Genomic DNA, 56,617 nt, shown 5'->3' on the forward strand with positions numbered 1-56,617 from the left:
TGCGCGCATCAAGGTACTTCTCATTCACATAGAAATGGCTTTGAAAATATTTCGGAAACCGTATTTTAATAATCTGCAAGTATTTTTTGAGTTGATCGATTTCCTCTCGCAGCGTGACAAACGGTTCAACAATCGAAGCGGTATAGCGGTAGTAATCTCCGAGGTTTTTGGTAATGACCTGGATGCGTTCGTTTTTTTCGACGTAGGCGATACTGCTAATAATGGCTAGCGTGTTATACAGCAGATGCGGGTTAATCTGATTTTGCAGCGCTTGAATCTTGGCTTCTTTTTGGCGGAGTAATATGTGCATCTCGTTCACTTTCATCGAGCTGACTGTTTCAATTAATTGCGAAAGCTGATCGGTCATGCGATTATAGCTTCGGCTGAGCAGCTGAATTTCGTCCTTGCCGGGCAGCACTTCTGCGCGGACCTCCAGGTTGCCTTTTTCCACATGCTCCATGAGCTGTTTAAGCCTGCGAAGCGGACGAATGAACCTTTGGGTGAATATCGGGACAAGAATGAGCACCACTAAGGCCAGGATGAGCATCGAAACAATCGCCGCATTGCGCGCCACCGTAATGCCGCTCGCCATCTCCGCAAACGGAACCATCGCCACGACGTTCCATTCGGCCAGCTCCGAGTAGCTGTAGGAAACCAGCATTTCCTCCCCCAGCAGCTTTTGCACCGATGAGGATGAGGATTTCGATAGCTGCAGGGCGGATAATCCCGTGCTGGCAATCGGTTTTCCGATCCAATCCGAATCCGGATGGTAAACAATGGTTCCGTCCTTGGCGACAATGAAAAAGTACCCTTTTTTAGCGAGCGAGGAGCGAACAATAGTTTTCTCCAATTCGTTGATGCGCAAATTAATGACTAGTCGACCGGCCAGCTTTACCGCATCCAGCGAATACACCGGCACCAGAAGGGAGATGACCTGCTTCCCGGTTACCTCCGAGCGATGCGTCGGCACCACCTTCACGGTTCCGCTCATCGGCATCGCATACCAAGGCTCATTGAGATAAGCCTTCGACAGCTCGTCAAAGCGCTGAACATTGGAGACGATCCGACCGCTTAAGGACATCAGAAACATGCTGTCCACTTCACTGTAGTTCAAAGCAACATAGTTGTTCAGCACATCCTCCAGATTCGCGAGCTCCGAAGGGTCAAGGGGATTCTCGTTCATCAGCCAGCGCTGGATCACCCCGACCGACCCTGTAGGCAGGCTAAGCTCGTTGCGCTTCGGAAGCGGTCCGGCCAAAATGGAGGAAACGGAAATTTTCATCTGCTGAATGTACAGCTCAATCTGCCGGTTCAACCGGTAAGAGGCATCATCGGCAAATTGGAAGAAATCGTTGCGGGCCGCCTTCGTATAGAAATATTGAGAGAAGGCGCCTGTCAGCAAAATCGACGTCAGCGTCGCGGCAAGCAAAATCACAATGAGCTTGACGCGAATAGAGCACCGGCTCATCATAAGCCAAGCCCCTTGCGGTATTCGTTCGGCGTCATCGACGTCACCGTTTTGAATACGCGGTTAAAATAAGGCAGCGAAGCAAACCCCACCTCTTCCGCCACCTCATAGATTTTCATATCCGACTGGCGAAGCAGCTCCATCGCCTGCTCCATCCGCGTCTGATTGACGTAGTTGACAAAGCTTTTTCCAGTATATTGCTTAAACAGGACGCCGAAATAGGACGGGCTTAGATTGCAATAGTCCGACATTTGCTTGAGTCCAAGCTCTTCTTGAAGATGCGTCTGGATATATTCGCAGGCTCGCTTAATCACCAGCCGCATATTATTGTTCACAAACTGCGGATAGTGTCGGATCCATTCATGAAGCACCTCATGGAACACCTGCTTGACCTGATGGTCCGAGCCATGCTCCGGAATGTCCGCCTCCGGCAGCTCCGGATGAATCACCTTGACCACCTCGACCAGCTTGCCCAAAAAGATACGCAAGTAGCTCAGCTTAACTCCCTGCTCCAGCCCCCGCTGATGTGCAATCGTGCTCAGCAGCCTGTCCGCCTGCCCGAAAAGCTCCACGGAGCCGTTGTTTTGCATTTCGTCGATAAAGCATTGGATTTCGCGGAGCAAGCGGTTGCTGTCGGCAATCGATTCCAGCCTGCTAACGGACCGGGTGAGCGCCGAATGAAGCTCCTGCTCCGAAATCGGCTTCAGCAAATATTCCGACACATTAAGCCGAATGGCATTCTGCGCATAATGAAAGCGATCGTGTCCGCTTATGATGATGGCCACTACAGGCAGCTTTTCGCTGCGAATACGCTGAATCAGCTCCAGCCCGTCGTGATCGGGCAATTGGATATCGGTGATCAGCACCGTCGGCCACAGCTCCCGAAGCAGGCGCCACCCTTCTTCACAGCTCTCCGCTTCGCCCGTGACTTTAAAGCCTTCCAGCTGGTGGACCATCTCTACAACCGCATCGCGGATTAACAGCTCATCTTCGACAACCAGCACATGATACATCGGTATCCCCCTAGGTAGTTTCATTCTGTAAAGAGAAGGATGCTGCACGATTCAAGCCTACTATAGCTGAATGCCCATGCATAGGGGATACTTTCGATGGATTGCGGCTTACCCTTTCACGGAGCCCATCATCATTCCCTTGCTGAAATACTTTTGCATAAAAGGATAGACGGCAATCAGCGGAAGCGCGGTGAGCAGGATCGCAGCATGCTGGACGGCAGGCGTATATCCGTAGCCATTCTCCGTGATGGCAAGCCCCAGCTCGGTAGGATTGACGATCAGCACCTGGCGAAGAAACACCTGCAGCGGATACATTTTCATATCGTTCAAATAAAGAATGGCCTGAAAGTAGGTGTTCCAGTTCGCTACCGCATAAAACAACGTGAAGGTCACGAGGACCGGCAGCGAAATCGGCAGGATGATCCGCCATAAGATTTTAAATTCCCCGCACCCATCGATCCGGGCGGATTCTTTAATCTCGGCAGGCAGCGTTTGGAAGTAGCTTCGCATCACGATCATATTGAACGGGGCGATCGCCGTCACCAGCCAGATGGACCAGTAGGAATTGATCAGGCCCAGCTTATTCACCACGAGATAAGTCGGGATCATTCCACCGTGAAAAAGCATGGTAAAGACTACCATAAAATTGACGACCGATCGGCCCTTCACCCCCGGCTGCGATAAGCCGTACGCCATCAAGACCGAGAGCGCCATATTGATCGTCGTGCCGATCACGGCAAGCTCGACGGCATTGCGAAACGCGCGGGTGAACTGCCGGTTATCGAGCAGAAACCGATACGCCTCCAGCGTCCACGTCTCCGGCCAGAACACCACCTCTTTCATGAGAAGCTCTTTCGCGGTGGCGAAGGAGCTGAAGAACGTGAACAGAAAAGGAACCGCAACCACCGCGGCCGCGAGCAGCAGCAGCACAACGACAACGCTATCCAAAAGCCCATCTCTCCAGGTTTTCACCATCAATACACTCCCTCCTCTCCGAATTGGCGCGCCAGACGGTTGGCCCCCAGCACGAGCGCCAGCCCGACCACGGACTTGAACATACCGACGACCGCGGAGTAGCTGTAATCCCGCTGAAGGATCCCTGTCCGGTACACATACGTGTCAAACACATCCGAGACATGGACATTCAATGGATTTTGAAGGAGGTAAATGTGCTCGAAGCCGATGTCCATGAAGCTCCCCAAGCGGAGAATGAACAGAACGACAACGACATAACGGATGCCCGGAAGCGTAATGTGCCATACCTGCCGCAGCCTCCCTGCCCCGTCCACCTTGGCTGCCTCATACAGAGAAGGGTCGATGGAAGCGATGGTTGCCAGATACAAAATGGAGCCCCAGCCTGCGCCCTGCCAAATGTTCTGCAAAAGCCACATCGGCCGCAGCCACTCCGCCTTGGTGAACAGCTCGATTTTTCCGAAGCCCGCGGCGGTTAGCCATTGATTCACCACCCCTCCTTCCGAGGAGAAGAAGGTCATGGTCAGCGACACAATCACGACCCACGATATAAAATGGGGCGCATACATGATCGTTTGCACCGCATTGCGGATGGCTTTGATTCTCGCTTCGTTCAAAAGCAGCGCGAGCACAATGGGCGCCGGAAAGAAGAAGAGAATGTCCAGCCCGGCAAACATAAACGTATTTTGGAGCAGCAGCTTAAGATCCGGCTCCGAGAAAAATCGGGCGAAGTTGTCGAGGCCCACCCATGGGCTTTGCAGAATGCCGACAAACGGATCATAGCGCTGAAAGGAAATGAGCAGCCCCAGCATCGGAATATATTTGAACAAGATAAAATAAAGCAGTCCGGGAACAATCATCAGGTAGAAGGGGAGATGCTGCATTCTCCAATGCTGTTTGGCAGGCTGGATTGCGGACGATTTCGCTGGCTTTGCTGCGGTCAGGGCATTGCTCATAGTTACCTCCATTGGTTAAGCTTGATTTGACCTTATTATACGAATTGCCCTGACCGATTTCGTTGAACGGATTCTCGATTTCTTAACCGATTTCACTTTATAATGGGTGAAAAGGAGAGCGATAACGTGCAATTGTTGTTTCAAGAGGCCGGACCGAATCATGAAGTCACCGTGTACGAAACAGGAGAGCTGTATGGCGAGAAAGGTCTCTTCCGGGTGCTGCAATTTTCGAACGAGGCGATCCAAGGAGCGCTGGACCTCCACCGCCCTGAGCGCATCGTCTTCGAGTACCCCCGGGCGATCCTTCACCTCATGGAGCATAATCATCCGTCCTTCGAGGACGTGTTCATGATCGGGCACGGGATTGGGACGATCGCGAGCCATCTGGCGGACAGACGCTGCAAAATTGCGGAGCTCGACCGCACGGTTGTGGAGGTTAGCCGGAGGTTTTTTGGATACGGTGACAATAATGTGGTGGTTGGCGATGGGCGGCAGCTATTAGAGCGCGAACGCTCCAAGACGTACGACTGTATTATCGTGGACGCGTTTACCGATCAGGGCACTCCGCGGAAGCTCGTCTCCACAGAGTTCTTCCAGCTGACGAGCGACAAGCTCGACGCCCACGGCTCGATTCTCCTGAACCTGATGGGGAGAGGCGACAAGGACCCGCTGCTGAACGCCATCCATACCACCATGAGCGAAGTCTTCGCGTATACCAAAGCCTTTGTGCTTCGGTCCGAAGAGGGCAGCCGCCGTGATTTGCAAAATATCATCCTGATGGGCAGTGGCTCCCCGATCGGCTATCAAGCGCGCCAAATGGCCGGCTTCACCGAATTCGAGCTTGCCCAAGGGTACCTCATCAGAGATCACGACACCGGCTAAGAGCCGGCGAACAGCAAAAAACCGACTGTCATCCCGACAGTCGGTTCTCTTCCCCAGAACAAATCAAATCAATAAATTAAACAAATGCGGATCCTTGTTGATCTCGCTGTACTGCAGGCCCTTCTGATTCATCCGTTCAATCAGCGGACCGTAGTCTTCCCGGTGCTTGAGCTCTATGCCGACCAGCGACGGGCCGTTCTCTTTACTCGTTTTCTTCGTATACTCGAAGCGCGTAATGTCATCGTTCGGCCCCAGCACATGCTCCAAGAACTCGCGCAGTGCGCCAGCCCGCTGAGGGAAGTTCACGATGAAGTAGTGCTTCAAGCCTTCGTAGATCAGCGAACGCTCTTTAATTTCCTGCATCCGGTCGATGTCGTTGTTCCCGCCGCTGATGACGCAGACGACGTTCTTGCCGGCGATCTGCTCCCGGTAAAACTCCAACGCCGCCACAGGCAGCGCTCCGGCTGGCTCCGCGACGATCGCATTCTCGTTGTACAGCTCGAGAATCGTCGTACACACCTTGCCCTCGGGCACGACGAGCACATCGTCGACCACCTCGCGGCAAATCTCATACGTCAGCTCGCCGACGCGCTTCACCGCCGTGCCATCGACGAACTTGTCGATCTCACCCAGCGTTATGATCTCGCCCCGGTCGATGGACTCGCGCATGGACGGCGCACCCGCCGCCTCCACCCCGATGACCTGCGTCGCCGGATTGATGCTTTTGATGTAAGTGCCAATGCCTGCCATCAGCCCGCCGCCGCCGATGCCCGCGAACACATAATCGACCTGCTCCCGCATATCGTTCATGAGCTCTAGCCCGACGGTGCCCTGCCCGGCCACGACTTTCGCGTTATCGAACGGATGGATGAACTGCATGTCCTCCCGTTCGCTGTAAATTAGTGCCTCTTTCAGTGCATCATCGAACGTATCCCCGGTAAGAATAACCTCGATAAAGTCACCGCCGAACAGCTTGACCTGCGAGATCTTTTGCCGTGGTGTCGTGGCTGGCATGAAGATTTTCCCGGAAATCTCCAGCGCCTTACAAGAATAAGCCACCCCTTGAGCGTGATTGCCCGCGCTTGCGCACACGACACCCTTCAAGAGCTTCTCCTCCGGCAGGCTGCGGATCAAATTGTACGCGCCGCGGATTTTAAATGAGCGGACCACCTGCAGATCCTCGCGTTTTAAAAAAACGTTACAGCCGTATTTTTCGGACAAAATAAAATTTTTCTGCAAGGGCGTATGGTGAATGACATCCTTCAAAACATGGCTGGCAACGATGATGTCCTCCAGCTTGACGCGTCCATGATTCATAGCTTGGTTCCTCCAACGGAAATCCGGTTCTAATTGTTCTAATTATACACCGATCGACCGGGCTGTCCAGCCCCTAATAACGGCAGGTTGCGGCGAAAAAAGAACAGTCCTCCCGACGGCTCGATGACCGTGCAGAAAGACTGCTCTTCGTGGTAAAAACTAACCTTTATTTATCTAAAATTACTTGATGATGATCGTGTTAACGACTTGGTTTTTCCCTCTCAGCTCCAGGTTACGGCCAGCTGTAAGCAGGCTGATGTCACCGGAGATGTACAGGTTGGAATCGACGTTGTAAACTGCAGTCGATGCGCCGCCGTACACGGATTGGTTAACCGAGATCGTGCCGATCGTGCCTTTGTTGTTCAGCGTGTAGCTGTTCAATGTGCCGGTAACGGTGAAGTCCGTTTGCGTTGGCTGGTTAGGCGTAGTTGTGTTGGTTTGCAGCACTTCTACGTAGATCGCTTTGCCACCGTAAGTACGTACCAGCACTTGGTCGCCCGTTTGAATGTCAGCTGCGGTCACTTTCGCGCCGTTGCGGAAAATGTAGGCATTCGCGTCCAGCTCCACGTTCAAAGCTTCGTTGTTAGAGCTTGTGATTGGAAGCAGGTTGTTAGCGAATGGACCGGTTACTGTACCTTTAACGGAAGCGTGGTCCGGCAGCTGGCTGCCTGTACGGTCGAGCAATGCAGCAAGCTCAGCGCGGGTTACCGGCTTATTCGGACGGAACGTGTTGTCCTCGTAGCCGTCAACCAGGTTTTTCTCAATCGCTTCAGCTACATAACCGATGGATCCGGCAGGAATTTGGCCGCCATCCTTGAATGGAAGCTTTGCGTTCATTCTGGTTTTCGCTTCGTCTTGAAGCTTCATCGCTTTCACCAGCAGCGTTGTAGCCCAGAGGCGGTCCGCATCTTTTTCCGGCTGGATGGCGTCGTCAGTCTCAGTGAACAGGTCGTTTTGAAGCGCTACGGATACATAGCCTACAGCCCAAGGATATTTTTGCTTCAGCTTGTCGGCATCCTTGAAGTTCAAGTTCGCGTTCATTGCATCAGCCGATTCCGCCTGGTCTCTCAGACCCATCAAACGAACCGCGGCTGTGATCGCTTCGATGCGGGAGATCGTTTTGCGCGGCTGGAACGTGCCATCCTCGTAGCCTTCAAATACGCGCTTGGATGCGAGCGAAGCAATGTAACGCTGTGCCCATTCGACATCTTTCCCTTTCAAATCGTCAAAGCTCAGCTTGATGTTAATAACGTTAACGACGTTGTTGCTTCCTTTAATGTTGACGTTGGCACCGCCGTTACCGCGAACTTCCACTCTGTTTCCGTTGTCTTTATGGTCATTGTCTTTCGCAAAAGCAGCTGTAGAGCCGCCAAGCACCATTGCAAGTGTTAATCCGGAAAGCATCGTTTTCTTAAAAGTGTTATTCATTATTTCATTCTCCTTTAGTATGTATGAATTATTTCCGAACCTTCGCGAAGTGTTCCTGGATTTACTAAAGGGTTCGCCCTGTCGAAAACGTTTGGGGGGGTTGTCGAAAACTCTTTTTGCGCCGATTTTATAAAAATGATAGACTCTTAGTATGAAAAAACACGCTTCCCTACCCTCTTCTTAAGCGCTTACGACTAATAAAAGGAGCGGATACAACCCATGAACAGGAACGGAATCAAGTTGACGGTCGGGATTGTGCTGCTGGTGCTGGTAGCGATAACAACCGTATTCGGAGTGGTCCACTGGAACGCTGGAGCGAAGGATTCGAAGAACGCTGTGGTGCAGAACAACGAACAAGCGGCTGTCCAGCAGCCCGGTAAGACCGCGACGCCGACCCCCACGCCCGCTCCTGTACCGGAGCCTGCGCCTCAGCCGACCCCCACAACATCGCAGCTGCAAACCGAAGCCTACGACGTCGTCGTGATGGGCAGCGAGCTGGAGGGCTTATATCTGGCACGGGCCGCAGCCGATGAAGGCTTGAAGGTCAAGGTGCTGGATCCGCGCAGCGCGTTCGGCGGTCAGGTGCTGCAGGGCGAGATGCTGTTCCTTGATGAAACCCGCGATGATCAGCACCATCTGCTCGTGCAAGGCCGGGCCAAAGAGCTGTTCGATGGCTTCCGGTCTGGGAAGATCCGCAAATTGAAGGAATTCGAGCAATATTTTGTTAAGCTATCCAAAAATATCCCTATCGAGCAAGGCATCAAAATCGACGGCATGGATCTCAAGCCGGGCGCGTTCGGGCCGCATGCGCTGGACGCGGTGAGCTACACCAGCAAGGACGGCGCGAAGAAACGCATTACCGCCTCCTACTGGGTAGAAAATACCGATTACGCTGCGCTGGTGAGCCAGCTGCTGGTACCGCGACTGCCGGGGCTGGAGAAATTTTACGGACAGAAAAATGTAGAGTACATGAGTGCAGGCCTCATGATGAAATTCAAGAACGTCGACTGGGCCAAATTTCAGCAAATCGGTGCGCTAAAGGCGGATGAACGCAACGCCAAGTACGGCTACGGCGCGGTTGACGGCAGCTTCGCGATCGGGCTATCCGGCGTGACGAGCAAATACAAGCCATCGAACGACCGGGTGTTCCTCCGCGGTTTGAATGCGGTAAACCAGCGGGATGGCGAGGTGATCATCAACGCGCTGCTGCTCTATACGGTCGATCCGTCGGACGACAAGTCGATCGCCGATGCGATGGCGCTGGGCAAGAAGGAAATTCCGCTCGTCCTCGAGCATTTCCGCAAAACCTTGCCAGGCTGGGAGCACGCAGAGGTCAACGGCTACCCGAATTACCTGTACATCCGCGAGTATAACCACTACGAAACGGACTACGTGCTCAAGCCTTCGGATATGCTCGGCGCGCACATGTTCTGGGACAACGTCAGCATCGCCGGCTACCCGCTCGATCTGCAGGGCACCAGCGCCAACAAGTGGGGCATCGAGATGGGCCGCCCCGACAAATACGGCATGCCGCTGCGCAGCTTCTTATTGAAGGACTATGACAATGTCATCATGGCCGGGAAAAATGTCGGCGCCTCCGCCATCGCCTACGGCAGCGCGCGGATCCAGCCGAACACCAGCCTCGCAGCGGAGTCGATCGGCGTGATCCTGGGGCAGATTCAAGGCAAGAAGAAGCTGCGGGAGCTCAAGGAAGCGGATATGGCCACCTTGCAGCATTATTTGGCAACGAAGTACAACATCAAGCTGACCGGCGTTACCGGCACCAACAAGATCGCCGGCTGGACCGCCGACGAGATCAATAAGCTGGACACGGGCGAGATCGTCTATCCGAGCTACGTGAAAACGAGAAAGAAATAAAAAAACGGTGGCTTCCTCGTTTGGGGAAGCCACCGTTTTTGCTTAACCGAACCTACTTATTGCTTACTTAAACCTGCGAATAAAAGCGATCGCCTGCGCAATATCGTGCTCCGGCTGATCTCCGACCTCACGCTCGATCGTCAAATAGCCCGTATAGCCGATATCCTGCAGCGCTTGGAAATAACGCTGGAAATCCACATGCCCTTGGCCCAGCGCCAGCTCCCGATACGACGGGCCTGTGGCCGCCGCCTCCGCGATCTTCTCGTGGCTCATCGGCTCATAGCCGAGTGCGCCGTACACCTCGCGAGGGTCGACCTCTCGCAAGCGAATTCCGTCCTTCACGTGTGTATGAACGATATAATCCTTCAAGGTGTAGACACCCTGAACCGGATCGTCGCCGGTCACCATTACCATATTCGCAGGATCGAAATTGACGGATACGCCGTCCGTCGAGAGCGAGTCGAGAAACCGCTTCAAGTGCGCTGCGGTCTCCGGTCCGGTCTCCACGGCAAAATACGCGCCCATCTGCTTCGCATATACGCCCAGCTCCTCGCAAGCGGTTTGCAAGACGCTATACACTTCGCCGTTCTCGTCGTCCGGAACGATGCCGATGTGCGTCGTCACCACCTTTGTCCCCAGCTCCAAAGCAAGGTCGAGGATGCGCTTCGACTTTTCGATTTTCGCGGCATTGACCAGCTTGTCTTGAAATCCATGGCCGCCCAAATCGCCGCACAGCGCCGAAACCTGCAGCCCAAGCGAGTCGATGTACCGCTTTAACTCCTTCCGGGCCGCCGGGGTCAGGTTAGCAGGATCCATTTCTCCGTCGACGGCATAAATCTGGACGCCATCCGCTCCCAGCTCCTTCGATTTCTTCAGGCCCTCATGCAAGCCCAGACGCAGACTATCCACCATAATGCCGATGCTGTTCGTCAGCTTCATTCCATGTCCCCCCCGTTCTAAAATCGGATTTCGCAGCCTTTTTCCGCTGATTCGTAAACGCCGCAGAGCATTTTCATGATCTCCAAGCCGTCCTCCACCGGGCTGATCGGGGTGCTGCCGCTTTGGCAGCACGAGATAAAATGGTCGATCTCATTCTGGAACGCCGCATTCGCGTTGAACGATGGCCGGTCGATTTGCGGCAGCAGGTTTACAATCGTATCGTATTTTTCAGACACCAGCATCAGGCTCGGCTCGATCTCCGCCCCGCCCTTGTCGCCGAACAGCTTGACTGTCAGCTCATCCTGCTTGGCGTGCAGCGTGAAGCTGACATCCACCGCAAGCGATGCACCGTTCTCGAATCGAATCAGCGCATTGGCCATATCCTCTACGGAATTGTAGCTGGCATCGTAGTCCGCCGCCTTATAGAAGGACAGGTTCTGCACATTGGCCCGGTTCCCCAGCTTCTTGTATGTATTCCCGCTCACGGAAACGACCTTCGGCCGGCCCATCAAGTACCAGCACAGGTCGATCACGTGGACCCCGATATCGATCAGCGGCCCACCGCCGGAACGGTTCACATCGGCAAACCAGCCTCCCGGATTCCCAAGTCTTCGGAGGCAGGAAGCCTTGGCGTAATAAATATCCCCCAGCTCCCCGTTATCGATAAAGCGGCGAATGAGCTGAGCGTTCGTGTCATATCGGCGCACAAAGCCGACTTGCAAAATGTTCCCGGTTTCGCGTACCGCCGCTTGGATCTGCTCGGCCTCCGCCACCGTGCGGCTGAGCGGCTTTTCCACCAGCACGTGCTTGCCCGCGCGCAGCGCCTTGATAGCGATTTCCGCATGGGAATTGTTCCAGGTACAGATGCTCACCGCGATAATCTCCAGATCAGCCAGCAGCTCATGATAATCTTCATACACATGAGGAATGCCGTATTTTTCGGCCTTCTCGCGTGCTCGGTCCGCATTGGCGTCGGAGATGGCGTACAGCTCGGCATCCGAATTTTTTTGATATGATTGGAGGTGCAGGCCAGCGATTGAGCCGGCGCCGATGACGCCGATCTTTATTTTGGTCATAGCGTTCCATCTCCTTCTAATGTTAAAATTGCACAATATAGTCACTATAGCATGACCTTTTAGGAGGTAAAATGCCTGCCATGACCACACATATGGACTATACGATCGCCTTGAAGCCGATCCGGATCATCGATCGGAGAACGTTTGCAAGCAAGCTCAACATCCCCTCGCTGTCCATCCTGTCGGTGGGCCATTTGCCCAGCCGAACGCTATATCGGGAGCAGGCCAAGTTCCAGCATTTTGCCGTTGTCTACATCGCCGATGGGGCAGGCACATACCGGGTCAATCACGGAGAAACGCAGCAGGTGCGCCGTGGCAGCTTATTTTTCTTTTACCCGGACGCCGTCTTCGATTACGGACCGCAGCCCGGCGGGTCTTGGGACGAGTATTATTTTACGATTGAGGGCCCACGGATCGGGGAGTGGCTCCGTTCTTGGCTGATCGAGCCGGACCGGGTCAAGGACGTGGAGATCGACGATGCGCAGCAGAGCAAAATCGACCGCATCTTTCATCTGATGGACAGCGGCCATCCGAATAATATGGACCGCGCGGCGTTGCTGCTGGAGTCGCTGCTGTACGAGTTCATGCTGAGCTCCGGTGCACTGCCGAACACGATCAAGACCGATCATGTGACGAAGCTGATGGAGGACCTCTCCGGGTCGATCTACGGGCACTTCGATGCGCAGAAGCTGTGCAAAAGGCACCACATTTCCTTCTCCACCCTGCGTCGGATTACGCAAAAATACAGCGGCTACCCGCTAAACGAGTACATCCACCGCATGAAAATCGCCGAGGCGAAAAACATTCTGCTGAACACCGAAACGTCCGTGAAGGAGCTGGCGGATGCGCTGGGGTTTAAGGATGTGTTCTACTTTTCGCGGCTGTTCAAGAAATACGTCGGCGTCTCCCCGTTGAATTTTCGCAAGTCGATTTGACGGAGCATGAAAACAAAAAGGAGCCATCCCATAGATGACTCCTAATACACCTTATTTCGGCACCGCTGTGGAGCGGCCGCCGGACGAAGTCAGCGTCGGCTTCGCCGACTTCGCGCGTTTGTTGGCGCTCAAGAGCATCCAATGCCCCAGCGCCGCGGTCACACAGCCGAGCAGCCCGACGATGACAAAGCCTTCCTGCAGCGTCAGCCAGTCGCCCGCCGCCCCCATAAACAGCGGTCCGGCGAACATGCCGAGCCCGTAGATCGCTTGATAAAAGCCCATCGCCGTCGCCCGCTTGCTTGAGTCCATATGCTTGATGCTTAGCGCCATGAGCACCGGCTGGGTAAAGCCCCGACCCAACCCGGCGATCGCTTGCGAAACAATGAGCAGCCACAAGGACCCCGTGAACGGGATGGCCAGCGTGAACACTCCGCTAATAATAAAGCCGAGAATGATCACCTTGTTTTCCCCGATCTTTTGCGCCAAATGCCGACCGCCGATCCATGCTGCAAGCGCTGTCGGAAACGTCGAGAAAAACGTCAGCAGCCCCATATCCAGCTTCGTCGCGCCAAGCGACTGGGCATACACCGGAGTAAAGCCGAACACGGTCGCAAACGTGAGCACTTGAAACAAGATCGCGAGGAACGACACGGTCAGCAGGATCCGATCCCCCGCCACCTCCAGCACGCCGCTGAACGTCAGCTTATTGCCGCCCTGCTCCACCTTTTCCACCAGAAAAAACGATCCGATAAATCCAATTCCCCCAACAACAGCCCCGATCAGAAACGCGGATTCCCATCCGTACACATCCGCCATCCAGCCTCCGGTCAAAATCCCGAACATTTGCCCCAGTGAATTGTACACCGTGAGCGTCCCGATCGCCTTGGTCGTCTCTTCCTTCTGGAAGTAGCTCGCGAACAAAATCGTAAAATCGACCCAAGTCGCTGCCGCCGCCCCCGCCAGTGCCCGTAAAATCAAGATCCAGCTCAGCTCCTGTGTGATCAGAATGCCGAGGCCGGCGAGAATGGAGAACACGAGTCCAAACACGATAAACAGCTTCCGTTTGTGGAACCGGTCGGACACGACGCCCACTGGAATGCGCAGCAGCATCTGGCTGAGGCCGTACATGCCGACGATCAATCCGGCCATTTTGTGCGAGGCACCCAGGGATTCCACATAAGCGGCTAAAATCGGAACGCACGTGTACATCGAAAACCAGAATAACAGCGTGACGGCGCAAAACAATGGTATGCGATACGATGCTGCGGGCTGACTCGTTGACATTTTCATCCCTCCACGGATACTTTGGTCGATGCGAAAAATTTCGCGATGGCCAGCGAGCAGGCGCCGAGCACCGTCGATTTCATGCCTAGTCCAGAAAATTGCACCCTAAGCTTAGCCCGCGGAAACGGCATGGAGCGCCGCTCCATCACCTCAGTCAGCGGTCCGAGCATCCAAGACTCCGCCTCCGCCAGCCGGCCGCCGATCACGATCAGCTCCGGGTTGAAGGCGTTGATAATATTCACGAGCCCCACGCCAAGCGATCGGCCAAGCTGCTCAAACAGCTCAATCACCCTCTTGTCACCGTCGCCGGCTCGGCGCAGCAGCGCCTCGATATCGACGTCGTCTTCCGGCAGCACAGCTCGCGCTTTTTCCAGCAGGGCGCTTTCCGAAGCGTACAGCTCCCAGCAGCCCGAGCTGCCGCAGCGGCAAGGCTTGCCGTTCTGCTCGATCGTCACATGCCCGAGCTCGCCGGAGAAGCCAGAGGAGCCGCGGAACAGCTCGCCCCGAATAATAATACCTGTGCCGATCCCGCTGCCGATGCTGACATAGACAAGATAGGAAGCGTTCTGGCCGACGCCTGCGTCGAACTGCTGCTCCCCGACGGCGCCGGCATTCGCTTCATTATCGATGACGACGGGAATCCCGAGCTCGCTCTCGATCCGCTGCTGCAGCGGCACGTTCTCCCAGCCGAGGTTCGGCGCGAACAGCACATTCCCCTGCTCGTCGCTGATGCCCGGGATCCCGATGCCGATGCCGACGATCCCGTAGGTGCTCTGCGGGGCGCGTCCGATGAGTTCGCGGATGGAGTGGATGACATCGCCGATAACCGCATCGACGGAAGCATTGCTGTGCTTCATCGTGTGCTGCTCGACGATGACGCCGTTCAAATCGGTCAGCACGCCGAGGATGTAATCGACGCCCAGATCGATGCCGACGGCATAGCCCGCCGTGCCGTTGAACAGCAGCATGACCGGCTTGCGGCCGCCGCTCGACTCCCCAGCGCCGATCTCGTCGACCAGACCGCTTTCGATCAGCTCGCCGACCAGGCTGGAAACGGTCGCCTTCGTAAGCCCCGTCAGCTCGGCCAGCCTTGCGCGGGAAACGGGCGAATCGTGCCGGATGCGGTCCAGGACGATCGATTTATTTATTTTTTTGACCAGGTTCAAGTCACCGGTTTGCTTCATAGCTAGCCTCCATGCGGGTTGACGCTGTGCCGCGTGTTATTGCATTGGCATCACGCAGTCGTTGTCAGTAAACGATTTGATGACCTGATTTTAACACGAATGAAGTGTTCCATGCACTAACTAAGTTTGTTTAATGAATTTACAAAGTCGGCAGAGAGTGGTATGATATGGTTGTAAGCGTTTCTTTTGCCAGGCCATCATGGTTCAAACTTATACTCTATTCTAATTCATATTCGGAGGGATGCATTGTGAGTTATTTTGGTTCCGTTTCTACCGTTCGATTTGAAGGCCGTCAGTCGACGAATCCGCTGGCGTTTAAGTTTTACAATCCGGATCAAGTGATCTTGGGGAAATCGATGCGTGAGCATCTGCGTTTCGCTGTAGCCTATTGGCATTCTTTCACGGGCAGCGGCTCCGATCCGTTCGGCGTCGGCACCGCGATTCGTGGCTGGGATCAATATACGGGCATGGATTTGGCCAAAGCCCGCGTGGAAGCTTGCTTTGAGCTGCTGAACATTCTGGACGTGGACTACTTCGCGTTCCATGACCGTGATATCGCTCCGGAAGGCAGCACGCTTCAAGAAACGAACCGCAATCTAGATGCGATCGTTGCCTTAATCAAGGAACACATGCAATCGTCCGGCAAAAAGCTGCTCTGGAACACAGCCAACATGTTCACCAATCCGCGTTTCGTTCACGGTGCGGCTACAACCTCCAACGCGGACGTATTCGCCTATGCTGCGGCTCAAGTGAAAAAAGCGCTGGAGCACGGCAAAGAGCTGGGCGCGGAAAACTATGTGTTCTGGGGCGGCCGCGAAGGCTACGAGTCACTGCTGAACACCGATCTGGGCCTCGAGCTGGATAACCTGGCGCGCTTCCTCCACATGGCGGTGGACTATGCCAAAGAAATCGGCTTTGACGCACAGTTCCTGATCGAGCCGAAGCCGAAGGAGCCGTCGAAGCACCAGTACGATTTTGACGCGCAAACGACCCTCTCCTTCCTGCAAAAATACAACCTGCTGCCGCACTTCAAGCTGAACATCGAAGCGAACCATGCTACGCTGGCCGGCCACACGTTCGAGCACGAGCTTCGCATGTCCCGCATCAACGGCGTGCTCGGCTCCATCGACGCGAACCAAGGCGACATGCTGCTCGGCTGGGACACTGACGAGTTCCCGACAGACCTGTATTCGACGACATTGGCGATGTACGAGATTTTGCTCAACGAAGGCGGCATCGGCCGCGGCGGCGTCAACTTCGACGCGAAGGTTCGCCGTCAATCCTTCGAGCCAATCGACGTCGTTCATGCACACATCGCTGGGATGGACTCCTTCGCACGCGGACTGCAAGTGGCTGCGAAAATGATCGAAGACCGCGTCTTCGACGACATCCTTGATAACCGCTACGGCTCCTACAAGTCTGGCATCGGCGCTGAGATCGTGTCCGGCCGTGCGAACTTCAAAACGCTGGAAGCCTACGCGCTGCAAAACAACCCGATCGTGAACACCTCCGGCCGTCTGGAGCATATTCGCAATGTAGTGAACCAGTACATCATCAACACATAAATAGCGGTACATGCAAAAAATGGAAGCCCCCATCCGATTGAACGCGCAGTTCAGGATGGCGGGCTTCCTTTTCTTTTTTACTGTTGGGCCAAGCCCAGATTGAGAAACGCTTTGGTCCGATCGAACTGCGGATTCGTAAACAGCTGCTCCGGAGGGCCGGCTTCGACGATTTCGCCTTTATCCATGAACATAACCCGGTTCGCTACTTCTCTAGCAAAGCCCATCTCGTGAGTCACGACGATCATCGTCATGTGCTCTTCCGCAAGACGCTTCATCACCTGCAGCACCTCACCGGTAAGCTCCGGGTCTAGGGCAGAGGTCGGTTCATCAAACAGCAGAATGTCCGGGTTCATCATCAGCGCCCGGGCAATCGCAACCCGCTGCTTCTGTCCACCGGATAATTTGGCCGGATATTCCGACGCCCGCGAGGAGAGGCCTACCTTGTCCAGCAGCTCCAAGCAGCGCTTGCGAACCTCCGCCGTCGACTCTCCCTTGACGATTTTGGGTGCGAGCTCTAAATTTTCTCTCACCGTCAGATGAGGAAACAGGTTGAAATGCTGGAATACCATGCCCATTTTGGACATGATCCGTTTGATCTCATTCGGCTTGGAGTAGCTTCCATCCTGGACGAGCACCTCACCGGCAACGCGGATCGTCCCGCCATTGATCTGCTCCAGATGCACCAGGCTGCGGAGCATCGTGCTTTTGCCGGAGCCCGAGGGGCCGATGACCGCGACGACGTCGTTCTTTTCCACTTGAAACGACATTTGCTTCAGCACGTCCAGCTCGCCGTACGACTTACTGAGGTTCGTTACTTCAATGATTGCCACATGCGCCATTCCTTTTATTCGAATTTAAAGCGGCGTTCCAGCCCTTTGAAGAACACCGTCAACAGCAGGGTCATTAGCAAATAAATCGCGCCCGCGATAAAAAACGGAACAATCGTGAAGTCCCGGTTAACCGCCGTTTGGGCAAAATGCAGCAGCTCCGGAACCGCCACCGCATACAGCAGCGCCGTATCTTTGATCAGCGTGATTGCTTCGTTGGAAACCGTTGGTAGAACGACCCGGAACATTTGCGGCAAAATGATACGAGTCATCGTCTGCCATTTGTTCAGCCCCAGCACCTGCGAGGCCTCATATTGGCCTTTATCGATCGCCAGCAGCCCGCCTCTGAAAATTTCGGCAAAATAGGCCGCATAGTTCAGGATGAAGCCCAGGCACGCCGCGGTAAACCGGTCGAGCACCAGATACTCGCCCACCCCAGGAATCATCGGAAGCCCGAAGCAAATGACAAGCAATTGGAGCAGCAGCGGCGTTCCCCGCATGACATAAATATACGTATGAGCCAGCCAGGCGACCGGTCGGTAGCTGCTTTTCACCGCAAGGGTGAGAAGAAAGCCTAACGGGACAGAGATCGCAATCGCGATGATGAACAAGAGGACCGTCATTTCAGCGCCTTCCAGCATCGGCTTCAAAATCCTGGTGAAATACTCTACAGACATGATTCAAGCTCCTCCAAAAACAAAACCGGATTTCCCTTAGGAAATCCAGCTTCGACGTATCTTATTTCAACACCTTATCCTCGCCAAACCACTTCTGCGAAATTTTCGCCGCGGTGCCGTCTTGGTTCATTTCGTCCAGCGTTTTTTGCAGCTTCTGAAGCAGCGCCTCGTTGCCTTTTTTCACGCCGATGCCGTACTCCTCTGGTGCCAGCGATTCGCCCAGCAGCTTGAAGGTTCCTTGTTCCTTGGACATGTAATACTTGATGACCACTTCATCAATGATGACCGCATCGACACGGCCGATTTTCAAGTCGCTCAGCGCCAGCACGTTGTCCGCGTATTCCGTCACGGCTTTGACCTTGGACTTCAGCGGGCTGTCATTCAAGGCGTCGGCCGCGGAGGAAAGGGATTGCAGCCCTACCGTTTTCCCAGCCAGATCGTCCAACTTGGTCAGATTGGATTTGGCCAGCGTGACCGCTACCTGCGCGTTTTTCAGGTAAGGCTTGGTGAACAGCACTTTGCCCTTCCGCTCGTCCGTAATCGTATATCCGTTCCAAATGAGGTCGATCCGGCCGCTGCTCAGCTCAGATTCCTTGGTGCTCCAGTCGATCGGTTGGAATACCGCGGTGGTGCCCATTTTTTCCGCTGCTGCTTTAGCATAATCGATGTCGAATCCGACGATTTCGTTCTTGTCATCGCGGAAGCCCATCGGTGCAAATTTATCGTCAATGCCGATCACCAATTTTTTCGCCGTATCCCCTGTGCTGCCCTTGGAGCTCGAGCATCCTGTAAAAAGAGTCATTGCCGCCGTGATGACAAGTGCCATAGTTGTTAAACGCTTCTTCACTTTCCATTCCCCTTACTTTCGTATGAATTCACTTTACTGCGTTACCACTTTATCAAGAACTCAAACACTATATCATATTTTGTTGAAAAATGTCGATAGATTTGAGGGGGATGGATAAAACCGCCAGCTCCTGTGGGATAAAAAAAGACCGAATCGCTGTGGATTCAGTCTTTATTGCGTGAGATCAGCTTGACCTTACAACCGCCTTCGTCTCAGCCACCTCTTGCTCTTGCTTGGATAAAAATAAATTCAGCACGATCGCGGTCAACGAACCGGACACGATGCCGTTTTGCAGCAGCATTTTCGCGAAATCCGGCAGCTGGTCGAACATTTGAGGCAGGGTCGCCGAGCCCAGGCCGACGGCGATGCTGCATGCGGCAATCATCAGATTGTTCCCGCTGCGCAGATTTACCTCGGACAATATCGAGATCCCCGAGGCCGCTACCGATCCGAACATGACGATCATAGCGCCGCCAAGCACCGCGTTTGGAATGATGGTCGTTAACGCCGCCAGCTTAGGCAGCAAGCCCAGCACCACCATGATGCCTCCCGCAGCAAAAATGACATCTCTGGATTTCACCTTGGTAAGCGAGATTAAGCCCACATTTTGAGAGAAGGCGGTATATGGAAACGCGTTGAAAATCCCGCCCAGCATGATGGCAACACCCTCTGAACGCAGGCCGTTAATAATTTGCTTTTGCTCGACTGGTTGATCCGTTGCTTTCCCCACTGCAAAATACACGCCGGTAGACTCAACCATACTAACGATATTGACGATAATCATCGTGATAATAGCCGTGATGCTAATTTGTGGAACGCCGAAGTAAAAAGGCTTGGCGACACTAAGCCACGAGGCTTCCGCGACCGACGAGAAATGCACGAGGCCCGCAGCGTAGGCCGCCATCGTTCCGACGACTAATCCGACGAGCACGGAAATGGAGCGTAAAAACCCGGTAGCATAGAGGTTGACGACAAGAATCACGACCAGCGTCAGAAGCGCCAGCAGCAAGTTGTGAGCTTGGCCGAAATCAGGGCTCCCCTGACCGCCTGCGGCGTTATTCATCGCCACTGGAATGAGGGAAAGCCCGATGATCGTCACTACTGAACCGGTCACGACCGTTGGGAAAAACTTCAGCAATTTTCCATAGAGCGGCGCGGCTAAAACAACGAACAATCCGGAGATGATGATGGCCCCATATGCTGTTGCTAGGTTTGAGGTGGAGGCCACGGCGATGATCGGCCCGACCGCCGTAAACGTACATCCCAAAATCACCGGCAGTCGGCTGCCGAAGTACTTCGTTCCCATCACTTGCAGGATGGTGGCAAGCCCGCAGGTAAATAAATCGGCCGCGATCAGATAAGCCATTTGGGCGGGAGTCAGCTTCAGCGCTCCCCCGACGATTAACGGCACAACGACGGCCCCGGCATACATCGCTAGTACGTGCTGAAAGCCTAAGACGAACGCTTTTTGTTTACTTAACATGCTGGACTCTCCCCTGATCTTCGATAAAATGAATTTCACCAGGCTTCATAGAAGCAATCCTCGCCAAAGAGTGAACCTGCACGCCTTTATTCTCCAGCAGGCTGCGGCCTTCTTGGAAGCTTTTTTCGATCACGCTGCCCACCCCGACCAGCTCGGCTCCAGCTTCTTTCACAATATCCACCAGCCCCACCAGCGCCGCACCGGTAGCCAGAAAATCATCTACGATCAGCACTTTATCGCTTGAGCCGAGGTATTTCTGGGATACGCTGACTTGGTACGTCTCCTGTCGGGTGAACGAATGGACCGGCACCGAGTACACGTTCTCGGAGAGCGTGACGGCTTTCTTTTTCTTGGCATAAATAAAAGGGACATTCAGCACCATCGCCGTCGCCATGGCAAATTGGATGCCACTGGCCTCGATCGTCAGCACCTTCGTGATCGGCTGATGGCCAAAAATGCGTGCGAACTCCCGTCCTATCTCCAGCGCGAGCCCGGTATCTACCTGGTGGTTCAAAAAGGAATCCACCTTCAGCACCTTATCCGATAAGATTAACCCTTCTTGACGAATGCGTTCTTGCAGTAATTTCATGGTTGTGTCTTCGCTCCTTTTTTCCAACTCAAAAAGGACAGGTTCCTTGAGCTGTTTCTCTCAAGTGAAACCTGTCCTTCTGGGTTTTTATCCCTATGGTGTAACACATATACGTGCCTGCATCGCTCGGACCAGCCTTTCTTCCCGCGTGGAACGAAACGGAACCCTAGATGCGCTTTCACTCATAGTCGGACAATTGAAGTGGTTATCCGGTAGAAACTTATGGGCCATATTCCCAAAATTATATGAGTTTATGAAATTTTTTATCGACTTGTTTATAGTACATGCTCAATCCAAGCGTTTCAACGTCAAAATGTGACAAAACTCGCACGGAGAGCACTACAGAGACGGCAAGCGTACAGCAGGCGAGCGCTGCGGAGCGCCAGGGCGCAGGCGGCGCGCTCTAGCGCGGGCTCTCCGCGCTGCGCGTCAGCTCTGGCGCCGGCGGCGCGCTCTAGCGCGGCTTTTCCGCGCTGCGCGTCAGCTCGGGCGCCGGCGGCGCGCTCTAGCGCGGGCTTTCCGCGCTGCGCGTCAGCTCGGGCGCCGGCGGCGCGCTCTAGCGCGGCTTTTCCGCGCTGCGCGTCAGCTCGGGCGCCGGCGGCGCGCTCTAGCGCGGCTTTTCCGCGCTGCGCGTCAGCTCTGGCGCCGGCGGCGCGCTCTAGCGCGGGCTTTCCGCGCTGCGCGTCAGCTCTGGCGCCGGCGGCGCGCTCTAGCGCGGCTTTTCCGCGCTGCGCGTCAGCTCTGGCGCCGGCGGCGCGCTTTAGCGCGGCTTTTCCGCGCTGCGCGTCAGCTCTGGCGCCGACGGCGCGCTCTAGCGCGGCTTTTCCGCGCTGCGCCCTGCTCACCGCGCGCCGCCCCGCTGCTGCGCTCCGCTCAGCGCAGCTTAAAGCTCAGCTTCACGCCGGAGGGCTCGAACGTGAACCCCTTGACCGCGACAAGCTGCGGCAAGTAATTGTTCACGTTCACCTGCAGCGGCGCCAGCTGAAACCAGGCCGGCGGGATCGCCGCCTGCTTGATCACCGTGCCCGTGTGCACGGCGATCAGGTTCGGCTCCTGCCAGGCCAAATCAAAATTCAACCGGGCTCCCGCCTCCAGCTGCCCGCCGACGAGCAGGTTCACGTCGGCGACCAGGCGATCGCCCTGCTGCGCGAACTTCGCGCCCGTGATGGTTACATCCGGGCGCACCTGGGCATGCGCAGCAAGCGCTTTCTTGAGCAGCTGGTTGACCTCCGCCTCGGTTAACGTGATCTCCAGCTTGCGCGTCACCAGCATCGAGGCCAGCTTATCGCGCAGCGGCAGCTCCGTGTAGGCGAGGTCCAGCGGCTGCACCGGCTTGACATACCACACCAGACCGGCGGCCAGCAGCACCGCCAATACGACCAATCCTCCAACCGTTCTCACTAACCAGCCCATGAATCGCACCGTGTCCTCCCCACTCTTGCCAGATCCTACTCTTCAGCCCTCGGTCCCCTGATGGCTCCTTGCGCTGCACTTCCCCAAACGTTCCCCATACAGCAATACAGCAAACAAGCAAGAAGCCTGCCCAATTGGGCAGGCTCCCGATTTACGCCCGCGGCTTCCCCGACTGATCCTGCTTGGCCTTCAGCCAGCGCGGCGCGCCTTTATTTTTGCGGTCCCGGTCGCGCTCCACCTTGCGCTTATCGACGCTCGGCTGCTGCCCGGCCGTTTTCGGCTTCGCCGTGAAGCTGCTGACCGCAGCCTGCTTCTTGCCGGCCAAGCCTTCCGAGCGTACACCGGAAGAGGTCTTCGTCTCTCTGACCTCCTCTGAACCTGCGGCGCCTTCCCGCTTCTCTCCAGCCGGTTCCGCCGGCCGTACCCGACCAGTTGCTCCCGCCGAAGGCTTTCTAGCCTCATGGCGAATCGTGCGCTCCTGCTCCGGATCGATCACTCGTCCATGGGACATCTCGCGCCGCTGAATCGTAATGCCCAGCGTCTTCGCAAATTTATCGATAATAAACTGCTCTCTCGGCGTAATGATGGAGATGGCCGTACCCTTACGCCCCATCCGACCGGTCCGTCCCACGCGGTGCACATAGTGATCGGCATCGATCGCCGGATCCAGGTTGAACACGTGCGTCACCTGCGGCAAATCGAGCCCTCGTGCCGCCACATCCGTCGCGAGCAGCAGCTGGAAGCGGCCGGCGCGGAACCCCTGCATCGCTCGGGCCCGCTCCTGCTTGAAGGAGTCCCCATACAGCCCCTCGACCGACAAGCCGACGTATTGCAGCTTCGCAACCGCTTCCCCGATGTCGTCCGTTTCGTTGATGAACACAATGGCGCCCTTCGGGTTATAGTGACGAACCAAGCGGCGGAGCATATCGATTTTATCCCGCTCCTGACACACATAGTACTGGTGCTCGAGCGTCTCCGCCGTACGCTGCTCCGGATTTACCCGAACGTAGTGCGGATCGTTCATCCAGCGGTCGATCACATTCTGGATCGGCGCAGGCAGCGTCGCGGAGAAAAACAGCAGCTGCCGCTCCTTCAGCATCCCTTTGAACAGCGCTTCGACATCCTGCATGGAGCCCAACTCAAACACCTGGTCGACCTCGTCGACGACAACGGTACGAATGCCGGTCAGCTTCAGCTTGCGCAGCTTGACAAGCTCCTGAACGCGCCCCGGCGTGCCGACCACGATCTGCGGCTTCAGCTTCAGCTTATCGATCTGACGCTCAATGGAAGCGCCGCCGATTAGCTGCTGAACGCGGATGCCGCTATCTTTTACCAGCTGATCCAGCGTATGAACGATCTGCATCCCGAGCTCCCGTGTCGGGACGAGAACCAATGCTTGTACCTCCCGGGCGTTCTCGTCCACCTTGTGGAGCAGCGGCAAGCAGTAAGCCAGCGTCTTTCCCGTGCCGGTCTGCGATTGGGCGACCACATCCTTGCCTTCCAAAATCGGAGGAATAGCATCCATCTGAATCGGCGACGGCTCGGTAATCTCCTGCTCCTGCAGCTTTTTCACGTAATCGGGACGAATATGTAAAGAAGCAAATCCTGTAATCATCAAAAATCATCCTTTCTTCTTGCACCTAACCTATAAGGACTAGTATACCAAAATGTACCTACAATTTCTTTTTCAACATGTCCACCCGCTTGCGGTGAATCCATTCGAACACGGCGTCGATCGCCCGCTCGTCCTCTTCCTTCGGAAACCGGTGGGGCAGCCCATCGTACAGCTCCATCCTGTAATCCTTGCCCGCCTGCTCCAAAGCCGCACCCAGCTTCCGGGCTTGCTCCACACTCACCTGCGTGTCGCCGGTTCCGTGCACGATAAGCACCGGGACGCGGATCTCCTCGATCCAATACACCGGAGAGCGCTGCACGTAGGCTTCCGCTTGCTTCCGCGGATGGCCGACGACCCGTTTCAGCATGCGCCGCATATCCACCCGCTCCTCATACGTGTCGAACAAATCGCTGACGCCGCCCCAGACGACGACCGGTCCAGCTTCGGGACATTCCTTGGCCGCCAGCATCGCCATGATCGCTCCACGGGAAAAACCGATCAGCGGGATCGGACCCGGCTGCACCTCCGGCAGCGACTGCACCAGCGTCATCGCATGGCACACATCGAATCGATCCTCTCCGCCGAAGTCCTCTCGCCCCTCGCCCCCTTCGTTTCCCCGATAAAACGGAGCGAACACGACAAACCCTCGCCGAGCCATGGAAAAAAGGCGCCGTTTCCGCACCATTCCCACCTTCCGGATGCCGCCGCGGCAATAAATGAGGCCTGGAGCAGGCGTCGTTTCCGGAACGGCCAGGTAACCCTTCACCTTTAGTCCTTGGCTAATATATGTTAGTAAATAAAGGGAAATGCCTTTAGCTTGGCTGCGAATCGGCACTTTTTCAATTAATTGTCCGCCCGGGCTTCCCGTCACATCGGTTTCGCAGCTTTCTCGAGCCTTATCCTGAAGCGTTTTCGTTTCCATACGGTCCTCACTCCATTTTTTGACACCAGCATCTTCAAGGGGTACACTGATTTTATTATGACCTGAAAGGTGGATTTTCACGTGAATTCCGGGTTTACTACTGAATTTGAGGCATTAGTAGAGAAATTTTCCGAACTGCTGACCGGCGATGCCAGTCCCGAAATGGTGGAGAAAATCAAGGTCTGGGCGATCTATAATCATATCCATAAGTCGATGCCGGCGCTGGCCAGCCATTGGAACCAGTCTCACCCCGAGGGCAAAGCAGAAATTCGCAAGCTGTTTGAGGAAGTGCGCGATTTGAACCTGAAGCTGAAAGCTCAGCCGTCCGACTCGAAGGAATCCTAAGCTTTTAGATTACCCTATCTGCCCGCCAAAAAGCAAAAACAAGCCGCCCCCCGCGAAGTGTGAGGATCCGGCTTGTTTTTTCATTTTCAGCATCAAGCGTTCGATTTCGATGCCTCCGGTCGTTTCATCGGCTGGCTGTAAAGCATCCGTTCATTCGACATGAGGAACACGCTGAGCAATGCGAGCACCGCCGGGATCAGCGTCCAAATGAACGTGTGGGCAATCGAAGTCGACAGCGCCTCCGTGATCCGGCCTAAAATTTGCGGCGGAATCGACGCCCTGGCCTCTGGCGACAGCAGCGCGCGCGGATCGTTCAACAGGCTCGAAGGCGGCATTTGCGCAGCCCCTGCACCACCGGCACCCCCCTGAAAAGCCTCTGCCAGCTTATCCGTGAACAGGTTTCGCTCAAGGATGCCAAATACCGTGATACCCACCGTCATGCCGAGGGAGCGCAGGAACGAATTCGTTGATTGCGCCGAGCCCCGGGACCGTTCGTCAAAATGATGGATCGACGCCATCCCCAGCACCGAGAACGATGCGCCGATGCCAAGGCCGACGATAATCATGAACAGCGTCACGGTCAACCTTGAGGTATCCGTTGTAATCGTGGTGAGCAATCCCATTCCCATGAGCATAATGAGCATAAAGATGATCATGACGTTGCGATAGGTCGTTTTAGAAGTTAAAAATCCGCCCAATTGCGCCGACACCGTCGTACCAAGCATCATCGGCAGCAGCAGCAATCCGGAATTCGTCGCGGTTCCGCCCTGTACCCCTTGAAGGAAGAGCGGAATGTATACCGTAGCCACGATAAAAGCCGCGCCCGAAAAAATCCCGATCAGATTGCTCGCAGCAAACAATCGCTTCCGGAACATATCAAAGGAGATGATCGGCTCCGCCGCCTTCGTCTCGGCGAACAGGAACGCTGCGAACAGCACCGCGAATCCGGCGAACAACCCGATGATGACGCTGGAATCCCAGTCATACGTATGCCCACCTAGCTCGAGCGCGAACATCAGGCAGACGACCGCTCCCACCAGCGTAATCGCACCGGCCCAATCGATCCGCTGCTTCGCATGGCGCACCGATTCCTTGTAGTACATCGTCAAGAGGAACAGCGAAACGGCGCCCAGCGGCATATTGATGTAAAACACCCAGCGCCAGTTGATATAATCCGTAATGTACGCCCCCAGCAGCGGCCCGAAAATACTGGACAGCCCGAAGGTCGCGCCGAACAGCCCGCCCATCTTGCCTCGCTGCTCCGGCGGAAACACATCAAACATAATGGCAAAAGCGATCGGAATGAGCGCACCGCCGCCAATCCCTTGAATCGCGCGGTACACTGCTAATTCTAGGATGCTATGAGCCGTCCCGCAGAGGATGGATCCCGCCAGGAACGTGATCAAGCCGAACACAAAAAAACGCTTCCGTCCAAACATATCGGACAGCTTGCCAAAAATCGGCATGCCGGCCATCTCGGCCACCATATAGGCGGAGGTGACCCAGACGAACTTGTCGAGTCCGCCGAGATCGGCCACAATCGTGCCCATCGCTGTCGCAACGATCGTATTATCCATCGCCGAGATCAGGATGCCGATCAACAGACCGGCAACCACGAAGCCCAGCTTATTTTTTTCCGCAGCAGCCATCGCCACAATCCTGCCCCTTTCTCGGTTACACCGGCCGGCTTTCGATCACTTTGGCATTCTCATCTCTATGAAAATGATCCTTATACTCCACCAGCTCAATTTCGCAGCCCGGTCCGATGGTGATGTTTGAGCCGCGGACTACCTTGGCGCGTGTATTTTCTAAATAAATGTCATCCCCCTCGATCGTGTCCGTCGTTAGCACATCGAATTTCGGCAGCAGCGATTGCATCAGTTTGCCGAACTTACTGCTATTGGCAGGCTTCTCCACCCGAATCGACCCGCCGCCGATTTCTCTTGCCTCGCACTTGGCATTGAGCTGAATTTCGATATGCCCGGCGTTCAGCATGCCTTGGATTTTAAAGCCGCCGTTGGCTTGGAACGACTCGGCGTCGCAGCTTCCATTTACCGTCATAAAACCGTAGATTTCAAGCTCTTCTCCGCTCAGCTGTCCGCCGACGGTTGCTTTTCCGTAAACCTTCATAGCGCGCGCCTGCATATCCTCCTCGATGCTGGAAAGCCCATGGATTTCAGCCTTCTGCGTCTTGACGCTGCCTTGAATGTTCACTCTGCCGTGGCATGTAAAATCCAGACAGTCCAGATCGCCGTTGATTCGGCCTAGGCCGTGAATCGTTACCGACTTGTAGAAGCCTCCGCCTTGACCGCCCATCATCCCGGAAATGATCAAATCTCGTCTCGTTTGTGTTTCCATGCTCCTTTTCCTCCCCTCTCGTCTTGTTTTAGTTATAGTTTCGTGCACTGGGTTACCGTGGTGTCTTCTGCTTGTTGAAACGTGCCGGTATACTCGACTTGCCCAATATGGCAGCCCGGACCGATCGTGATATTGCTGCCGCGAATCACTTTGGCCGAGGTGTACTCTACATAAATGTCGTCGCCCTCGATCGAATCGCACATTAGCGTCCCCTCATAAAAGTCCGAAGGGAGGAAAAACACGCTGATCCATCGCTTCAAAACAAATCCGTTGCCGCGGCGAATCTCAATTTTCTCCCCGCCGATTTCCTTGACCTCGCATTTACTGTGCAGCTTCAGATCAACCAAACCGACATTCAGCAGGCCTTTGATTCTAAACACGCCTTTCATTTGCAGGCTTTCAGCTTCGCAGTTGCCGCCGATTTTGAACAGGCCCTCCAGCTTGATGTCCTCCCCAAACACGCTGCCGCGAATGCGCGTATCGCCGTTGGATTTCATCTCTTGCGCTTTGACGTCGCCGTCGACATCGAGCGTTCCGGTGATTTTGGCTTCTCCCGTTTCCAGGTTTCCCTTGAGATCCACGGTTCCCATGATGCTGCAGGAGGTGCTTTTTACGTGGCCGGTAATCCGGGTGGTTCCGGTGCATTTGAACGCGAGGCAATCCACATCCCCGTCGATATTGGCGTCCCCTACGATCTTGACGTCTCTGAATGCGCCCCCGGCCGAGCTCCCATTACCCGTGATGGACAAATCATATCGCTTCGTATTTTGCATTTAGCGTCCCTCCGTTCCATTGATTTTAGCGGTCAGTTCCTCAATAAATCGAGTCAGCATATATCGCGCAACGACCTTCACTCCGCGGTCAAAGTATATTTCGTTCGGGCTCGAGACAAGAATAAAAGAGGAAATCCCCATCTTCCGGGTAAAAATCAACTCGCAATGCTTGCCTTCGAACGACTTGAGGTGCGCCTCGAGGGTTTGCAGCAGCAGCTTCCCTTCGTCGAGGTTCATCTCGCCGGCAGCGAGCAGTTGATCGAGTACATAGATGCTTAAAATGGATGGGAACGAGTACACCGGCATCTCACCATGCTGCTGGATGTACACATTCAACGCCGTGGTAGTAACAATGTTTCGTTCTATTAACTGCTCCTTGTACAGCGCAATCTTCGGGTTCGCCGGGGATCCGCCTGGTGCATCCTGCACCGTTTCGAACACATCCGCCAATTCGTCCAGCGACAGGTCGTCTTTCATATTCTTGATTTTGTTGATGCGCTCCAGTACCTTCTTCTTCTCAAAAAACGTTTCCTGCCCGGTGAACGTAGATTTACGGATGAACCAATCCTCTGGGATCAAATTTTTCCGCTTCCACCGGTACAATTGGCCGTACGATATATCAGTCAGCTCTAGTAGCTCCTTCTTGGATATCAGCTCTTGCTCCATGTTTACGGCACCTCCTTGATGAATTTAATATAACATAACACTGTTACGTATGTAAAGGGGTTTGTGTAACATTGTTTCGTTTGTTGTGTGAAACGATGTTCGTTGCTTTTCGCACCGAGCGCTCGCGCCGCCCGAGCCCGCGCCAACGAAAGGAATTCTCGCTCCAACCGAGCGAGAATTCCTTTCGTTCGCTAGGGCGTGGATGTGCTGCGGTGTAGCGGAACTATGTTCCGCTATGTTGAGGTTTTAGCGGCTTGGGCACGGCTTAGCGGAACTCTGTTCCGTTATCTGGGCTCTCGGCCGCGCAAAGTGCTCTTTTTGCGCCCAATAACGGAACTCAGTTCCGTTAGCATTGGGCTTTGGCCTCGCGGCGCGCAATAGCGGAACTCCGTTCCGCTACCTGGGCGCATGCAGGCCATCGCGGCGCCCGTAACCCGAGCGCTCCCGTCACACGTGCCCGCGCCAACGAAAGGCATTCTCGCTCCAACCGAGCGAGAATGCCTTCTATTCGTTCGCTAGGGCGTGGAGGTGCTGCGGTGCAGCGGAACTATGTTCCGCTATGTTGAGGTTTAAGCGGCTTGGGCGGCTCCCGGCCGCGCAAAATGGTCTTTTTGGGCCCTATAACGGAACTCAGTTCCGTTAGTATTGAGCTTTGGCCGTCGCGGCGCGCAATAGCGGAACGGAGTTCCGCTAACTAGGCGCATGCAGGCCATCGCGGCGCCTGTAACCCGAGCGCCCCCGCCACACGTGCCCGCGCCAACAAAAGGCATTCTCGCTCCAACCGAGCGAGAATGCCTTCTATTCGTTCGCTAGGGCGTGGATGTGCTGCGGTGTAGCGGAACTATGTTCCGCTATGTTGAGGTTTTAGCGGCTTGGGCACGGCTTAGCGGAACTCTGTTCCGCTAACTGGGCGCATGCAGCCCATCGCGGCGCCCCGGCCGCCGCCGCGCGCCAACACAAAAAAGGCATTCTCGCCCCAACTCAGCGAGAATGCCTTCTACCCTGCTACTCCTCCGAACCCGCGGAGGAGTCAAAGCCCTTGATCACCACCGGCCACTTGCCGACGAGGGCCGGCAGACTTTGCACCAGTTTGATCGCGATCAAACTGGTGCCTGCGTCCGCCGGCTTGAGCGGCAGCGGCAGCCGGTTGTACAGCTCGCGAACCGCCGTTTGGATCAGCGCCATGCCGAGCTCTGCGTTGTCCTCCGTCGGGATCGCCCGGAGCCGGGGCAAATAGTGCGTGTACATCGACTCCGCCAGCTGGAGCGACTCGAACTCGGCGGACGCCATAATGTTCAGCAGCTCCGCCTCGATCTCCGCCCGCCGCGAAGCATCAAAAAAGTGCTGCAAATCATACAGCTCCAACGCCAGCGCGGCCACGTACAGCTCTTGGAACAGCTCGTCCTCCTGCTCCTTCGTGAGTACCGCCTGCGGCGTATAGGCCGCAAACACCGGCTGAAGCTTGCCCCATTCCCGCTCGATCGCCCCCATCGTGAGCTTCATCATTGCGGCGGCGGCGGCCATCGGTACGTTCTTGTTGTTTTGCTGCGTCATCCCATTTCGACCTCTTCTCGTTCCAACACTTTATTTTTTATTCAACAGCTTATACGCAATGCGGTCAAACAGCCTCGGAAACAGCTGATACAGCTTCACGCCAGCCGCCGCCGTCAAAGGCAGATTCACCTCAGGAAGTCGGCGCTCAATCGCATTCAACACCTGGCCGGCGACCTTTTCCGGCTTCAGCATAAACCACTTCACGTTCTTCACATACGTCCCCGACGGGTCCGCAATATCGAAGAACGGGGTGTCGATCGGCCCCGGATTGATCGCCGACAGCTCAACGCCTGTGCCGACCAGCTCCTGCCGCAGGCAATTGGTGAACCCGAGCACGGCATGCTTGGTCGCCGAATAGCCGCTGGATTTGGCCGAGCCGATTTTGCCCGCCATGGACGCTACATTGACGATATGCCCGCTCCCCTGCTTCAGCATGTGAGGCAAAACCGCCTTCGTGCAGCGCACCGTCCCCATATAGTTGACGTCCATCATCTGTTCGAACTCCTCGAGCGACGCCGAAACAAAGCTGTCGAACACTCCATAGCCCGCATTGTTGATCAAAATATCGATACGCCCATACCGGGCGATCACCTGCTCCATCGTGTGCGCCACTTGGTCGGCCGAGGTCACATCGAGCACGTACACCGCATGCGGCCCCTCAATCGGTTTGGCTGCCTCCGCCAGCTTGGTCTCCGACCGCGCCATAAGAACCGGTACGGCACCGCGCGCCGCCAGCAGCTTGGCCATGATCGCCCCGATCCCGCTGGAAGCGCCGGTAATGACCGCGATTTTGCCTTGAAAGGACATCATCGTCCCCTCCTTCATTTCGATCTTTTAACTTTACACGATCTGCTCCGCCAGTGCTAGTGCCCGCGCCAGCATCTCCACCATAACGCAAAAAAACGCCGGTACCCAAAACCACTTCAGTGGTCAGGTACCTGCGCTTTCAGCTTGTACGTTATCGATTCCTCTTTTCGGTGATGGACTAGGCGATCAGAACTTGAATATCGAGCTCTCCGATTCCTTCCATAATCAGGGGAATCGTTAAGGCCTTCTTCGGAACAAATCCGGTCGACGTCTCGGAATGCATCAGCTTCGGAGGCGTAATATCCACCCGAACCCCTTGGTTGTACAGCATCGTACTGGCATTGCCGCTGATCATGTTGCCCAGCTCCGAGATCGCGCTCTTGCTCATTTCATCCATTTCCGTTACCAGGTAGCCGCCCATCATCGCAGAAACCATCTTGAGTGCCACGACCTCATGAATACCGAACATGATATCGCCCTGCATTTGACCGGTCATCCCGATTTGAATCCATATGTATTTTTCAACAAAACTCACATCTTTAATCCCTAACTGGCCTGTGCTTGGCTTGACATTAGCGACTTGCTCAATGACAATCCGTGCAGCCTCAAGGAATGGATTAATTAATTCTGCCTTCATGATGACAGTCTCCTTTTCGACAAAAATGCCGCAAATCCATAGGTCTTAGTATTGATTCATTATACCCAATATCACCCTGCAAGTATAGTGACCTATGACACAATTCCGATAAAAAAGATTGTAAAGAGACCTAGATTTACCGGGATTTCCCTCTCGGTAAAGATGGTTTAGCCCTTCATTTGATTGCAAAATGACACCTAATGCCTCTCTCAATTCTTCGACAGAACCAACGGCGTTCGACATAGGACCAAACTCCTATTTTGTCACAAAAAAGACAGCACCAAGTAGACGGCCGCCGCCCACATGACGAGCGCCGAGCCTTTATTCAGAGCCGCCGTGAACCTTCCCGTCCGGTCCTTCATGCCAATCCAGCGGCCCGCGACCGCCAGCAGCAGAAACCAGCTCCAGGACACCAGCATGCAGGCAGCAGTGAAGGCCGTTTTGTACGCACCGGTGTAGCTGAGGGAGCTTGTCCCGATCACGCCCACGGTATCCAAAATCGCATGCGGATTCAGCAGCGATACCATCAGGGTGAAGCTGACGATTTTGCCCCACTGGTTCATCTGAACGCGCTCCGTGCCCGGCTCATCGACAGAAGGCGGTCTTCTCCAGGTCACCCATCCCATATAGGCCAAAAAAACAACCCCTCCGGCCATCAGCAGCCATTTGGTCCAAACGAGCCGCAAGACGATCAGCGAGACACCAAATATCGCAAGCAAAATCAATAACGAATCGCACAAGGCAGCGGTGATTACAATCGGCAGCACATGAAGAAAGCGCCTAGCAGTGGCGCCTTGGGAAAAAATGAACATATTTTGCGCGCCCAAGGGTACAATCAAGCCTACGGCCAGGAGGAAGCCGTGAATAAATGCCGTGAGCATCTCCCTACTGCTCCCATCCATAGCCGTCGTAAAAGACGCCGTTCAGATAATTGTTGACCGCTTGGCGCACATGGGGGATCGTGTCGCCCGGCAGATTATGCACCGGGTACCAGGCCATCTCCGAGCATTTGTCCGGCTCCATGTTGACCGGCTCCCCTTTCCACTGCTTGACGCTAAGGAAAAAATCGATCCACTCCCCCGTGTCCGACCGCCGGTGCATAACCCCGACGACCTCCAGGTCCGAAGGCTCCAGCAACACGCCGCTTTCTTCCTGCGCCTCCCGTACGGCGGCGCGGATCACTTCCTCCTGACCGTCCAGCTTGCCCGCCACCAAACTGAGCTTGCCATCCTCGTAATTCGTATTCGTGCGCCGCAGCATTAATAGGCGGTTGTCCCGTACAAACATCAAGTAAACCGCGCTGTTCACTTGAAACCACTTCTTCATTAGACATCCCTCCGTCATCTATCGGTATCCCCTGAGCTGACTGTTTCCATACGTTCGAGCACCTTGGACGCCACTTCGGGCCCATCCGATCAAGCCATCCTTCCTCTTCCTATCTAGTCTACCATACAATCGTCACGTGTTCTGTAGTCATCCGCCTGCTACATGCGCAGCCCGGTCATATTGCCGGAGCTGTATCGTTTTAAGCCGTAGTGGAAAAACCACAGGCCGCACGCAGTTACCAGCACCGTCATACCCAGCGCCTGCAGCAGAAAGCCGGTATCCACCTCACGCAGCAGTCCGATCGGCAAGTAGCTGACATAGCCCGCAGGGATGACCGTGAACAAAATCAGCCTCCCCCAGCCCTTAAAAATGCCCGTCGGATAGGTGGAAAATGCCAAAATCGCGTTAAACAGCTGCTGTCCAAGGCCTTCGGCATTGCCGATAAAAAACGCGAGCGATTGAACGAGCACCACGAAAAACAAGAATATCAGCATTGCGATGAGCAGTGCAAGTCCGAATAGGAGAAGTCCCGCCACCGTCAGGTCCCCGAACAAAGCATACAGCACTAGGGCAAACAGAATGTCCCCGATCGCCGAGACGGACATCCGGCTGATGAGCAGGTGCAGCAGCACCGGCTTCGGCTGCGACAGGTACACATCGAGCTGGCCACCGGCCACCAGCGTCGCCAGCCGATAGGCGTTGCCGAAGAAGACGGCCGACAAGCCGAAGCCGCCGGCGCTGACCGCCCACATCATCATCACGTCGTGGAGGCTCCACCCGTTCACCACTTGAAACCGCTGAAAGTACAGCCCCCAGAACAAAATCCATACCGCATTGTTCACCATCATCATCCCGGCCGTCATTAGGAAGCTCATCCGAAACTCCATTGCCCCGGCCAGATTGAGCTTCCAACAGGTAAGCACGAACTGCACCAGCCGGACGCTTTTGATCACAGCCTTCGCCGCCCAAGCCTCAGCCGGCTGCTGGGTCTTTGATTTTATCTCAAGCTTTGCCATTGCTTCCCCTCCTCTCCGGCTGTTTTTAGCCGCCATTTACGTTCAGCTTGCGCACGCCGAGCCGGTAAATCCACGCCACGATGAGCACGAGGCCGACTGCCCAGCCCCACTGCACCGCAAGCAGATCGCCTAGCTGCACGGCCTCCCACCGCACCGCCGTTTTGGCTGGAAAATAGAGCACCGCTTGAAACGGGAGCCAGCGGCACACCTGCTGCAGCGCTTCGGGGAACAGCTCTAGCGGCATCAGCATCCCGCCAATCGTAAACAGCAGCTTATGGTACACGAACTCCAGCCCCCGGGTCTCCTCCACCCAGAACGCACAGAGCGCCAGAATCATATTCAGCAAAAAATTGACCGTCACCGCCCCAAGGCTCATCACTGCAAACCCAGCCCAGCCCCACCCAAAATCCGGCAAGCCGAACACGGCGATTCCGAGCATGCAGCCTACCGCCAAATTCACGCACAGCCGAACGTACACCTCGCTGATGTAAGCCACATAGTGGTAGCCGATGTAGCTGAACGGTTTGGTCAGCTTGTAGCCGACGTCCCCGCTCTTCACTTCCTCCTCCACCCGCGTGGTGAGGCTCGGAAATGCCATCGTCAGCGCTTCGGCGAACAGGATGTACCAGATGATTTGGCGAAAGGTGTAGCCTTCGATCATCGCTTTTCCTTCGCCTTGATACGTCGTCTGCCAGAGCTGAATGAAGATGTACATGATAATGACGAGAAAAATTGACCGGATCAAAAAATCGTACACATACGCCAGATGGCTTCGCAGACTGATCCGCCCTACGGCGGTATATTTCAGCACCTTCGTCCTCATGAGGCACCGCCTTCCTGGGGACGCTCGTAGATGTGCGTGATGATCCGCTCCATCGGCGGGTCCTCGATGGTGATATCCGACACCCGGTAGTGCTGCACCAGATGCGCCAGCACCTCCTCCATCGAGGCCCGCTTCGTATCCACCGACAGCTGCAGCACGCGGTCCGTCTGCTCGAGTACCTTCGCGCCTGCGAAGCGGAACGGCTGCCCCGGCTCCAGCAGCTGGAGCCGTATCATTTTGTCCGTCAAGAGCTCCCGCTTCATCGCCTCGACGGTATCGTCGAAGATCGCCTGCCCGTAGTTGATCACGACGGCCCGGCGGCACAGCTGCTCGATATCGCCCGCATCATGCGAGGTGAGGAACACGGTCGTGCCTTCCTCCCGGTTCATCTGCAGGATGAGCTCGCGAATCTTCTGCTTCACCACCACGTCGAGCCCGATGGTCGGCTCGTCGAGGAACAAAATCTGCGGTCGGTGCAGCATCGCCGCCGCCACCTCACAGCGCATCCGCTCGCCCAGCGACAGCTTGCGCACCGGCGTGTTCAAGTACGGCTCCAGCTCGAAGCTGCGTACCAGCTCCTTGCGCCGGGCAAGATAGTCGCTGCGCTTTAGCTCATAGATGCGGCTCATCAGCTCGAAGGAATCGATCGGCGGCAGGTGGTACCACAGCTGCGACTTTTGGCCGAACACGGAGCCGATCCGGTATGCCAGGCGGCTGCGCTCCTTCCAGGGGCAATACCCCAGCACCTCCGCATGGCCGTCCGTCGGATGGAGAATGCCGGTGAGCATCTTGATGGTCGTCGACTTCCCCGCCCCGTTGGGGCCAAGAAACGCCAGCGTCTCCCCTCGCTCCACCTCCAGATCGATCCCGTGCACCGCGATTTTCTCGCTGTAGCGCGGCCGCACCAAAGCGCGCATGCTGCCGAGGAGGCCCTCCTCCTTCCGCTTCACCGCAAACCGTTTCGTCAATCCCTTCACACCGATGGCTTTCATCTGGTTCTACTCCTTTCCTCTGCTAAAGCAGAAAAGACCTCGCGCTCTGCTCGCGCCGTTAATACGGCGGAACTTGCACGAGGTCTTCTATCCCCTGAGCTGGCCGCCCCATCGGGGAGCGGCGGCAGCGTCGCTGTAGCGCTTCTATCGCATGCGCCGGCTTCGCTTGGTTCGCCCGAGTATCTCTGACTCGTCGGATCCCTAGTCCAACTTTCCGCGTATTACCATCCCGCAGAAAGTTGAACTGCAAGCCCTTCCACTAATTTTGAATATCTTACCACGCCATGTAAGGTGTGGCAAGAAGAAATTTCCAGATGTTTGTACAGCATCTGCGGCGCGATTGGGCTAAAGTGCGGTAAATTTCCCCTACATTGACGCTAGAGCCGGCCGTTCGCCCATATATGTGGGACCTTTCCCGCACTTCGCGGCTTACTCGCGCATGCCGCTCGCTTAAGGCATCTTGCTCCCCCGCGAGGTCACGTACAGATCGTACCACTCCTCGCGCGACAGCGTGATGCGCTCCGCCTTCGCACAAGCGCGGATGCGGTCCGGGCTGGTCGTGCCAATGACCGGCTGAATGCCGGCAGGATGGCGCATCAGCCACGCGAGCACGATCGCCTCCGTGGAAACCTCCTTCTGCCGAGCCAGCTCCTGCACGAGCGCGGCCGCTTGGCGGATGCTCTCCGACTGGGCATCCAAGTTGCAGCCAGCGAACACGCCCCGGGCCAGCGGGCTCCACGATTGCACCTGGATGTGCTCCAGGCGGCAGTACTCCAGCAGCCCCTCGGGGAAGTTCACCTGCGCCCCGGCCTTCTGGTTCACCAGCACAGAGGCGTCCACCCAATCCAAAGCCGCCAAATTCAGCTCCAGCTGGTTGGCAACGAGCGGCTCGTCCAGACAGGAGCTCAGCAGCCGAATCTGCGACGGGCTCATGTTGGATACGCCGAAGCTTCGCACCTTGCCGGCCTGCTTCAGCTTGCCAAAGGCGCTCGCCACCTCCTCCGGCTCCATCAGCGGATCAGGACGGTGCAGCAGCAAAATATCGAGCGCTTCTACGCCGAGCCGGCTCAAGATGCCGTCCACGCTCTCGAGAATATGGGCCTCGGAGAAATCGTACCGTCCCGGACGGCCCGGCCCTTCTACGCGGCGAATGCCGCATTTGGACTGCAAAATGATGCGGTCGCGAAGCTCTGGACGCTCCTTGAGCACCTGTCCGAAAGCCTGCTCCGCCTTCCCCATCGCGTAAATGTTCGCATGATCGAACATGTTGATGCCGACGGCCAGCGCCGCCTCGACCGCTTCATGCGCTTTTTTAAAATCGTCCGCTGTCAGCGGATTTTGGTTCGCGCCTCCGCCTAGGCCCATGCAGCCCAGTACCAAGCGGCTTGCTTGGATGCCGTGTTTATGTAAAGCCAGTGGTTTCGTTGTCATGTGATCGAGTTCCTCCGTTAACCTGAATGTCCAATCCTATAAACATGCCAAATTATACTCGACTCCGCTAATCTTGCAAAGAACTGAAAAAGTATTGTATTACTTACGTTCCGGTAACCCCGCCGCCGCCCATTTTAACGTAGTCCCGCGGCGTGACTCCCACTCGTTTTTTAAACATGCGCAGAAAGCTGGTGTAGTCGTTGAACCCAGACTTCAAGCAGGCTTCCGTGACGTTGCTGCCTTCGGCGAGGTATTTTTTGGCCATGGAGATGCGCTTGTAAATGATGTACTCGTGGATCGTACTGCCGGTATATTTTTTGAACAGCTTGATCAGGTAAAATTTGTTGATAAAAAATTCCTTCTCCAAATGATCCAGCGAAAGCTCCTGATCCAAATTCAGCTCAATGTAATCCAGAATCGGAGACAGCTTGTGGTGCATGTTAATGCCTTCATCCGACTTCTGATGGTCAAACAGATGATTGATGAACACCAAAATTTCCATAAAGCAACTCAGCTTCAGGATCTCGTTGCCCTCGGCCGGATTTTTCTGCAAATATTCGTACTTCATGAACAGACTTTGGAGCGCCGCCACTTCCTTGGGGCTCAAGGTCATCTTGTTCTGCTCGCCGTTCTTGCGGTGATAAAAGCAGCGCAGCGGGTCAAAGCCGTCCGTCTGGAACGCTGTAACCATCTGCGGACTGAACTCGATCGTAATGCGCTCATACCACGCCTCGGAGGAAAAGGCCGGCTTATGAATCTCATGCTCGTTGGTGATCATCAGATCGCCGAACTGCAGCGGGTAGACGGTTTTTTCCACAAAGTAGTTGACGTCCCCCTGAAGCAAAAAGTAAATTTCGCACCCGCCGTGCAGGTGAAACTCGATATTAGGCGCTTTGCGCTGCAGATGCGAGTATTGGATGTTCTTATCGATGTTCGTTAGATAGGTTCCCAGCACAGGCACGCCTCTCCTTCTAAAAAACAATAAAAGCCATATTTTTAGCAAATTACACAAGGAAGTTGTATTTATTATAGATTAACATGCTTAGTAATGGAAGGGTTTACATGCCATTTCAGAACTTCTAAATTTTTCTTTAGAGAGGTTGTATGCCCATGAGCGCAAACCGCAAGCTGAAAATCGGACTAATCGGACTCGGCAATATCGGAGGCCACCACGTAAACTACTTATCCACGATGGACAACGTAGAGCTCGTAGGCGTATGCGACATAAACAAGGCGAAGGCCGACGAGGTCGCCGCCAAAGCTGGAACAACGGCGTACTACAGCCATACGGAGCTGTTTGATAAATCCGGTCTGGAAGCGGTCATCATCGCCGTGCCGCACTATGATCACACGCCGATCAGCATCGAGGCGTTTGAGCGCGGACTGCATGTCCTCTGCGAGAAGCCGCTGGCCGTCCATGTCAACGACGCTAACAAGTCGATCGCTGCTTATGAGGCTGCCAAGCAATCCAATCCGGACCTCGTATTCGGCTTGATGTTCCAGGAGCGTACGTTTCCTTTTTATATGAAAATTAAAAACTTCATCCAGAGCGGCGAGCTCGGCCAATTGACCCGCGCCACCTGGATTCATACCGACTGGTTCCGCTCCCAGCGCTACTATGACAGCGGTGACTGGCGCGCCACCTGGGCAGGCGAAGGCGGCGGCATTCTGACCAACCAATGTCCGCATACGCTGGATATGTATCAATGGCTGTTCGGCGTGCCTGCGCAAATTACTGGACATGCCCATATCGGCAAGTACCATCATATCGAGGTCGAGGACGAGGTAACGGCGTACTTCGAGCATGCGAACGGGATGATCGGCCATCTCATCGTAACGACGGCGGAGCTGCCGGGCACGAACCGCCTCGAAATTATCGGCGAGAACGGCAAGCTGGTCTACGAGAACGAGAAGCTCGTGTTCTACCGCAACCGGATGTCGATGCTGAAATATTCGATGGAAACCGAAGGGAAATTCGAACGAGTGGAAACCTGGTATACCGAAATTCCTGTTAATACGAAAGTGGCTACCGGGCATAAAGTAGTGACCGAGAAGTTTGTGCGCAAGGTGTTGACCGGTCAAGGCGAGCTCATCGCCCATGGCTCCGAAGGCGTGAACGGACTGCAAATCGCCAACGGCATCATGCTGTCCTCCTTCAACAAGCAGACGGTGAACGTACCGATCGATGGCGATGCGTTCGAAAGCAAGCTGCAGGAGCTGATCAAAACATCCAAGTTCGTCAAAAAATCGGCGCAAGCGGAAGCTGCAGCCACCAGTGATTTCAGCAAATCATTCAGCGTTTAACTTAGACGGAGGGATTATTGACCATGATCAAAATCACTTGCTTTGCCGATGAGATTTCGAAAGAGCTCGAAGAGCAGCTGGACGTCCTGGAGCAGGAAGGCGTGCGTCACCTGGAGGTGCGCGGCATCTGGGGGAAAAATGTGCTGGATTTTACGCAGGATGAGCTGCAGCAAATCCGCACACGACTGCAGGAGCGCGGCTTCGCCGTCTCCTCCATCGGTTCGCCGATCGGTAAGTATGAAGTCACTGACCCGGTGGAGCCTCAGCTGGAGGCGCTGGACAAGGCCATCGCTGCCGCCCGGGCCCTGGATACACCTTATATCCGGATCTTCTCCTTCCGTACGCCGAAGGACGAGCCGGTCGAAAATTACAGCGGCGAAGTGCTTCGCAGAATGAAGCTGCTCACTGAGCGCGCGGAGCAGGAAGGCGTGACGCTGCTGCTCGAGAACGACAGCAACCTGTACGGGAACACGGACGACCGCTGCCTGGAGATTCTGGCGCACTGCAGCTCCCCTCGTCTGCGCGCTGCGTTCGACCCGGGCAACTACGTGATGAACAACGTGAAGCCGATGGTCGATGCGTATCCGAAGGTAAGCAGCCACATCGAGTACATCCACATCAAGGATGCGACGGTCGAGCCTCGGCAGTTCGTTCCCGCCGGCGCAGGCAGCGGCGACATTCCGGCGCTGCTGGCTGACCTCAAGGCGCGCGGATTCTCCGGCTTCCTCTCGGTGGAGCCGCATCTGCACCACTATTTGCCGGAGGCCAGCAATCCGGAGCGCGTCGTGACCGCGATCCGCGCCCTGCAGCAGCTGCTCAAGGATGCCGACTGGGCCTGGGAATAAGGCCGTAAATAAACAAGGGAGCTACCTCGTCGACGACGATGTGGCTCCCTTGTTTTCGTTTTAGTTCGCCCGCTGATGTCTGCGAATGAGAATAAAATAACACAGCACGGAGCAGGTAGACGTGATTGCGATCAGAATCCCCAAAGGCAAGGCCGTGTGGCCTCCGCCAAGTCCTGCCAGCGGCGAAGTGATGGCTCCGAACATCAGGGACAGCACGCCGAGCAGAGCCGATGCGCTGCCCGCCGACTTCCCTTGGTTTTGCAGGGCAAGCGAGGAGCTGGTCGGACCGACGACGCCGACGCTGGACACGATGAGGAAGAAGGCCACCCATACCCCTGCGAGCCCTGCCCCGGTCAGCAATCCAACGAGCAGAAGAATACCGCCTGCCGCTGCCATCCCATACCCCCAGACCAGCAGCTTGATTTCGGGGATTCGGCCGACCAGCTGCCCCGTGATCTGGGAAGCCAGCACGAAGCCCAGTCCGTTCGCCGCAAAAATGAGGCTGTACGTCTGAGGCGAGACTCCGAACACATTTTGCAATACAAAGGATGATCCGGATAAATACGCGAACAGGGAGGCGGTGACGAAGCCCGAGGAGAGGGCAAAGCCCATAAACACCCGATCACGAAGAATCCTGCCGAAGGTAGAGACCGTCGAGCCGATGCCGCCCTTCGAGCGTCGATTCGCCGGCAGCGTCTCGCGCAAGGCCAGCAGCACCGTAAAGAACATGACGATGCCAACCAGACACAGGACAACAAATACGCCGCGCCAAGAGGTGAAGCGAAGCAGCTGTCCTCCGATGATCGGAGCAATAATCGGACCTGCTCCATTGACAATCATAAGTAAGGTCAAAAATTTGGTCAGCTCCGTACCGGAGAATAAATCTCTGGCTACTGCCCTAGAAACGACCATCCCTGCCGCGCCGAAAAAGCCCTGAAGCGCCCGCAGTCCAATCAGCCACCAAATATTCGGACTAAACGCCAGCAGCAGCGAGCATAGAGCATAAACGGCCAAGCCGAGCAGCATCGGCAATCGTCTTCCCCGGATATCGCTGATCGGTCCAGCTAACAATTGGCCTAGAACCAGCCCCAGCAGGTATAAGGTCAAGCTCAGCTGAACATAGGATTCGGTCGTGTGAAATTCGGCCACCACGGCCGGAAGCGCCGGCAAATACATATCGATGGTTAGCGGCCCCATCATAGCCAAGGAGCCTAGAATGGCTACTAAACCCGCTTTGGACGGCACACCTGAAGCTGTACCTGCCCTCTGCGCTGTACTACTGCTCATTTTGTTTATTCTCCTTTTCTTTGCTTCAATGGTAGGAACTAACTTATTGTACACTACCGAAACGTATCGATACTAAGCGTGATTTTGAATTGACGAACCAAATTTTGTCGGGTAATCTAAAATCATTCCTACCTTCATTAGAAAATATTGGGGAACAAAGAGAGGAACTGATTATGTCTAATCCATTGCTGTCCCTTCGGCCGCTTGCTAATACCGGCCTGATGGTCTCGCCGCTTTGCGTAGGTGCTGCCCCGCTCGGAGACATGCCAGAAACGTTCGGCTTCGGCGTACCGGAAGATATCGCATTGGCTACTGTCCGTGCTGCTTTTGCAAGCGATATCAATTTTCTTGATACGGCTGCTGCCTACGGTGATGGCGAAAGCGAACGCCGCATCGGCAAGATCGTTCGAGAGAACGGCGGACTACCGCAGGGCTATGTGCTCGCTACCAAAGCAGACCGCTGCTTAAAGACAGGCGACTTCAGCGGAGAGCAAATCAAGCGCTCCATCGAAGGCAGTCTCGAGCGTCTCGGTCTGGATCACCTGCAATATGTGTATATCCATGATCCGGAGCACACCACATTTGATAATGTGATGGGACCCGGCGGCCCGCTTGAAGTGCTGAAAAGCTTCAAAGAGCAAGGCGTCATCGGGCACATTGGCATGTCCGGCGGCCCGGTTGACATGCTCATCCGCTACATCGAAACCGGCGAGTTCAGCGCGGTGGAAACGCATAACCGGTACACGCTGCTCAATCGCTCTGCCGATCCGCTGCTCGATGTCGCAAACCGCTTAGGCGTTGCCGTCATCAACGCTGCTCCATACGGCAGCGGCATGCTGGCGAAAGGGCCGGATGCCTCTACCCGCTATGCTTATAGCGAAGCCCCCCCGCTCCTAATCGAACGCGCTAAAGCTTATGCCAAGGTGTGCCAAGACTTCCATGTGCCACTCGCTGCAGCAGCGCTTCAATTCTCGATGCGCGATCCGCGCGTCACGAGCACCGTCGTCGGCATGACCAAGCCGGAACGTGTCGCCCAAACGCTCGAGCTCGCGAGCTTCCCGATTCCAGCCGAGCTGTGGACAGCGATTGAGGGCATTGGGTTTGATACGGACGATCCAGAAGCAAGCCGCTGGGCTGAGAAATAAGGAATACGATCGAAAAGACCGCCACTCGAGGCGGTTTTTTTGCCGTTATTCATTGAGACGGTGAAAAGAAACGCTTGGATCAGCATCGGAATCTTAATTGTGCCCTGCTGCTTGTTCATGCTCCCCCTCTAGTGATCTTCATAAATAAAGTGCTTTAATCGTTCCCATACATGAAAATCATGTTTCCAATTTGGCCTTTACCAATCCCGTAAACCAAAAAATGAGCGGCAGCAAGATCCCTAACACAAAGGCGTAAGGCCGCCAGTATTCCCTGAAATCGGTATAGTAGACAACGTCCGGCCATATGATGATCGAGAGCGGCAGCGCAATCAAAGTGAGCGGTATGACGAGCGTGCGGTAGTCTTGCATAGCGAATGCTTCGGCGAAGCCGGAAGCGGAAACATACATCAATAAGGTTAACCGAAAAAAAATCGTAATGAACCAAATGATCCCCATGATCGCTTCAACCCGCTCAAATACGTTGCCGATGTTGATCGTGCTGGCCAAATAGTAGGTCGGATACACAATATCCTTCGTAAGTCCCCCGCCTAGATCAAGAATGGACACACACGTAACGACAAAAATGGCCGTTCCGCTCAATACCGTGCTTTTATAAAATAAGCTTGCCACCTTGGGATTTTTATTGATTTTCGTAACTAAAAAGCAGAAAAAAAACGTTTCGATAAAGGGGAATGTCCAAAGATCAGCCGTTGCCCGCAGGACGGGCTTGAAGCCGTTTGCAAGCACGGGCAGCAAGCGGTCCCACTGATAATCCGGAAAATAACCCGAAACTAAACAAGAGCAGCAGGATAAAAACAAACGGAACCAGCAGCTCCGCCGCTCTCCCCAATGCTTCAAGCCCCCAACGCATTCCAAGCATCACGGCAATCATATAGACCATCAAAACAGCAGGCATCGGCGTCTTGATCAGAATGGAGCCCGCTAAAAAATCGCCTATATTCCGCATTGCCATAACAAAATTCAAATAGGGATACAGGATCGCGTAAATCAGCAAAATCAGTATGCCGCCCCATCTCCCATAAAGACTGGCGAGATATTGGCCTACTGTTCGGCCGTTCATTTGTTTTACGATGGCGATAAACATCGGGAGCGTTAACACGTCTACGACGACCGTCAGAATGACGGCCATCCATGCATCTTGTCCCGCGGATACGGCCAATTTGGAAGGCACGATGAGAATCGCGCTGCCTACATAGCTCATGCTGCACCAAATCGTGGCTTGCCGCAAGCTGATCCGTTCTTCGTTCATCCCGTTTCTCCTTTCTCTTCCCTACTCCAGCAAGCGATTTAACCAGTCCGCCATCGGTTTCACAGCCCATTTGATTGCAGCGAGCGGACTCTCCGTAAGCATGCGGCTGTTCAGTAGAATGAAGAGGAGCACGGCCACGGACAGCAGGGCGAATAACACCCAGAAATCGCGAGTATGACCGCTTTTGCGAAGGCTGGGGCCGTCAGCCATGATGGAATAGCATGCAATTCCTAATACAATGTATACCAAGCGGATTCATTCCTTTTTTCCGATTTGATTAACCGTTCTCCCGGTTTGCTTCAGTTTGACATCCGCGTGAACTCTGACGGAAAGCTTGCGAAACATGTTGTCCCAGTCCGACCTCCACTCCTTCCACTGGCGGGGGTAATGGCGGTAGAAGGCTTCCCCGAAACCGAAAATATCCGAGCCATATTTTTCTTGCACCCCGCTGATGCCCTCATGGATGACGTCTTCAAAATGTATCTCCGCCGCCTTCTCAAGCTCTAGAACCGTCCTTTCCTTGGTCAAATCCGCTTTGCATTCAACTTCACGTATATTCCCTTCTACATGCTCGGTTACGGTTATAATGGGACAACCGGCTTCGATCAAAGGTTTGACAGAGGGCGTCACCCTTGTCACTAATATGGAAAACATTCCGCCTCCTCGCGGACACTTCGTGGTTTTGACCGTGCGTACCACTTTATTATTGATGTAGTTGTATGCCTTGCTTTCGTTTTCGTTCAGCCATCCGAGCATCCGATCCTTTCGAAAAATAGCCAAGTTATCGTACCGATATTCCGCTAAGTTCGTAATTTGTTTTACAGCATCCAGGCTTCGAGCCTTGTCGACGTCACCCTGCAGCGTAACGGCGGTCAGCACCGGTTCCCTGCCTTCGCTTCTTAATGTCCGCAAAAGATCTATCAATCGAATGGCTGCCGTCGGTGCCCAGAGCCGTTCGGATATTTTTAGCGACTTATAAAAATCCATGGCTGGAATGATTTCGAATGGCGTAATCATGGACAATACAGCTTGGGCGGAATAACCTTTGGCAACAACGAGATAAAAATCCGGCCGCATTTCGAAGTTGCGGAATATAAAATCAAGTGAATCGGTCAAGCCTGCTTTGGCGGCTTGTTCGCTAATCACAGCGAATCGCATATGCGACCCATAGGATTCGCGCGGCAGTTTCGCCGTTAATTTTGCGAGTATTTCATTGATCGATGTACCGGTAGAAGCATAAGTAATAACCGGCGACCGTTCTCCTGCACGATTTCTTCCCATTTGGGAAGGGTCGATCGTTTGAACAGTTACGGTATATCCTTGCTCCGACTTATCGATCCCTCCCGCCAAGGTAATACCGAGCTCGTTTAATTCCCGGTGATCCCAGCAGCCGCTAAGGAGAAGCGAAACCATGATGAGCAGCACGAAAATAGACATGGATTTCATTTTGTTCTTCTCCCTAAAGCCCAATGCGGGAGTCGAAAGATGGCGTCGCTTTGCTGTTCGGCGCGATAAGGTCCGAACGGAGTCATATAGGGTACCCCCATCGATTTGGTTTTGCACATGTACACTGTCAGCACGATCCAGCCGGCAGTAATGCCGTAAATCCCGAAAGAGGAGGCGAGCACCATGAATCCGAACCTTAATATCCGCAGAGCAATGGCAAAATTGTATGCCGGTATGACGAAGCTCGAGATCGCCGTAATCGAGACGATGATCACCATCCCGCAGATACGATGCTGGCTTCGACGGCAGCTTGTCCGATCACAATCGTGCCGACGATGGAAACGGCCTACCCGATCGTCCTTGGCATGCGGATGCCCGCTTCGCGCAAAATTTCCAATGCGACTTCCATAATCAGAGCTTCAACAAGAGCAGGGAACGGAACGCCTTCTCTTTGCGCCGTAAGACTCAGCAAGAGCGGGGTGGGGATCATTTCCTGATTGATGGTCGTAATAGCAATATATAGAGATGGAGCAAACGTTGTCAGAAAAATGGAAAGAATCCGCAGCATTCGGATGAGCGTACTGAATAGTGCAGGTTGATAGTGATCTTCGGCAGCCTGAATAAAATCAATAAATAGCGCGGGCACAAGCAGAACGAACGGCGTGCCGTCGACGAGCACGGCGATTTTCCCTTCGAGCAGCCCTGCGGCGACGGCCGAATTCGGCTCAGAACCTGTTCCACCATTTTCACGTCTGCAAATCCGTGCAAATACATCACCGCTACGCTTGTTCGCGTGACGGAGCCGACCTGAAGCGTCGTCATCCACAGCCTCGGGTCTTTGATACGACGGCGAATCAGGGTGGTGTTCGTTCGAATCGTTTCTAAAAAGGCTTCCTGCGGTCCGCGAACGACGGTTTGCGTTTGGGAATCGGATACCCCTCTGTCTTCCAAGCCGGATAGCGAAAGTGAGATGCATGCTGCGGAGCCGTCGATAAGCAGAAGCAAATTCCCGGAAAGAACCGCTTGTAATCCTACTTAACAGCTGTGAAAATGAAGCCGTTCCTTGGTAAAATCATTTGGACAGCACTTTCAAACGGCCATGCAAAAACAGCAAGTCCCCGAATGATCGGGAAGCTTGCTGCTCATCTGTTTCCATCTATTAAAATGAATGTTACTTCGCTTGAATGTAGCCTTCCGCTTTCAGCAGCTCGGCGATCAACACAGCTCCACCTGCTGCGCCGCGCAAGGTGTTATGCGACAGCCCTACGAATTTGAAATCGTAAACCGAATCCTCGCGCAAGCGGCCGATCGACACGCCCATCCCGTTCTCGATGTCCCGATCCAGCTTCGTCTGAGGCCGGTTTTCTTCTTCAAAGTAGGTGATGAACTGCTTCGGTGCGCTTGGCAGCTCCAGCTCCTGCGGGCGTCCCTTGAATTGCTGCCAGCGAGCAAGGATGTCTTCCTTGGACGGCTTATTTTCAAACGAGACGAATACGGTAGCCAAGTGGCCGTCCGTTACCGGAACACGAATACATTGCGTGGTGATGACCGGCGAGCTGGCCTTCACAATCGCATTGTCTTCGACGCGGCCCCAGATGCGCAGCGGCTCCTGCTCGCTCTTCTCTTCCTCGCCGCCGATATAAGGGATCACGTTGTCCAGCATATCCGGCCAGTCGGTGAAGTTTTTACCGGCACCGGAGATCGCTTGATACGTCGATGCCACGACCGTCGTCGGCTTGTAATCGAGCAGAGCGTGAAGGGCAGGCACATAGCTCTGGATGGAGCAGTTCGGCTTCACCGCGATAAATCCTTTTGTCGTGCCCAGACGCTTACGCTGAGCCGCAATGACTTCCATATGCTCCGGGTTAATTTCCGGAATGATCATCGGGATGTCCGGTGTCCAGCGATGAGCCGAGTTGTTGGAGATGACCGGCGTTTCCGTTTTGGCGTAAGCCTCTTCGAGCGCTTTGATCTCATCCTTCTGCATATCTACAGCACAAAAAATAAAGTCGACGCCTGCAGCTACTTCTTCCACTTTGGAAGCATCTTGAACCACGATTTGTTTTACATTCTCAGGAATCGGGGTGGACAGCTTCCATCTATTTTTTACTGCTTCTTCATATGTTTTGCCAGCCGAGCCGGCGCTAGCTGCAATCGCTGTAACCTCAAACCAAGGGTGACCATTGAGCAGCTCCACAAAGCGCTGACCCACCATCCCTGTTCCACCAACAATACCAGCCTTCAGTTTGTTTGCCATCCTTATTCAAATCCTCTCATGAACTATTAATGTACGAAAAGTCCCTCTCAATTAACTATTCAAACGGTTTGATTCGGTGTGCCCATGTTGCTTGCTCTTGATGAAAATAAAAAAATCCCACCCCCAAGACGTTAGTCTCAGGGACGAGATTGGATTTTCTCGTGGTACCACCCAGATTCGCCGCCGATGTCGCCATCGCAGCCTCTTCGAGTACGGCATGAGAAGGCTCATGCTTATACCCTAGCTCTATAACAGGAGCTCCTGTTACACCATCCCCTTACGTAAGGTTCCGATGTACTGCTCAGAGTCTTTTTTCAATAAAGAATGCTTTACTCCTTTCCAGCTAACGGAGCTCTCTGTAAAAGAATTCATTTATTTACTCGTCTCATCACCGCATTTGATATTGTCACTATATTATCAAATCCGCCCCGTCGTGGCAATGAAACTTTTTAAAATTTGTAAAAGTGGATACCGCGCGCACACCGTTAGTTTTGGGAAATGCTGTTCACGAGTTCAGCCAGAGCCTCTTGGATGGGCGCAAGCGGACGACCGAGCAGTGCTTCAAAGTCGCTCTCTTCGATCGCAAGGCTGCCTTCCCGAATGCCCTTCTGAATTTCAACTAGAAAAGGAATGATAAATTCCGGTACGCCGGCGCCCTTCATAATTTCGGCGTAGGTCGCGTTATCGACCTGCTGCACTTGGACTTCCTTGCCTAGTACAGCGCCCACAGCCGATGCGATTTCATCCTGTGTCAGTAGCTTGCCCGACAGCTCATAAATGGTATTCTCGTGACCATTCCCCGTGAGGACGGCGGCTGCCGCTTCGGCATAATCCTGCCGCGTGGCCCAGCCTACTTTGCCGGCTCCAGCTGCTGTTACCCAAGGGAATCCAGCCATCACGCCTTGGATGCTGGAGGCTTCATTTTCCAGATACCAGTTGTTGCGTAAGAAGGAGTATGGAATGCCCGTTTCGATGATCGCCGCTTCCGTGGTGCGGTGAACCGGTGCAAGGAAATTCGTACTGTCCTGGGCATTAGCCAAGCTGGTGTAAGCGATAAATTTCACCCCTGCACGCTGAGCAGCCGCTACCGCATTACGGTGCTGTCGAATCCGGGTTTCGTTATCTCCATCGGCAGAAATAATTAAAATGCGGTCGATCCCTGCAAATGCAGCATCCAAGGTTTCAGGACGGTCAAAATCGCCTTGGCGCACGTCCACTCCGCGAGCCCGCAAGCCCTCCGCTTTCTCCGGGCTACGAACACTGACTGCGACTTGATCCGCCGGTATGGACTGCAGCAGCACCTCCACAACCTTCGATCCCAATTTTCCTGTCGCGCCTGTAATTAATAATTTCATGTTTTGTTCCTCCCAAAATGAGTTGTAATATATACAGTTATAACAATGGTGGTTACAACAAGCGTAAAAATAAAAGCTCACTAATTTCTATTACTAGGAGCTCTCATTTATTCAAACCTTTCGATCAGCCGGCTCAGCGTCGTCTGGGCTAGTCTGTGTTCCATGGCGGATTGCGCCTCCGACAGCTCGGATTGAAGCGCCGATTCAATATTGCGTCCGACAGGGCACTGCACATTCGGACCTTCGTGAACCCGGAATAATTGGTTATCTTCAATGACGTCGACGGCCCGGTACACATCCAGAAGCGTAATGTCCTCCGGTGCTTTGAGCAATGAGGCGCCTCCCACTCCGGGACGTACCTCGACTAGGCCTGCTTTCTTCAGCATCCCCATAATTCTTCGAATCACCACAGGATTCGTATTGACGCTGCCTGCGATGTAGTCTCCTGTACATTCCCTGGGACTCACCGCGATCAGGGATAAAGTATGAACCGCAATCGAAAATCGCGTACTAATCTGTTTCATGTCATTGCACCACCGTTGTAACCATTATAGTTACTACTCTTAAGGAAGTCAACTCTGAATGGTAAGTTATGCAACCTAACCCAAAAATGGACTAGGGACATCCTGGCTGAAATCATGCTAAGGTATCCCTACGGTGTTTATTTTATACATTTTTGTTGTTAGGAGGATAAAACGAATGAAAAAAACGCTCAAAGCGTCGTTGATCGCAGCTACTATGATGGTGACATCAGCCGGAGTCATGGGGGCATTCCCACATCCTACGGAGGCGGCGGCCAGCACGTCTACGGCAACGAAGATCGTTTCCACAGCAAAAACGTACATCGGAAAAGTGAAGTATAAATACAGCACTCGTGATCCGCAGCATCTGACGTTTGACTGCTCGTCCTTCACGGAATTCGTATTCGCAAAACAAGGTATTGATCTTCCTTGGGGCTCTAAGGCGCAAGCGAAGGTAGGAACCTTTGTTAGTAAAGCGAATCTGAAGCCGGGCGATTTAGTCTTCTTCAGCGTCGGCACGCCGGGGCGGATCGACCATGTCGGCGTTTACGTCGGCAACAATCAATTTATCAGCAATACCAAGAGCTCTGGAGTCGTGATCAACCCGATGAATTCGGGCTATTGGAAAAATCGCTACATCACCGGACGTCGTGTGTAATCGCTGTTAGCACTTGTGGCAGGATTCTTCGAAATCTCATCCCCAATATGGCCAACCAGCAACGGCACTATGCCGCCTCTGTGGTTCAACGAGACTATCCTTTTCCGAGCTTCCGGCCGTCTCGTTGGACAAGCTACATAACCGGATGGATATCATTGCTTCCCTCGGAGACACCGAGTCCGCCAGTCCGATGGAATTGACCGCGGCGGAGCCGGAGTCTCCGAGAGAGAAGCCGGCTTTCCCCGGGTCGAACTTCTCTCCCATGACAAGCCCCTCTAAACATTCCACTTCCTTTTAAATCACGTAATCCAGTACCTGCTCATAAGGAAAGTACGTTTTGACTCCGCTTAGCTGTGGGGTATAGATATGAAGCGAAATGGCGCGGCTCTCGCTGGTGTTGCAGAGCTGGTGGATCATTTTTTTCGGTACGGTGTAGAAGCCTCCGGATTCCACCTGCGTTTCGCCGCAGTAAATCGGATAGCCGTAGCTGTCCAGCCGGTAAATGCGGTTTGCGAACGCCCCCTCCACCACCATCGCACAGCCGATCGAAAAGCCGTGATCATGAATGTACGTCTCCTGACCCGCAGGCAAATGAATCAAGACGGCCTCAGCATCCCCCGACCGGTAAATCACGCTCCGCCCGTACGGCAGCGCTCCGGGCTCGGCTATATAGGAAGCAACCTTTTCTATCGTCAGCTCAAGAGATTCGATGATCGCTCTAAGCTCTTTCAGCGACGGCCTTCTTGTTTCCTGCAGCAGCCATTCCAGCCTTTGTGTCCATTCCATTCCTAAGTCCTCCTACCTACGTCGCTTCCTCCATCGGATCGCAGCCGCAGCATCAATTTTTCTTAACGTTTTGATAAGTTTTACTTATAAATCAATCGTGAGCTAACTTTCTTTACTTCCTATGTATTCCTCTGGGCGCACTGCGGTGCCTGTCCATCTGTAAATTGGTCGAATGCTAGATTAAGAATGTTTTAAGATTTATGCCTTCTGTTTATTAAGATTTCGAGGCTATACTAAGCACATAACTTTTGAGAGTAGGAGGAGACGGCGATGGCTGAGCACACCATTCTGCTGGTAGATGATGAGAAGGATATCATTGATCTGCTGGAGATTTACTTAAAAAATGAAGGCTACCGCCTGCTGCGGGCGAGTAATGGCCTAGAGGCGCTAAGCGTGCTGCAAAAAGAGCACGTCGATCTGATCGTCCTCGACATCATGATGCCCAAGATGGACGGGATCGAAGCCTGCCTGAAAATCCGCGAGCAGCAAAACATGCCGATCATTATGCTGTCTGCGAAAAGTCAGGACATGGACAAAATTCTAGGCTTAAGCACGGGGGCGGACGATTACATGAGCAAGCCGTTTAATCCGCTCGAGCTGATGGCGCGCATCAAGTCGCAGCTGCGGCGGTATACCCGGCTCAACGTGCCGCAGCCGAGCAAGGAGCACGAGATCGAGGTGGACGAGCTGACGATCAACACCTTGTCGCACGAAGTGAAGGTGGATGGGCGGGAGGTTAAGCTGACCCCTCGTGAATTTGCGATTCTGGAGCTGCTGGCCCGGAGCCGCGGCACGGTTTTTAGCATCGAGAAGCTGTATGAGAGCGTTTGGAAGGAAGCTTATTTTGACTCGGACAACACCGTGATGGTGCACATCCGCAAAATCCGCGAGAAGATCGAGGACAATCCGCGAAAGCCGAAGTTTATTAAAACCGTCTGGGGAGTGGGATATAAAGTTGAGTAAAATAGAAAAGCAAGGGGGACAAGAGCAGCAAGTGATCGTGGTGCGGCCGCAGCGCAAGCCATGGTCTGAACGGTTCCCGTTCCGGTGGTTTCCGTTTACGATGCTGCGCAGCCTCATTCTGTTCACGGGAGAGGTTTATCAGCTGGCAAGGGAGCAGGTGAAGCGAAGTCTGCGGCTGCAGCTGATTTTGACGTTCGCGTTCTGCCTCTTGGCCTACTATATTTCGCATGGCATCGCTTCGTCCCTCATCGGGAACATCAACAAGGGAACGATTATTGATTATTCCCAGGGCCGCGAACGCATTGACTATGATGCTCGCGATTTGGTGCGCATCCTGGATCCGCAGAATACAGAGTACAACACGGATGATTCCGGCGATTCTGGGGAAGTCGGTGCTCCGCCTCCGGTGCCGCCTGTGCATGCTGTGCCCGCTCCACCAGTACCATCTGTGCCGGAGGCTGGCGTGCAGCAGGGTGGGACGACGAGTGGGGCAGCGGTGGAGACTCCGGGTGCTCCAAGTGCAGCGGCGAATGGGACGGCAGGTGCGCCGGCGAATGGGACACCGAGTGGAACGCCAAGTGGAACGCCAGCTGTACCAGGTACGCCGGCAGCACCGCAAAAGGGGACGGACGCCCAAGCCGTGCAGCGGAAGCGTCAGCAAGAGGAAGCACGCCAGCGCGACTTTATGAACACGGTTACCCGGATGACGCAGTTTGAGAAATACAAGATTTTGATCACGGATCTGGAGGGCAAGGTGGTCTATCGCAATGCTAACGCTCATGAGACGCTCGTAGACGTGCATAGTGTGATCCGCAACGCCATGGAGCCGCGCAATGAAAACAGCGATGTACGCACGGAATTTTCGAGCTTTTATCCCATCACGTATAATAATCAGAAATCATACTTAATCGTATCCGGTATTCCACAGCCAAGAATCACCTACCAGAAAGGTGAAAGCCCTCTCTCCTATGTGCTGGCGCTCGCTGTGTTCATTTTCTTGTTCTATTATTTGACAAAAAGAAAAATGCGCTACATCGAGGAGCTGGCCTCCGGTTTGCGCGTCGTTTCTACGGGGAATCTGGATCACCGGGTCGTGGTGCGATCGCAGGACGAGTTAGGGGAGCTGGCCATCAACATGAATGCCATGGTCAGCGAGCTGCAGCGCACGATCGAAGAGGAGCGTCGCGCAGAGCGGCTGAAGAACGAGCTGGTGACCAATGTGTCGCATGATTTGCGTACGCCGCTGACCTTGATCATGGGCTATCTCCGCCTGCTGCACGACAAAAACTATGAGACGCCGGAGCAGGCCGCCTCATATGCAAGCATCGCCTACAGCAAGTCTGAAAAGCTGAAGTCACTCATCGACGATCTGTTCGAATATACGAAGCTGTCGAATCAGGATGTTCCTTTGAATAAGCGCGGGGTCGTGATCAATGAGGTGCTGGAGCAGCTGCTGGAGGAATATGTGTCGCTCAGCGAAGAGCAGCAGCTGACGCTCGTCCGCAGCCTTCCGCCGGAGCGGCTCACGGTCCGCATCGACGTGGATCAGATGATTCGTGTATTCGAGAATCTGCTTAGCAACGCTATCAAGTACAGCTTGAAGCCCGGCACAATTACCGTCCTGATGACGCATGACCGCACCCATGTGCTCATCCGCATTAGCAATCAAGCGGACAATCTGACTCCAGACGAGCTGGAGCAGCTGTTCGACCGGTTTTATCGCGTGGATCAAGCGCGTACTTCCGATTTCGGAGGCTCCGGCCTTGGCCTGGCGATTGCACGCAGCATCGTCGAATCCCACGAGGGAAGCATCTGGGCTGAGTCGGAGGACGGGCAAATCCATTTTTACGTGAAGCTGAAGCTGGCATCTTAGGATGCTGGCTTTTTTGCTAGTCTATATCAAAGTAAACCGTGCCTTGCAGCTGCTCCAGCTCCTGCGACAGCATGGGCTAGCACCGCAGCCCCGCCCAATGCACAAAAAAGTCTTGACGGGCGCCCATCCCCCTACGGTATGCTCATAACGGGATTGCACCACCGGAGACCGAGTCATGCCCCGGAGCCATAATGATGCAAATGCTTCAACCGGTGCACCGCGTGCCTTGGAATCATGTGGGATGGATCCGAGAAAGATACTTTCATATTTCGTATTTCTAGGGGGATTTTGTTATGCCTGGCTTTTTACTCGATTTGGATGGCACGCTCTATAGCGGGGACCGTCCGATTCCATATGCGGCGGAGTTTATCCAATGGCTGCGGGACAAGCAGTATCCGTTCTTGTTTTTGACCAACAACTCTTCCCGGACCCCGGAGCAGGTGGCGGCCCACCTGGTCCACACGGGCATCGAAGCAAAGGCGGATGAAGTGCTGACCTCCTCGCAGGCTGCCGCCTTGTATATGAAGGATGCCGGGTTAGCCGGCGGACCGGTGTTCTGTATCGGCGAAACCGGGCTGCGCCAAGCGCTTGCGGAAGCCGGCTTCGAGCTGCTCCCTGAGGACGCTCCTGCTGAGCAGGCCGCCGTTGCCGTCGTGCAGGGCATCGACCGGTCGTTCACCTACAGCAAGCTGATGTCGGCTGTCCGACATGTCCGGCGCGGTGCGACGTTTGTGCTGACCAACCCGGACCATTTGCTGCCGTGGAACGGCGAGCTGACGCCTGGGGCAGGCTCGATTGCTGCGTCGATCGAGCGCTCCAGCGAGACGGCTCCGGTCGTCATCGGCAAGCCGTCGCCGATCATCATGCGCTTTGCGATCGCGAAGCTGGGACTTGCGGCTAGTGACATATGGGCCGTCGGCGACAACCTGAACACCGACATCCGCGGCGGCGTCGATGCCGGCTGCCGCTCCGCGCTGGTGTTGACCGGGCTCGCGGACGAGAGCAACTACGCCGAGCAGATTGAGCGTACCGGTGTGCAGCCGGAGGTCGTGTGCAAGCATTTGATGGAGCTGGCTGCGCACATCGGGTAGGGGGTAGGGCTACCGTCCGTGAAGCTCGCGGATTTCACGGATTCTTCGGATGTGGACGTTGGCGTGGCCGGCCATCATTTTGATCAGGCGCGCCGCCGTTTCGGTACGGCCGCCGGCGATCACGCTGCGCTGCAGCGCCCCCGAAGGCATGTGCTCGCACAGGCTGAGGACGTGCTCGCGCAGCAGGCGGAACATCGCGGCCTCCGCCCGGATCGGCCGCGCCGCATACCGCATGGCTTCCGCCCATGCGTCTTGGTCCAAGGCGTGGCCGGTGTAGACGCGCCCCTCCACCGGCTCCGCCAGTATAAACTTGAGCTTGTGCAGCGCCACCAGCTCCAGATCCACCACATGGAGCACCTGCTGGCGGATGCTCCATGTGCCTGGCGCCCGGGCCAGGTCAAGCCAGGGCTCCTCCAGCCCCGCGAGCGCGGCCTCGAGCCCTGCCGGCCCCGCCGCGAACACCTCCAGCGTTTCCTCCTCCGTCGGAAACAGCTCCACCCAATACGCCGCGCGGTACCCTTGCGGCGTATGCACCGTCACCGTGCGCCAGCAGCACGGTTCCGTCTCTACTTCGCAGCGGCCGCCTTCGGCAAGGGCCCGCTGCTGCAGCTGCGCCAGCGCCCCGGGGTCCCCCGGCGCCGGCAAATAAAACCGGCCGGCGGCCTCCACGACGTGGCCGCCCGGCGCTGTTAAGCGGCGCTCCGTGTGCGCCGCCAGCCCTTCGCCGGCTAGCAGGGCGCAGCCGGCGTCAGGCACCTGCAGCAGCGCGTAGCGCTCGGCTGCGTGGATCTCGCGGGGCTCCCAGCCGAGCCCCCGCG

General features: G+C 54.9%; 55 protein-coding genes, 1 pseudogene, 1 riboswitch and 1 other annotated feature (2 of these 58 cut by a window edge). Of the genes and pseudogenes, 12 read left to right on the forward strand and 44 right to left on the reverse strand.

Annotated elements, in window-relative coordinates; genetic code table 11:
• The 4 genes from FPZ49_RS15840 to FPZ49_RS15855 form a co-directional block, all read right to left on the reverse strand.
• Window positions 1–1,471 carry the 5' portion of a sensor histidine kinase gene (locus FPZ49_RS15840; RefSeq protein WP_144848361.1) on the reverse strand. Its footprint begins 362 nt before the window's first position, so only the first 1,471 of its 1,833 coding nucleotides appear in the window; its start codon is at window positions 1,469–1,471; the stop codon falls past the left edge of the window.
• A complete protein-coding gene (locus FPZ49_RS15845) occupies window positions 1,468–2,481 on the reverse strand; it encodes a response regulator (RefSeq protein ID WP_186445852.1) in 1,014 nt (337 codons plus the stop codon). The genes FPZ49_RS15840 and FPZ49_RS15845 overlap by 4 nt, the downstream gene beginning before the upstream one ends.
• 108 nt (window positions 2,482–2,589) lie before the next feature.
• The gene (locus FPZ49_RS15850) at window positions 2,590–3,456 is read right to left on the reverse strand and encodes a carbohydrate ABC transporter permease (RefSeq protein WP_144848377.1); all 867 of its coding nucleotides are present in this window, start codon (window positions 3,454–3,456) and stop codon (window positions 2,590–2,592) included.
• Window positions 3,456–4,409, reverse strand: a complete 954-nt coding sequence (locus FPZ49_RS15855; protein ID WP_144848379.1) for an ABC transporter permease — start codon at window positions 4,407–4,409, stop codon at window positions 3,456–3,458. The genes FPZ49_RS15850 and FPZ49_RS15855 overlap by 1 nt, the downstream gene beginning before the upstream one ends.
• A gap of 126 nt (window positions 4,410–4,535) precedes the next feature.
• Between FPZ49_RS15855 and FPZ49_RS15860 the strand changes: the two genes are divergently transcribed.
• The gene (locus FPZ49_RS15860) at window positions 4,536–5,291 is read left to right on the forward strand and encodes a spermidine synthase (protein WP_261381439.1); all 756 of its coding nucleotides are present in this window, start codon (window positions 4,536–4,538) and stop codon (window positions 5,289–5,291) included.
• Between the two features lie 63 nt (window positions 5,292–5,354).
• Here FPZ49_RS15860 and ilvA read toward each other — a convergent pair whose 3' ends face one another.
• Together ilvA and FPZ49_RS15870 are read right to left on the reverse strand one after the other, a co-directional pair.
• Window positions 5,355–6,608, reverse strand: coding sequence for a threonine ammonia-lyase IlvA (gene ilvA, locus FPZ49_RS15865; RefSeq protein ID WP_144848383.1), 1,254 nt, complete (start codon window positions 6,606–6,608; stop codon window positions 5,355–5,357).
• Between the two features lie 180 nt (window positions 6,609–6,788).
• The gene (locus FPZ49_RS15870; protein ID WP_144848385.1) at window positions 6,789–8,036 is read right to left on the reverse strand and encodes an S-layer homology domain-containing protein; all 1,248 of its coding nucleotides are present in this window, start codon (window positions 8,034–8,036) and stop codon (window positions 6,789–6,791) included.
• A gap of 219 nt (window positions 8,037–8,255) precedes the next feature.
• Between FPZ49_RS15870 and FPZ49_RS15875 the strand changes: the two genes are divergently transcribed.
• Entirely contained in the window at window positions 8,256–9,914 is a 1,659-nt protein-coding gene (locus FPZ49_RS15875; RefSeq protein ID WP_144848387.1) for an FAD-dependent oxidoreductase, read from the forward strand.
• Window positions 9,915–9,977: 63 nt separating this feature from the next.
• Here FPZ49_RS15875 and FPZ49_RS15880 read toward each other — a convergent pair whose 3' ends face one another.
• Window positions 9,978–10,853, reverse strand: a complete 876-nt coding sequence (locus tag FPZ49_RS15880; RefSeq protein ID WP_144848389.1) for a sugar phosphate isomerase/epimerase family protein — start codon at window positions 10,851–10,853, stop codon at window positions 9,978–9,980.
• A 17-nt stretch (window positions 10,854–10,870) separates the two neighbouring features.
• Complete coding sequence (locus FPZ49_RS15885) at window positions 10,871–11,929, reverse strand: Gfo/Idh/MocA family protein (RefSeq protein ID WP_144848391.1); 1,059 nt, start codon at window positions 11,927–11,929, stop codon at window positions 10,871–10,873.
• Between the two features lie 80 nt (window positions 11,930–12,009).
• Between FPZ49_RS15885 and FPZ49_RS15890 the strand changes: the two genes are divergently transcribed.
• Entirely contained in the window at window positions 12,010–12,864 is an 855-nt protein-coding gene (locus FPZ49_RS15890) for a helix-turn-helix transcriptional regulator (protein ID WP_186445853.1), read from the forward strand.
• 51 nt (window positions 12,865–12,915) lie between these two features.
• Here the strand turns inward: FPZ49_RS15890 and FPZ49_RS15895 are convergent, their stop codons facing one another.
• Both FPZ49_RS15895 and FPZ49_RS15900 read right to left on the reverse strand, forming a co-directional pair.
• Entirely contained in the window at window positions 12,916–14,148 is a 1,233-nt protein-coding gene (locus FPZ49_RS15895; protein WP_186445854.1) for an MFS transporter, read from the reverse strand.
• Between the two features lie 2 nt (window positions 14,149–14,150).
• A complete protein-coding gene (locus tag FPZ49_RS15900; protein ID WP_144848395.1) occupies window positions 14,151–15,332 on the reverse strand; it encodes an ROK family transcriptional regulator in 1,182 nt (393 codons plus the stop codon).
• Between the two features lie 167 nt (window positions 15,333–15,499).
• On the opposite strand from FPZ49_RS15900, the gene xylA reads away from it, so the two are divergent.
• Window positions 15,500–16,897, forward strand: coding sequence for a xylose isomerase (gene xylA, locus FPZ49_RS15905; protein WP_186445855.1), 1,398 nt, complete (start codon window positions 15,500–15,502; stop codon window positions 16,895–16,897).
• A gap of 77 nt (window positions 16,898–16,974) precedes the next feature.
• Here the strand turns inward: xylA and FPZ49_RS15910 are convergent, their stop codons facing one another.
• The 8 genes from FPZ49_RS15910 to FPZ49_RS15945 all read right to left on the reverse strand — a co-directional run bounded on the left by FPZ49_RS15910 (window position 16,975) and on the right by FPZ49_RS15945 (window position 25,270).
• Complete coding sequence (locus FPZ49_RS15910; RefSeq protein WP_144848399.1) at window positions 16,975–17,727, reverse strand: amino acid ABC transporter ATP-binding protein; 753 nt, start codon at window positions 17,725–17,727, stop codon at window positions 16,975–16,977.
• Between the two features lie 14 nt (window positions 17,728–17,741).
• Entirely contained in the window at window positions 17,742–18,401 is a 660-nt protein-coding gene (locus FPZ49_RS15915) for an amino acid ABC transporter permease (RefSeq protein ID WP_144848401.1), read from the reverse strand.
• 61 nt (window positions 18,402–18,462) lie between these two features.
• The gene (locus FPZ49_RS15920; RefSeq protein WP_186445860.1) at window positions 18,463–19,227 is read right to left on the reverse strand and encodes an amino acid ABC transporter substrate-binding protein; all 765 of its coding nucleotides are present in this window, start codon (window positions 19,225–19,227) and stop codon (window positions 18,463–18,465) included.
• Between the two features lie 205 nt (window positions 19,228–19,432).
• Entirely contained in the window at window positions 19,433–20,731 is a 1,299-nt protein-coding gene (locus FPZ49_RS15925; RefSeq protein WP_144848405.1) for a nucleobase:cation symporter-2 family protein, read from the reverse strand.
• Window positions 20,721–21,320: a xanthine phosphoribosyltransferase gene (locus tag FPZ49_RS15930; protein ID WP_144848407.1), complete on the reverse strand. Its 600-nt coding sequence runs from the start codon at window positions 21,318–21,320 to the stop codon at window positions 20,721–20,723. Before FPZ49_RS15930 ends, FPZ49_RS15925 begins: the two co-directional genes overlap by 11 nt.
• 165 nt (window positions 21,321–21,485) lie before the next feature.
• A riboswitch (purine riboswitch) is annotated at window positions 21,486–21,589 on the reverse strand.
• A 604-nt stretch (window positions 21,590–22,193) separates the two neighbouring features.
• The gene (locus tag FPZ49_RS15935; protein ID WP_261381440.1) at window positions 22,194–22,721 is read right to left on the reverse strand and encodes a hypothetical protein; all 528 of its coding nucleotides are present in this window, start codon (window positions 22,719–22,721) and stop codon (window positions 22,194–22,196) included.
• A gap of 163 nt (window positions 22,722–22,884) precedes the next feature.
• Complete coding sequence (locus FPZ49_RS15940; RefSeq protein ID WP_144848411.1) at window positions 22,885–24,348, reverse strand: DEAD/DEAH box helicase; 1,464 nt, start codon at window positions 24,346–24,348, stop codon at window positions 22,885–22,887.
• A 58-nt stretch (window positions 24,349–24,406) separates the two neighbouring features.
• Complete coding sequence (locus FPZ49_RS15945) at window positions 24,407–25,270, reverse strand: alpha/beta hydrolase family protein (RefSeq protein ID WP_144848413.1); 864 nt, start codon at window positions 25,268–25,270, stop codon at window positions 24,407–24,409.
• An 81-nt stretch (window positions 25,271–25,351) separates the two neighbouring features.
• On the opposite strand from FPZ49_RS15945, the gene FPZ49_RS15950 reads away from it, so the two are divergent.
• Entirely contained in the window at window positions 25,352–25,615 is a 264-nt protein-coding gene (locus FPZ49_RS15950) for a DUF2573 family protein (protein WP_144848415.1), read from the forward strand.
• Between the two features lie 92 nt (window positions 25,616–25,707).
• On the opposite strand, the gene FPZ49_RS15955 is transcribed toward FPZ49_RS15950, so the two are convergent.
• From FPZ49_RS15955 to FPZ49_RS16020, 14 genes are all read right to left on the reverse strand, one after another.
• Window positions 25,708–27,264 carry an MDR family MFS transporter gene (locus FPZ49_RS15955; RefSeq protein WP_144848506.1) on the reverse strand — a complete coding sequence of 519 codons (1,557 nt, stop codon included), beginning with the start codon at window positions 27,262–27,264 and terminating at the stop codon, window positions 25,708–25,710.
• Window positions 27,265–27,289: 25 nt separating this feature from the next.
• Complete coding sequence (locus tag FPZ49_RS15960) at window positions 27,290–27,973, reverse strand: polymer-forming cytoskeletal protein (protein ID WP_144848417.1); 684 nt, start codon at window positions 27,971–27,973, stop codon at window positions 27,290–27,292.
• A 32-nt stretch (window positions 27,974–28,005) separates the two neighbouring features.
• Window positions 28,006–28,746 (reverse strand): polymer-forming cytoskeletal protein, encoded by a 741-nt coding sequence (locus tag FPZ49_RS15965; protein WP_144848419.1) that lies wholly within the window; start codon window positions 28,744–28,746, stop codon window positions 28,006–28,008.
• Window positions 28,747–29,412, reverse strand: coding sequence for a YhbD family protein (locus FPZ49_RS15970; protein ID WP_144848421.1), 666 nt, complete (start codon window positions 29,410–29,412; stop codon window positions 28,747–28,749).
• A gap of 1,005 nt (window positions 29,413–30,417) precedes the next feature.
• Window positions 30,418–30,966 carry a hypothetical protein gene (locus FPZ49_RS15975; protein WP_144848423.1) on the reverse strand — a complete coding sequence of 183 codons (549 nt, stop codon included), beginning with the start codon at window positions 30,964–30,966 and terminating at the stop codon, window positions 30,418–30,420.
• Window positions 30,967–30,996: 30 nt separating this feature from the next.
• Entirely contained in the window at window positions 30,997–31,773 is a 777-nt protein-coding gene (locus FPZ49_RS15980; RefSeq protein ID WP_144848509.1) for an SDR family NAD(P)-dependent oxidoreductase, read from the reverse strand.
• A 178-nt stretch (window positions 31,774–31,951) separates the two neighbouring features.
• Window positions 31,952–32,410: a chemotaxis protein CheX gene (locus FPZ49_RS15985; RefSeq protein WP_144848424.1), complete on the reverse strand. Its 459-nt coding sequence runs from the start codon at window positions 32,408–32,410 to the stop codon at window positions 31,952–31,954.
• A gap of 263 nt (window positions 32,411–32,673) precedes the next feature.
• Window positions 32,674–33,291 (reverse strand): LysE/ArgO family amino acid transporter, encoded by a 618-nt coding sequence (locus FPZ49_RS15990; RefSeq protein ID WP_144848426.1) that lies wholly within the window; start codon window positions 33,289–33,291, stop codon window positions 32,674–32,676.
• A 4-nt stretch (window positions 33,292–33,295) separates the two neighbouring features.
• Window positions 33,296–33,736 carry an NUDIX hydrolase gene (locus FPZ49_RS15995; RefSeq protein ID WP_144848428.1) on the reverse strand — a complete coding sequence of 147 codons (441 nt, stop codon included), beginning with the start codon at window positions 33,734–33,736 and terminating at the stop codon, window positions 33,296–33,298.
• A gap of 158 nt (window positions 33,737–33,894) precedes the next feature.
• Window positions 33,895–34,752 (reverse strand): ABC transporter permease, encoded by an 858-nt coding sequence (locus FPZ49_RS16000; protein WP_144848430.1) that lies wholly within the window; start codon window positions 34,750–34,752, stop codon window positions 33,895–33,897.
• 25 nt (window positions 34,753–34,777) lie between these two features.
• Window positions 34,778–35,575: an ABC transporter permease gene (locus FPZ49_RS16005; RefSeq protein WP_144848432.1), complete on the reverse strand. Its 798-nt coding sequence runs from the start codon at window positions 35,573–35,575 to the stop codon at window positions 34,778–34,780.
• Window positions 35,572–36,567 (reverse strand): ABC transporter ATP-binding protein, encoded by a 996-nt coding sequence (locus tag FPZ49_RS16010; protein WP_144848434.1) that lies wholly within the window; start codon window positions 36,565–36,567, stop codon window positions 35,572–35,574. Before FPZ49_RS16010 ends, FPZ49_RS16005 begins: the two co-directional genes overlap by 4 nt.
• A 450-nt stretch (window positions 36,568–37,017) precedes the next feature.
• On the reverse strand, window positions 37,018–37,998 hold the full coding sequence (locus FPZ49_RS16015; protein WP_144848436.1) for an aldo/keto reductase: 981 nt from the start codon (window positions 37,996–37,998) through the stop codon (window positions 37,018–37,020).
• A gap of 103 nt (window positions 37,999–38,101) precedes the next feature.
• Window positions 38,102–38,953 (reverse strand): AraC family transcriptional regulator, encoded by an 852-nt coding sequence (locus FPZ49_RS16020; RefSeq protein ID WP_144848438.1) that lies wholly within the window; start codon window positions 38,951–38,953, stop codon window positions 38,102–38,104.
• Between the two features lie 155 nt (window positions 38,954–39,108).
• Between FPZ49_RS16020 and FPZ49_RS16025 the strand changes: the two genes are divergently transcribed.
• Together FPZ49_RS16025 and FPZ49_RS16030 are read left to right on the forward strand one after the other, a co-directional pair.
• On the forward strand, window positions 39,109–40,302 hold the full coding sequence (locus tag FPZ49_RS16025; protein ID WP_186445856.1) for a Gfo/Idh/MocA family protein: 1,194 nt from the start codon (window positions 39,109–39,111) through the stop codon (window positions 40,300–40,302).
• 23 nt (window positions 40,303–40,325) lie between these two features.
• Window positions 40,326–41,147 carry a sugar phosphate isomerase/epimerase family protein gene (locus FPZ49_RS16030; RefSeq protein WP_144848442.1) on the forward strand — a complete coding sequence of 274 codons (822 nt, stop codon included), beginning with the start codon at window positions 40,326–40,328 and terminating at the stop codon, window positions 41,145–41,147.
• 60 nt (window positions 41,148–41,207) lie between these two features.
• Here FPZ49_RS16030 and FPZ49_RS16035 read toward each other — a convergent pair whose 3' ends face one another.
• Window positions 41,208–42,434 (reverse strand): multidrug effflux MFS transporter, encoded by a 1,227-nt coding sequence (locus FPZ49_RS16035; RefSeq protein ID WP_144848443.1) that lies wholly within the window; start codon window positions 42,432–42,434, stop codon window positions 41,208–41,210.
• 173 nt (window positions 42,435–42,607) lie between these two features.
• Between FPZ49_RS16035 and FPZ49_RS16040 the strand changes: the two genes are divergently transcribed.
• On the forward strand, window positions 42,608–43,579 hold the full coding sequence (locus tag FPZ49_RS16040; protein WP_144848445.1) for an aldo/keto reductase: 972 nt from the start codon (window positions 42,608–42,610) through the stop codon (window positions 43,577–43,579).
• A gap of 177 nt (window positions 43,580–43,756) precedes the next feature.
• Here FPZ49_RS16040 and FPZ49_RS16045 read toward each other — a convergent pair whose 3' ends face one another.
• From FPZ49_RS16045 to FPZ49_RS16080, 8 genes and pseudogenes are all read right to left on the reverse strand, one after another.
• Entirely contained in the window at window positions 43,757–44,326 is a 570-nt protein-coding gene (locus FPZ49_RS16045; RefSeq protein ID WP_261381446.1) for a GerAB/ArcD/ProY family transporter, read from the reverse strand.
• Complete coding sequence (locus FPZ49_RS16050) at window positions 44,283–44,849, reverse strand: GerAB/ArcD/ProY family transporter (protein WP_144848449.1); 567 nt, start codon at window positions 44,847–44,849, stop codon at window positions 44,283–44,285. Before FPZ49_RS16050 ends, FPZ49_RS16045 begins: the two co-directional genes overlap by 44 nt.
• A 21-nt stretch (window positions 44,850–44,870) precedes the next feature.
• A complete protein-coding gene (locus tag FPZ49_RS16055) occupies window positions 44,871–45,098 on the reverse strand; it encodes a hypothetical protein (protein WP_144848451.1) in 228 nt (75 codons plus the stop codon).
• A 6-nt stretch (window positions 45,099–45,104) separates the two neighbouring features.
• Window positions 45,105–46,295, reverse strand: a complete 1,191-nt coding sequence (locus FPZ49_RS16060; protein WP_144848453.1) for a Ger(x)C family spore germination protein — start codon at window positions 46,293–46,295, stop codon at window positions 45,105–45,107.
• Window positions 46,292–47,318 (reverse strand): annotated as a pseudogene (locus tag FPZ49_RS16065) (spore germination protein); the annotation flags it as partial. The gene FPZ49_RS16060 and the pseudogene FPZ49_RS16065, both read right to left, overlap by 4 nt.
• A 148-nt stretch (window positions 47,319–47,466) precedes the next feature.
• Window positions 47,467–48,552 (reverse strand): aspartate-semialdehyde dehydrogenase, encoded by a 1,086-nt coding sequence (gene asd / locus FPZ49_RS16070; RefSeq protein WP_144848455.1) that lies wholly within the window; start codon window positions 48,550–48,552, stop codon window positions 47,467–47,469.
• 136 nt (window positions 48,553–48,688) lie between these two features.
• Window positions 48,689–48,953: a binding site (T-box leader), on the reverse strand.
• 84 nt (window positions 48,954–49,037) lie between these two features.
• A complete protein-coding gene (locus FPZ49_RS16075; protein ID WP_144848457.1) occupies window positions 49,038–49,907 on the reverse strand; it encodes an SDR family oxidoreductase in 870 nt (289 codons plus the stop codon).
• A 107-nt stretch (window positions 49,908–50,014) separates the two neighbouring features.
• Complete coding sequence (locus FPZ49_RS16080; RefSeq protein ID WP_144848459.1) at window positions 50,015–50,431, reverse strand: Rrf2 family transcriptional regulator; 417 nt, start codon at window positions 50,429–50,431, stop codon at window positions 50,015–50,017.
• A 175-nt stretch (window positions 50,432–50,606) separates the two neighbouring features.
• Between FPZ49_RS16080 and FPZ49_RS16085 the strand changes: the two genes are divergently transcribed.
• Complete coding sequence (locus FPZ49_RS16085; RefSeq protein ID WP_144848461.1) at window positions 50,607–51,086, forward strand: C40 family peptidase; 480 nt, start codon at window positions 50,607–50,609, stop codon at window positions 51,084–51,086.
• 36 nt (window positions 51,087–51,122) lie between these two features.
• On the opposite strand, the gene FPZ49_RS16090 is transcribed toward FPZ49_RS16085, so the two are convergent.
• Both FPZ49_RS16090 and FPZ49_RS16095 read right to left on the reverse strand, forming a co-directional pair.
• Entirely contained in the window at window positions 51,123–51,350 is a 228-nt protein-coding gene (locus FPZ49_RS16090) for a hypothetical protein (protein ID WP_144848463.1), read from the reverse strand.
• A 30-nt stretch (window positions 51,351–51,380) separates the two neighbouring features.
• Window positions 51,381–51,872, reverse strand: a complete 492-nt coding sequence (locus tag FPZ49_RS16095; protein WP_144848465.1) for a cysteine dioxygenase — start codon at window positions 51,870–51,872, stop codon at window positions 51,381–51,383.
• A gap of 270 nt (window positions 51,873–52,142) precedes the next feature.
• On the opposite strand from FPZ49_RS16095, the gene FPZ49_RS16100 reads away from it, so the two are divergent.
• From FPZ49_RS16100 to FPZ49_RS16110, 3 genes are all read left to right on the forward strand, one after another.
• The gene (locus FPZ49_RS16100; protein ID WP_144848467.1) at window positions 52,143–52,835 is read left to right on the forward strand and encodes a response regulator transcription factor; all 693 of its coding nucleotides are present in this window, start codon (window positions 52,143–52,145) and stop codon (window positions 52,833–52,835) included.
• Window positions 52,828–54,708 carry a sensor histidine kinase gene (locus FPZ49_RS16105; RefSeq protein ID WP_261381441.1) on the forward strand — a complete coding sequence of 627 codons (1,881 nt, stop codon included), beginning with the start codon at window positions 52,828–52,830 and terminating at the stop codon, window positions 54,706–54,708. Before FPZ49_RS16100 ends, FPZ49_RS16105 begins: the two co-directional genes overlap by 8 nt.
• A 293-nt stretch (window positions 54,709–55,001) precedes the next feature.
• Window positions 55,002–55,799 carry an HAD-IIA family hydrolase gene (locus tag FPZ49_RS16110; RefSeq protein ID WP_144848469.1) on the forward strand — a complete coding sequence of 266 codons (798 nt, stop codon included), beginning with the start codon at window positions 55,002–55,004 and terminating at the stop codon, window positions 55,797–55,799.
• A gap of 9 nt (window positions 55,800–55,808) precedes the next feature.
• Here the strand turns inward: FPZ49_RS16110 and FPZ49_RS16115 are convergent, their stop codons facing one another.
• Window positions 55,809–56,617 carry the 3' portion of a DinB family protein gene (locus FPZ49_RS16115; RefSeq protein WP_261381442.1) on the reverse strand. It continues 76 nt past the right edge of the window, so only the last 809 of its 885 coding nucleotides appear in the window; the start codon falls outside the window, past its right edge; it ends in the stop codon at window positions 55,809–55,811.

The sequence above is a fragment of the Paenibacillus cremeus genome (assembly GCF_007786445.1).
Lineage (GTDB): Bacteria > Bacillota > Bacilli > Paenibacillales > NBRC-103111 > Paenibacillus_G > Paenibacillus_G cremeus.

What these genes read in the sequence shown, in the direction of transcription:
- FPZ49_RS15845 (WP_186445852.1), bottom strand. Translation starts at nt 2,481, where the DNA reads ATGTATCATGTGCTGGTTGTCGAAGATGAGCTGTTAATCCGCGATGCG.
- FPZ49_RS15850 (WP_144848377.1), bottom strand. Translation starts at nt 3,456, where the DNA reads ATGGTGAAAACCTGGAGAGATGGGCTTTTGGATAGCGTTGTCGTTGTG.
- FPZ49_RS15855 (WP_144848379.1), bottom strand. Translation starts at nt 4,409, where the DNA reads ATGAGCAATGCCCTGACCGCAGCAAAGCCAGCGAAATCGTCCGCAATC.
- ilvA (WP_144848383.1), bottom strand. Translation starts at nt 6,608, where the DNA reads ATGAATCATGGACGCGTCAAGCTGGAGGACATCATCGTTGCCAGCCAT.
- FPZ49_RS15870 (WP_144848385.1), bottom strand. Translation starts at nt 8,036, where the DNA reads ATGAATAACACTTTTAAGAAAACGATGCTTTCCGGATTAACACTTGCA.
- FPZ49_RS15875 (WP_144848387.1), top strand. Translation starts at nt 8,256, where the DNA reads ATGAACAGGAACGGAATCAAGTTGACGGTCGGGATTGTGCTGCTGGTG.
- FPZ49_RS15880 (WP_144848389.1), bottom strand. Translation starts at nt 10,853, where the DNA reads ATGAAGCTGACGAACAGCATCGGCATTATGGTGGATAGTCTGCGTCTG.
- FPZ49_RS15885 (WP_144848391.1), bottom strand. Translation starts at nt 11,929, where the DNA reads ATGACCAAAATAAAGATCGGCGTCATCGGCGCCGGCTCAATCGCTGGC.
- FPZ49_RS15890 (WP_186445853.1), top strand. Translation starts at nt 12,010, where the DNA reads ATGACCACACATATGGACTATACGATCGCCTTGAAGCCGATCCGGATC.
- FPZ49_RS15895 (WP_186445854.1), bottom strand. Translation starts at nt 14,148, where the DNA reads ATGTCAACGAGTCAGCCCGCAGCATCGTATCGCATACCATTGTTTTGC.
- FPZ49_RS15900 (WP_144848395.1), bottom strand. Translation starts at nt 15,332, where the DNA reads ATGAAGCAAACCGGTGACTTGAACCTGGTCAAAAAAATAAATAAATCG.
- xylA (WP_186445855.1), top strand. Translation starts at nt 15,500, where the DNA reads ATGGTTGTAAGCGTTTCTTTTGCCAGGCCATCATGGTTCAAACTTATA.
- FPZ49_RS15915 (WP_144848401.1), bottom strand. Translation starts at nt 18,401, where the DNA reads ATGTCTGTAGAGTATTTCACCAGGATTTTGAAGCCGATGCTGGAAGGC.
- FPZ49_RS15920 (WP_186445860.1), bottom strand. Translation starts at nt 19,227, where the DNA reads ATGGCACTTGTCATCACGGCGGCAATGACTCTTTTTACAGGATGCTCG.
- FPZ49_RS15925 (WP_144848405.1), bottom strand. Translation starts at nt 20,731, where the DNA reads ATGTTAAGTAAACAAAAAGCGTTCGTCTTAGGCTTTCAGCACGTACTA.
- FPZ49_RS15930 (WP_144848407.1), bottom strand. Translation starts at nt 21,320, where the DNA reads ATGAAATTACTGCAAGAACGCATTCGTCAAGAAGGGTTAATCTTATCG.
- FPZ49_RS15940 (WP_144848411.1), bottom strand. Translation starts at nt 24,348, where the DNA reads ATGATTACAGGATTTGCTTCTTTACATATTCGTCCCGATTACGTGAAA.
- FPZ49_RS15945 (WP_144848413.1), bottom strand. Translation starts at nt 25,270, where the DNA reads ATGGAAACGAAAACGCTTCAGGATAAGGCTCGAGAAAGCTGCGAAACC.
- FPZ49_RS15955 (WP_144848506.1), bottom strand. Translation starts at nt 27,264, where the DNA reads ATGGCTGCTGCGGAAAAAAATAAGCTGGGCTTCGTGGTTGCCGGTCTG.
- FPZ49_RS15960 (WP_144848417.1), bottom strand. Translation starts at nt 27,973, where the DNA reads ATGGAAACACAAACGAGACGAGATTTGATCATTTCCGGGATGATGGGC.
- FPZ49_RS15965 (WP_144848419.1), bottom strand. Translation starts at nt 28,746, where the DNA reads ATGCAAAATACGAAGCGATATGATTTGTCCATCACGGGTAATGGGAGC.
- FPZ49_RS15970 (WP_144848421.1), bottom strand. Translation starts at nt 29,412, where the DNA reads ATGGAGCAAGAGCTGATATCCAAGAAGGAGCTACTAGAGCTGACTGAT.
- FPZ49_RS15975 (WP_144848423.1), bottom strand. Translation starts at nt 30,966, where the DNA reads ATGACGCAGCAAAACAACAAGAACGTACCGATGGCCGCCGCCGCCGCA.
- FPZ49_RS15980 (WP_144848509.1), bottom strand. Translation starts at nt 31,773, where the DNA reads ATGTCCTTTCAAGGCAAAATCGCGGTCATTACCGGCGCTTCCAGCGGG.
- FPZ49_RS15985 (WP_144848424.1), bottom strand. Translation starts at nt 32,410, where the DNA reads ATGAAGGCAGAATTAATTAATCCATTCCTTGAGGCTGCACGGATTGTC.
- FPZ49_RS15990 (WP_144848426.1), bottom strand. Translation starts at nt 33,291, where the DNA reads ATGCTCACGGCATTTATTCACGGCTTCCTCCTGGCCGTAGGCTTGATT.
- FPZ49_RS15995 (WP_144848428.1), bottom strand. Translation starts at nt 33,736, where the DNA reads ATGAAGAAGTGGTTTCAAGTGAACAGCGCGGTTTACTTGATGTTTGTA.
- FPZ49_RS16000 (WP_144848430.1), bottom strand. Translation starts at nt 34,752, where the DNA reads ATGGCAAAGCTTGAGATAAAATCAAAGACCCAGCAGCCGGCTGAGGCT.
- FPZ49_RS16005 (WP_144848432.1), bottom strand. Translation starts at nt 35,575, where the DNA reads ATGAGGACGAAGGTGCTGAAATATACCGCCGTAGGGCGGATCAGTCTG.
- FPZ49_RS16010 (WP_144848434.1), bottom strand. Translation starts at nt 36,567, where the DNA reads ATGAAAGCCATCGGTGTGAAGGGATTGACGAAACGGTTTGCGGTGAAG.
- FPZ49_RS16015 (WP_144848436.1), bottom strand. Translation starts at nt 37,998, where the DNA reads ATGACAACGAAACCACTGGCTTTACATAAACACGGCATCCAAGCAAGC.
- FPZ49_RS16025 (WP_186445856.1), top strand. Translation starts at nt 39,109, where the DNA reads ATGAGCGCAAACCGCAAGCTGAAAATCGGACTAATCGGACTCGGCAAT.
- FPZ49_RS16030 (WP_144848442.1), top strand. Translation starts at nt 40,326, where the DNA reads ATGATCAAAATCACTTGCTTTGCCGATGAGATTTCGAAAGAGCTCGAA.
- FPZ49_RS16035 (WP_144848443.1), bottom strand. Translation starts at nt 42,434, where the DNA reads ATGAGCAGTAGTACAGCGCAGAGGGCAGGTACAGCTTCAGGTGTGCCG.
- FPZ49_RS16040 (WP_144848445.1), top strand. Translation starts at nt 42,608, where the DNA reads ATGTCTAATCCATTGCTGTCCCTTCGGCCGCTTGCTAATACCGGCCTG.
- FPZ49_RS16050 (WP_144848449.1), bottom strand. Translation starts at nt 44,849, where the DNA reads ATGAACGAAGAACGGATCAGCTTGCGGCAAGCCACGATTTGGTGCAGC.
- FPZ49_RS16060 (WP_144848453.1), bottom strand. Translation starts at nt 46,295, where the DNA reads ATGAAATCCATGTCTATTTTCGTGCTGCTCATCATGGTTTCGCTTCTC.
- asd (WP_144848455.1), bottom strand. Translation starts at nt 48,552, where the DNA reads ATGGCAAACAAACTGAAGGCTGGTATTGTTGGTGGAACAGGGATGGTG.
- FPZ49_RS16075 (WP_144848457.1), bottom strand. Translation starts at nt 49,907, where the DNA reads ATGAAATTATTAATTACAGGCGCGACAGGAAAATTGGGATCGAAGGTT.
- FPZ49_RS16080 (WP_144848459.1), bottom strand. Translation starts at nt 50,431, where the DNA reads ATGAAACAGATTAGTACGCGATTTTCGATTGCGGTTCATACTTTATCC.
- FPZ49_RS16085 (WP_144848461.1), top strand. Translation starts at nt 50,607, where the DNA reads ATGAAAAAAACGCTCAAAGCGTCGTTGATCGCAGCTACTATGATGGTG.
- FPZ49_RS16090 (WP_144848463.1), bottom strand. Translation starts at nt 51,350, where the DNA reads ATGGGAGAGAAGTTCGACCCGGGGAAAGCCGGCTTCTCTCTCGGAGAC.
- FPZ49_RS16095 (WP_144848465.1), bottom strand. Translation starts at nt 51,872, where the DNA reads ATGGAATGGACACAAAGGCTGGAATGGCTGCTGCAGGAAACAAGAAGG.
- FPZ49_RS16100 (WP_144848467.1), top strand. Translation starts at nt 52,143, where the DNA reads ATGGCTGAGCACACCATTCTGCTGGTAGATGATGAGAAGGATATCATT.
- FPZ49_RS16110 (WP_144848469.1), top strand. Translation starts at nt 55,002, where the DNA reads ATGCCTGGCTTTTTACTCGATTTGGATGGCACGCTCTATAGCGGGGAC.